The sequence below is a fragment of the Micromonospora sp. NPDC005710 genome, assembly GCF_040630995.1.
In the GTDB taxonomy this organism is placed as follows: Bacteria; Actinomycetota; Actinomycetes; order Mycobacteriales; family Micromonosporaceae; genus Micromonospora.
Window position 1 is genome coordinate 115,581 of the sequence record NZ_JBEXYP010000016.1, and the last position, 52,503, is coordinate 168,083.

The window sequence follows — 52,503 nt, forward strand, 5'->3', positions numbered from 1 at the left end:
GCAGTCGCGAACGAAAGGCGTACCCGGTGAGCGCGGCTACGGAGACGAGTGACCCGCAGGAGACGCGGGAGGAGACGACCTGGCAGACCCTGCGGCGGGGCCTGGCGCTCTCGCCCGAGCTACGGATCGGCCTGGCCGGCACGCTCGGCCTGGCGTTGGTCTACATGGTCGGTCGGGTGGCCGTGCCGGTCGCCGTTCAGCAGGGCATCGACGGGGGCCTCGTCGGCGGTCTGAACCTGAACGTGGTCTGGTCGGTGGTGGCGATCACCGCGGCGATCCTGACGGTCACCACGATCTGCGGTTACCTGATGATGCGCCGGCTGTTCACGGTCAGCGAGACGGCGTTGGCGAACGTCCGGACCCGGGCCTTCCGACACGTGCACGACCTGTCGATGTTGCACCAGCAGTCGGAGCGGCGGGGTTCGCTCGTCTCCCGGGTGACGAGTGACGTCGACCAGATCACCCAGTTCCTCCAGTGGGGTGGGGTGATCCTGCTCGTCAATCTCGGTCAGCTGGTGGTCACCACCGCCGTGATGCTGGCGTACTCCTGGCAGTTGACCCTTGTGGTGTTGGCCGCGTTCGCGCCGGCGGTGTTCGTCATCCGCCAGTTGCAACGCCGACTCGGCAGCGCGTACGCGACGGTGCGCCAACGCACCGGGACGCTGCTGGGCGCGATCGGCGAGAGTGTGGTGGGCGCGCCGGTGATCCGGGCGTACGGCATCGCGGGGCGCACCGAGCGGCGGCTGGACGAGGCGATCGACAGGCAGCGGCTCGCGCAGCAGCGGGCCATCCGGATCAGCATCGTGGGCAGTTCGGTCGGGGAGTTGGCGGCGGGGCTGGCGCTTGCCGGCGTGGTGGTGCTCGGCGTGCTGTTGGGGGTGGACGGCACGTTGTCCATCGGCCAGTTGACCGCGTTCCTCTTCCTGGTGACGCTCTTCATCCAGCCGGTGCAGATCGCCACCGAGGTGCTCAACGAGGCGCAGAACGCGATCGCCGGTTGGCGACGGGTGCTGGACGTGTTGGACGTCGCCCCGGACGTGGCCGACCCGGGGGAGCAGGGGCGGGAGCTGCCGGGCGGGCCGCTGGACATCCGGTTCGCCGGGGTGCGGTTCGCCTATCCGGGTGGCCCACCGGTGCTGCACGACATCGACCTGGAGATCCCGGCGAAGAGCCGGGTGGCGGTGGTCGGTGAGACTGGCAGCGGCAAGACCACCTTCGCCAAGTTGCTGACCCGGCTGATGGACCCGTCGGACGGGGCGGTGCTGCTGTCCGGGGTGCCGCTGACGGACGTCCGGTTCGGCTCGCTGCGTTCCCGGGTGGTGATGGTGCCGCAGGACGGGTTCCTCTTCGACGCCACAGTGGGGGACAATGTCCGGTTCGCCCGGCCGGAGCTGACCGACGAGCAGCTGAGTACCGCCTTCACTGAGCTGGGCCTGTCGGACTGGCTGGAGGGTCTGCCGGCCGGCCTGGACACCCCGGTCGGGGAGCGCGGTGAGGCGCTGAGCGTCGGGGAGCGTCAGCTCGTCGCGTTGGCCCGCGCGTACGTGGCCGACCCGGACCTGCTGGTGCTCGACGAGGCGACGAGCGCTGTCGACCCGGCCACGGAGGTGCGGTTGCAACGCACGCTCGACGCTGTCACCAGGGGTCGGACCACCCTCGCGATCGCGCACCGGTTGTCCACGGCGCAGGCCGCCGACGAGGTGATCGTGGTGGACCGGGGGCGGGTGGTGCAGCGCGGCTCGCACGACGAGCTGGTGCGGGACGCCGACTCGGTGTACGGCCTGCTCTACGCCTCCTGGCTGGAGCAGACCCGGTGAGGTGCGGCGGTGTGGTGGACGCCGAAGGGCAGGTGCTCTAGGCTCCGGGTTAGGTAAGCCTAACCTTTGAAGGAGGTCGCGCCCATGCGGCCCAACTCCGCCGAGATCGTCCGTACCCTCGTCGCCGGCCGCCTGCCCGGCCTCGTACACCTGGCCCACCGGCCGGGCCCGCACCACGCCCGGCACGTCACCGACCCGGACGGGCGGGTGCTGCTGCTGGTGCCGGTGGCCAGCCACCTGGCCGCCGCCCTGCAACCGGCGGCCGGGGGCAGCGACGTCGCGGTGGTCCTCGACGTGCTCGACCTGCCGCCCGCCGCCGGGGCGCCCGGCCTGGGCCGCGCCTGGGTGTCCGGCTGGGCGGCCGAGCTGCGCGGCGACGACGCCCGCCGGGCGGCCGTCGACTTCGCCACTGTGGAGCCGACCGGCGACCTGCTCGACCTGGGCACCCGGTTCCAGCTGTTCCGCTTCGAGGTGGTCGAGGTCCGCTGGGAGCGGGCCGGCGTCGTGCACCGGATCGACCCAGTGGAGTACGCCGGAGCCGAGCCGGACCCGGTGCACCCGGTCGAGGCCCGACTGCTCGCCGACCTCGCCGAGTGCCGGGGCGCCCAGGTGACCGACTATCTGCGCCGGCAGCTCGGGCTGACCGAGCAGACGCCGGGCGGCCCACCCCGGGTGGTGCGCATCGACCGCTACGGGCTGGTGGTCGCCCTCGGCCAACCCGGTGCCAGGCGCCGGATCCGGCTGGCCTTCCCCGGCCCGGTGGCCGACCCCGCCGAGCTGCCCCACCTGCTCCCGCCACTACAACCAACAGCCAAAGCCCACCCACCCCGCTAACCCACCCCGCCCCGGGCGCCCCCCGGCCCCGCCCCGCGCGCCCCCGACGATCTTGCACTTTCGGTTGTCGGTATGCGTGGTTCATCCCTTTGGCCGGGACAGAAAGTGCAAGATCGCGGGGGTGTGGCGGGTTCGCGGGGGTGTGGCGGTCTGGGCGGGGGTGTGGCGGTCTGGGTGGGGTGGTGCTGTTTCTCAGGTTGGTAGGGGGCCGGTCAGGTAACGCTGGATCGTGGGGCCGATCGCGGCCACCAGGGTTTCCGGGTCCGCCGAGGCGACCGGCTCGAGGCGTACCACGTGGCGCATCATGGCCAGGCCGATCATCTGGGTGGCCACCAGGGAGCCGCGTAGCGGTAGCTCGGCCGGTTCGACGTCAAGGTTCTCCAACACCCGGCGCAGCACCTGGGTGGTGACGAACTCCCGCAGCAGTCGCGCGGTCCACTCGTTGCTCACCGCGGAGCGCAGCAGCGCCTGCGCGGCGCTGCCGGCCGGGGAGTCCCAGACACCGAGGAAGACTCGCACCATCCGCTCACCGGCGCCGTCCCGGTCACCGGCGAGCACCTTCGGTACCAGTTGACCGGGGTCGACGGGGAAGTTCATGGCGGCCAGGAAGAGCTGGTCCTTGCTGCCGAAGTAGTGGTGCACGAGCGCCGGGTCCACCTCGGCCGTGCCGGCGATGGCCCGGATCGACGCGGCGTCGTAGCCACGGTCGGCGAACGCCGTCCGCGCCGCGTCGAGGATCGCCTCCCGGGTGCCCGGTTTGCCGGGTCGCCGGCCGGTTCGCCGCGTCATCGCCGCCCTTCGTTCGTCCACCGGCCCGTCGTGGGTCGGCCCGCCCCAGGCCGGGGTCGGCTGCCGCGCTGGCCGCCGCCCCCGTCGCGGGCGGTCAGCCGCTGCGTCGGCGCAGGGTGGCCGCCGCGAGCACCAGCGCCAGCACCACCGCGCCGAACACCACAGTGACATCCCGCCACATCCGGCCGGTCGGTTCGGCGTGAGCGCCGACCTCCTGCAACGCTTCGATGGCGTACGACAGGGGGAAGGCGTCGCTGAGCGCCTGGAGCCAGCCGGCCATCTGGTCGCGGGCCACAAACAGCCCGCAGAGCAGCAGTTGGGGGACCACCACGACTGGCAGGAACTGTACTGCCTGGAACTCGGTGCGCGCGAAGGCACTGCACAGCAGCCCGAGGGCGACACCGAGCACGGCGTCGAGTACGGCGATCCCGAGCACCAGCCCGATGCTGCCGGCAGTCTCCAGATCGAAGATCCAGTACGCCACGGCGGCGGCGACGGCGGCCTGCACGGCGGCCGCCAGCCCGAACGCGATGCCGTACCCGAAGAGCAGGTCGAGCTTGCCCAGCGGGGTGGTGAGCAGACGCTCCAGCGTGCCCGAGGTGCGTTCCCGCAGCATGGCGATGCTCGTCACCAGAAACATGATCACGAAGGGGAAGATGCCGAGCATCACCAGCGCGATCCGGTCGAAGGTGCTCGGTTGGCCGGGTGGGGTCGGCTGGTCGGCGTACATGAAGTAGACGAGGGTGAGCAGGACGGCCGGCACCACCACGAGCAGCGCGATGGTCCGCCGGTCGTGTCGGAGCTGGCGCAGGATGCGGCCGGTGGTGGCGGCGAGGATTCGCGGGTTCATGCTGTCTCCCGTGCGGCTGTCGCGTCGGTGCTGGTGGAGGCGGCCTCGCCGGCCCGGATGAGCCGCAGGAACGCCTCGTCGAGGTCGTCCACGCCGGCGGCGGTGCGGATCGCGGCCGGGCTGTCGTCGGCGATCAACCGCCCCTGGCGGATCAGCAGCAGTTGGTCGCAGCGCGCCGCCTCGTCCATCACGTGGCTGGACACCAGCAGGGTGGTGCCGGCGGCTGCCATCGCGTGGAACCGGGCCCACAGGTCGGCCCGCAGCACCGGGTCCTGACCGACTGTCGGCTCGTCGAGGATGACCAGCTCCGGCTCTCCGACCAGGGCGCAGGCCAGGGAGGCTCGGCTGCGTTGACCGCCGGAGAGCGTGCCGACGAGCTGACCGGCGGCTTCGGCGAGCCCGACGTCGCTGATCGCCCGGTCGGCCTCGACGCGCCCCCGCCCGTACAGGGCCGCGAAGTAGCGGGCGTTCTCCCGGACGGTCAGGTCGGCGTAGACGCTCGGCGCCTGGGTCAGGTAACCCACCCGGTGCCGCAGCGACGGGGTGCCGGCCGGTTGGCCGAGCACTGTGACCGTCCCGCCGCTGACCACTTGCACCCCGACCACCGCGCGCATGAACGTGGTCTTGCCACTGCCGCTGGGACCGAGCAGCCCGGTCACGGCGCCGCGCGGGACCCGGCAGCTGATGCCGTCCAGCACTCGCCGCCCACCCCGGTCGACGACCAGGTCTCGGACGGCTATCGCATCGTCCATCACACACCTCCATAAACTCATCACCTGTTGAACTCAACGCTAGGTGAAATACTGCGCCGCGCGCAACGCCCGCACCGTTGTCCAACTGTCGACCGTTGCGCGGAGCGCGAGAACGGGCAGTAGGCTCCGGACCGGACACGAAGTCCGCCAACGGGCATTGCGCGCTGATCGGACGTACGGCACGATGGCGCCGTGGGTCACGCTCCGTTACCGGATAGCGGTTTTCTTGAGGATTGGGCCGCGCGGTTGCGGCAGGCCGCCGAGCGGCCGGTCGTCGGCATCCTGTTGCGCGGCAGCCACGCCCGCCGTGCCGCCACCGCGCACAGCGACGTCGACCTCGACGTGTTGGTCGGCGGCGCACCGTATGCCGCCCGCCGGGCCTACCTGGCAGAGTCCGCAGGCCAGGTCACCCACGTCTCGGTGGCCGCCCGCGACGTCCGGTCCTGGGTGCACCGCCTCGGCGAACCGGCCGACTGGGCGTTCGGACTGCCGGTCACCGCGCCGGCACGGCTGCTCTGGGCCGACCCGCACTGGCGGCCCCGGATCGACCTGCCGGTGCTCTGTCAGCCCGCCGAGCCGCCCCGCCTGGAAGAGCTGATCGCCACGCTGGGTAAGGCCGCCGCCGCCCGCGCCGCAAGCGACCGCCTCGGGGTCCGGCTCGCCGTCGCCGACCTGGCGCGGCTCTGCCCCTCGGTGCTGCGGCCGGCCAACCCGTCAGTGCGGGTGCACTCCCGCCGGGCGGCCTTCGCCGCGGCCCTGGAGCTGCCGGTGGCCCCACCCGGCTACCGGACGGACATGCTGCTCTGCCTCGGGCTGCGCCCGGGCGCCACCGGGCAACTGTGGGCCGCCGCCGTCCGGCTGGTCGCCGGCACGCTGCCGCTGATCCGGCCGTACGCCGAAGAGATCGCCGACACGGCCGGCGCGGACCTGGCCGCCGCCCTCGTCGACGGTCGGCTGGACCGCTACGTCGCCCAGCTGGCCAGGCCGGCTGGGCCCCCGCTCCAGCCCCGACCCTCCGCACAGCCCTGGTTCTCGGGGCCTGCGCCGCAGCCCTGCCGGGAGCGGTCGGCGGTGCCCGCGCCGCGTGCGGGAGAATCGGCGACTGTGCCCGTACCTGACCCGCCGGTGACCGGCGTCCCCAGCGATCCCAACGAGCTGGCCGCGCCCGCGCCGACGCGCCCGTCCCGGCTCGACCCGGCCATCGCGGCCCAGCTGCGCCGCACCGCCGACGGTCTGGTCGCCGCCGTGGTGCGCGCACACGACTCCGGTGAGGTGCTGATGGTCGCCTGGATGGACGACGAGGCGCTGCACCGCACCCTCACCACCGGCCGGGCCACCTACTGGTCGCGCAGCCGACGCGAATACTGGGTCAAGGGCGCCACCTCCGGGCACCACCAGTACGTGCGGTCCGTCGCCCTGGACTGCGACGGAGACGCGCTGCTGGTGAGCGTCGACCAGGTCGGCGCGGCCTGCCACACCGGCCACCGGACGTGCTTCTTCACCGAGCTGCCCGTCACCGGGACGGAGGCACCGTGAGCGCGCGGCGTGCCACGCGGCGAGGCCCCGCAGTCGCTACCGAAAGGCGGGTCGGCTGATGACCGACGGCACCCTCAGCCCCGACCTGGGCACCTTCACCGAGCTGGCCGCCCAGTGGCGGGTGGTGCCGGTCACCCGGCGGCTGCTGGCCGACGCGGAGACCCCGGTCGGGGTCTACCGGAAGCTGGCCGGCGGGCCGGGCACGTTCCTGTTGGAGTCGGCCGAGCAGGGCGTCGGCTCGGCCGGCATGGCCTGGTCGCGGTACTCGTTCATCGGCGTACGCAGCAGCGCCACACTGATCGAACGCGACGGTGTGGCGACCTGGCTCGGTCAGCCGCCGGCCGGGCTGAGCGCCGAGGGTGACCCGGTGCGGATGCTGCGGGAGACGGTGGCGGCGCTGGCCGGCCCGGTCGGGGACCCCTCCGACGGTCTGCCGCCGTTGACCGGGGGCATGGTCGGCTACCTCGGCTACGACCTGATCCGGCGCTTCGAGCGGTTGCCCGAGCTGACCGAGGACGACCTGGGCGTCCCGGAACTGGGCATGATGCTCGCGACCGACCTGGTGGTGCTCGACCACTACGACGGCTCGGCGATCCTGGTCGCCAACGCGGTGCTGCCACCGTTGGACGCCCCGGACCGCGCCCCGCAGGTCGCCGCCGCCTACCACCACGCGGTGGGCCGGTTGGACGCGATGACCAGTGCGCTGTCCCGGCCCATCCCGCCGATGATCTCCACGGTCGAGCGTCCGCCGGCCGGCGACGTGCTCTGCCGGACGCCCGACGGCGGCTACCCGAAGGCGGTGGAGGCGGCCAAGGAGGCCATCCGGGCCGGTGAGTGCTTCCAGATCGTGTTGTCCCAGCGTTTCGAGCGGGCCACCCACGCCGACCCGCTGGACGTCTACCGGGTGCTGCGCACCAGCAATCCCAGCCCGTACATGTACCTGCTGCGTTTCGACGGGTTCGACATCGTCGGCTCGTCCCCGGAGGCGCACCTGAAGGTCACCGGGGTCGCGGACGGGCGGCGCCGGGCGTTGCTGCACCCGATCGCTGGCACCCGCCCGCGGGGCGGCACCCCCACCGCCGACGCCGCGCTCGCCGCCGAGCTGCTCGCCGATCCGAAGGAACGGGCCGAGCACGTGATGCTCGTCGACCTCGGCCGCAACGACCTGGGTCGGGTCTGTCAGCCCGGTAGCGTGGAGGTGCCCGAGTTCGCCACCATCGAGCGGTACAGCCACGTCATGCACATCGTCTCCACGGTCACCGGCACCCTGCGGGACGACCAGAGCGCCTTCGACGCGCTGGCCGCGACCTTTCCGGCCGGCACGCTCTCCGGGGCGCCCAAGGTGCGCGCCATGGAGATCATCGAGGAGTTGGAGCCGGTCCGTCGTGGCCTCTACGGCGGGACGGTCGGCTACTTCGGCTTCGGCGGCGACCTGGACATGGCGATCGCCATCCGGACCGCGCTGATCCGGGACGGACGCGCCTACGTGCAGGCCGGAGCGGGGGTGGTCGCCGACTCGGACCCGGCCGCCGAGGATCAGGAGACGCGGAACAAGGCGGCGGCCGTGCTGGCGGCGATAGCGGCCGCCGAAACTCTCCGGCCGGCCCGTTGAGCGGGGAGCGGTCCGTCGTGGGCCGGCGGGCGTTGACGTACGCCGTGCTGCTCTGCCTGGCCGGCGCGGGCCTGGCGCTGTGGGCGGCGACGCGGAGTTGGTCGGTCGAGCTGACGGTACGTCCGGCGCCGCTACCGCCGGTGCGTGACGCCCGCAGCGGTGCGGGTCTGCTGCCCTGGCTGCCGGCGTTGGCCCTGGTGACCCTGGCCGGGGGTGGCGCGGTGCTGGCCACCCGGGGCGGCCTGCGACGGGCGCTCGGCGTGCTGCTCGGCCTGCTGGGCCTGGCCGTGGCGGCCGGCGGCGGGTACGGGCTGGTGGCCGACGTGGGCGGTGCGGTGAGCCGGCAGTGGCCGGCGCTCTGCCTGCTCGGTGGCCTGCTGGCCGCCGTGGGGGGCTGGTGGACGGCGGTGCGGGGCGGTGACTGGCCGGCGATGGGCGCGCGGTACGAGCGTCCGGGGCGGACCGCTCCGGACGCCGCGTCGGCGCAGAGCGACCCGGCCGGGTCGCCGACGCCGCTGGCGGGTCGGCGGACCACCGAGGCGTGGGACGCGCTGGACCGGGGCGAGGACCCGACAGCCGACTGAGGCGGTGGCCGTCAGGCCCGTACCGAGGCGGTGGTCGCGGCGGTCAGTTCGGCGACCAGGCGGTTCAGCTCGGCGCGTTGGTCGGCGCGGGCCCGGTCGGCGCAGACCGCCTCCCAGGCGTTGCCCCGTGCCGTCCGCATCCGGCCCTCGCCCACCACTGCGCGTTCCACGCTGTGCACCACTCCGACGGCGAGCGACGCCACCGTCCGCGAAATGGTGGTCAGTCCGATGGTGGTGTGCGGCTCGGAAATGCTCACGGTCACCTCGCACGAGGAGTTGCTGCGGTCGGGGCAGGCGCGTCATCGAGTCTGCCCGAGGACGATGCTCGCCGGTCGACGTTTCGCCGCGGTGACCGCCCGGTCAACTGTCCCGTCCCGGCCATGACCAGGGACCGTCCGTTCGGCCTTGACCTTGCTCACAGCATCGATCGGCGTCGTTGTCGCGGAGCGCGGACCGGAAACTGGTGGCATGATCGATGGATCGGCCCGGTCTGACCGCGGCCGCCAGGTTCCCCACCGCGTGACGGTGGTCGATACCGGAGGTGGCGCTGCGTGACAACCCGTTCACGGCAAGTCGGCCATTATGCCGCAGCCCTTTTCGTGAGCAGCGCCATACCCCCGGCATTCGGCGTCGGTCGGCTGCCCCTAGCATCGGCCCATGACGCCCGGAGAGGGGAGTCCGTTCGTGACTGCTGAGCATGCGCACGCGGAGGGGGACGAGGCCGGCCAGGCAGCGTCCGTAAGCGTGCTCGACGAGATCCTGGCTGGCGTACGTGAAGACGTCGCCCGCCGTCAGGAGCAGGTTCCGCTGGAGCGGATCCGTGAACTGGCGGCGGCAGCGCCGCCGCCCATGGATGCGTACGCGGCGCTGCGCAAGCCCGGCGTGGCCGTGATCGCCGAGGTGAAGCGTTCGTCGCCGTCCAAGGGCCGGCTGGCCGAGATCGCCGATCCGGCCGACCTCGCCGTCGACTACGCCGCCGGTGGGGCGCGGGCGATCAGCGTGCTGACCGAGGGGCGCTGGTTCGGCGGGTCGCTGGACGACCTGGCGGCCGTCCGTGCCGCGGTCACCGTGCCGGTGCTGCGCAAGGACTTCGTGGTCTCCAGCTACCAGATCCACGAGGCCCGCGCGCACGGCGCCGACCTGGTGCTGCTGATCGTCGCCGCCCTCGAGCAGAACGCCCTGATGGGCCTGCTGGAGCGGATCGAGTCGTTGGGCATGACCGCTCTGGTCGAGGTCCATGACGAGGAAGAGGCCGACCGTGCACTGGAGGCCGGCGCGCAGGTGATCGGGGTCAACGCCCGTGACCTGCGTACCCTGGAGGTCGACCGGTCGGTGTTCGAGCGGATCGCGCCCGGCCTGCCCAGCAGCGTCGTCAAGATCGCCGAGTCTGGTGTTCGTGGTCCGCACGACCTGATCCGGTACGCCTCCGCGGGCGCCGACGCGGTCCTCGTGGGCGAGGGCCTGGTCACCCAGAAGAGCCCTCGCGAGGCGGTCGCCGAGTTGGTCAACGCCGGCAACCACCCGGCAACGCCCCGACCGGTGCGCTGACCCCGTGCCGGTCTGACGTTCCAGCGAGAGGATTCCCGATGAGCGCCGACGCGCTGGCCCCGGTGGCCGGCCCGCAGCCCGACTCCGCCGGCCACTTCGGCCGCTTCGGCGGTCGGTTCGTTCCCGAGGCCCTGGTGGCCGCGCTGGACGAGCTGGACGGGGCGTGGCGTACGGCGATGGAGGACGAGTCCTTCCGGGCCGAGTTCGGCGCGCTGCTGCGCGACTACGCCGGCACGCCTTCGCTGCTCTACGAGGCCCGGCGGTTCTCCGCGAAGATCGGCGCGCGGGTGCTGCTCAAGCGCGAGGATCTCAACCACACCGGTGCGCACAAGGTGCGCAACGTGCTCGGCCAGGCGCTGCTCACCAAGCGGATGGGCAAGACCCGGGTCATCGCGGAGACCGGGGCCGGCCAGCACGGTGTCGCCACCGCGACCGCCGCCGCCCTGTTCGACCTGGAGTGCGTGGTCTACATGGGCCAGGTCGACACCGAGCGGCAGGCGCTCAACGTGGCCCGGATGCGGATGCTCGGCGCGACGGTCGTCCCGGTCACCAACGGTTCGCGGACCCTCAAGGACGCGATGAACGAGGCGATGCGCGACTGGGTGGCGAACGTCGACGAGACGCACTACCTGATCGGCACTGCGGCGGGCCCGCACCCGTTCCCGGCGATGGTGCGCGACTTCGTCAGGGGCATCGGTGACGAGGCCCGTCAGCAGTGCCTCGACCTCACCGGAGGGCTGCCGGACGCCGTCACCGCCTGCGTCGGCGGCGGCTCCAACGCGCTCGGCATCTTCCACGCGTTCGTGGGCGACGAGGCGGTGCGGCTGTACGGCTTCGAGGCCGGCGGCGACGGGGTGGCCACCGGCCGGCACGCGGCGAGCATCACCGGCGGGTCCGCCGGGGTGCTGCACGGCACCCGCACCTTCGTGCTCCAGGACGCCGACGGGCAGACCCTGGAGTCGCACTCGATCTCCGCCGGCCTGGACTACCCCGGCGTCGGGCCCGAGCACGCGTGGCTGCACGACACCGGCCGGGCGAACTACCTGCCGGTCACCGACGACGAGGCGATGGCTGCCTTCGAGTTGCTGTGCCGCACCGAGGGCATCATCCCGGCGATCGAGAGCGCGCACGCGCTCGCCGGCACCGTCGCGCTGGCCCCGAAGCTCGCCGCGGAGCTGGGTCGGGAGCCCACCATCGTGGTCAACCTCTCCGGGCGGGGCGACAAGGACGTGCACACCGCCGGCGACTACTTCGGCATCCTCGACAAGGAGCGGTGAGATGAGCCGGATCGGGGTGGCCTTCGACAAGGCCCGCGCCGACGGACGGGCACTGCTGGTCGGCTGCATGCCGGCCGGTTTCCCCACCGTCGAGGGCAGCATCGCCGCGATGACCGCCATGGTCGAGGCCGGCGTCGACGTGATCGAGGTGGAGATCCCCTACTCCGACCCGGTGATGGACGGGCCGGTGATCCAGCGGGCCAGTGACATCGCGCTGGCCGGGGGCGTACGCACCGCCGACACGATGCGCATCATCGAGGCGGTGGCGGCCACCGGCGCTCCGGTGGTGACCATGACCTACTGGAACCCGGTCGAGCGGTACGGCGTGGACGTCTTCGCCCGTGACCTCGCCTCCGCCGGTGGCACCGGCCTGATCACCCCGGACCTCATCCCCGACGAGGCCGACGAGTGGCTTGCCGCTTCGGACGCGCACGGGCTGGACCGCACGTTCCTGGTCTCGCCGTCGTCCACCGACGCCCGGCTGGCGATGACCGTGCAGCACTGCCGCGGCTTCGTCTACGCGACCGCCGTGATGGGGGTGACCGGCGCCCGGGCGCGTACCTCCGACGCCGCCCCGACGCTCGTCTCCCGGGCCCGCTCGGTCACCGACCTGCCGATCGGTGTCGGCCTTGGTGTGGGCACCGGCGCGCAGGCCGGCACCGTGGCCGGTTACGCCGACGGGGTGATCGTGGGGAGCGCGCTGGTCCGGTGTGTGCTCGACGCACCGACCGAGGCCGACGGGCTCGCCGCCCTGCGCACGCTCAGCGCCGAACTCGCCGAGGGCGTCCGCAACCCCACCCGCTGACCGCCGCGGCCGTCGAGCGGCCGATGTGGAAGGCCTTCGCCTTTCGAGCTTGATGCCTGTGAGTCATCTTGATGACTCACAGGCATCAAGCTGTATCGCGGGACCGCCGCCGAGTGCTGGCCTGCCGGGTGGCGGTGCGGTGGCGGATGGACGGCGACCGGGCCGCCGGCTGGCCGTTGGCGGGCGGCGTCGCACTGCTGGCTGCCGGTCGAGGGCGGACCGGTGCCGCAGGATGTGCGCCTGGCCGGCCGTTCGCCGGACTGCGCCGGCGTGCTCACTGTCGCAGCGGCGGGCCCGCCGCTGCTTCGCCGCGTTGTTCCGGTGGCTGCCCCGCGCCGGCCCACCGAGCGCGAGCCGCGCCGGGCGTGTGGCGGGCGTCGCGGAGGACTCCTGAGAGACCGGCGAGCGCGTCGGTGACGGCGGCCAGGGTGAGTGGGGTGACCGCGTCGGGCAGCGCGTCGGGGGAGTGCCAGGACAACCGGCAACCCGGCAGTGGGTCGCCGGTCGGGCTGTTGTCGGCCGCGCGGGCCCGAAACACGTGCACGAGGACGTCCGGCAGCGGTCCGGCGCGTCCGGCCGCTGTCACCCCCGTGGGCCCGGTCAGGTGATAGACGCCGACCAGGTCGATCAGCTCGATGTCCCAGCCGGTCTCCGCGCGGATGTCCCGCAGGGCAGCCTGCACCGGGCTCTCGGTCGGGCGCAGCCGCCCGCCGGGCAACGCGTAGCGACGCGCACCCCGGCCCTGCCGGCAGAGCAGCACCCGACCGGTGTCGTCGGTGACGACCGCGGCGACCGCCCAGGTGAGCGCGCTCATGGACAAAGAGCCTACGGCGGTGCAAACCAGAAGTCACCGGGATGCGCGCAGCAGCGGCCCGGGGTGCCGCTGCGGGGGTGTGCAGCGGTAGCGTGTGCACCCGTGACCCTCGCCTCGCTCTCCCCCCAGGCGGCCCTGCCGAGCCCCAGCACCGCGGTCTGGCAGCTCGGGCCGGTGCCGATCCGGGCCTACGCGCTCTGCATCATCGCCGGCATCGTGCTGGCCTGCTGGGTGACGGAGCGCCGGCTGCGGCAGCGCGGCGTCGCGCCCGGCGCGGTGCTCGACATCGCCGTCTGGGCGGTGCCCGCCGGCATCATCGGCGCCCGGATCTACCACGTGATCACCTCACCGGAAAAGTACTTCGGCGCCGGCGGGGACCCGATGAAGGCGTTCGCCATCTGGGAGGGCGGTCTCGGCATCTGGGGCGCGGTCGCCGGTGGCGCGGTCGGCGCCTGGATCGCGGCCCGACAGCTCGGCATTCCGTTCGGCGTGGTGGCCGACGCGCTGGCCCCCGGGCTGCCGCTGGCCCAGGCGGTCGGCCGGGTCGGCAACTGGTTCAACAACGAGCTCTTCGGTGGCCGGACCACACTGCCGTGGGGCCTGGAGATCCATCGGATGGACCCGGACAATCCCGGGCACGCGCTGCGCGACGACGCCGGGCAGCCGATCCTCGAACCGGGTCTCTACCAGCCCACCTTCCTCTACGAGGCGCTGTGGAACCTCGGCGTGGTGGCTCTGGTCGTCCTCGTCGACCGCCGGCTCAAGCTGGGCCGGGGCCGGGCGTTCGCGCTCTACGTGATGGGTTACACGGTCGGCCGGTTCTGGATCGAGTTGATGCGCACCGACGAGGCCAACCAGATCCTCGGCGTCCGGCTCAACGTCTGGACGGCCGCGCTGGTCTTCCTCGGCGCCCTGATCTACTTCGTCCGGGTGCGCGGCCCCCGGGACTACCTGATCCCGCTCGGCCCGGCGGGGGCGACGACCCCGCCTCCCGCGTCCGACCTGTCGCAGGTCGACCTCTCCGAGCGGGAGACCCCCGCGCGGGCCGCCGCGCCGGAGGGCTACCGGGTGGTGAGCGAGGAGCAGTACGCCGCCTGGCAGGACACCGGCGTCGTACCGCCGGAGCCGGACACCGACGACGACGGCCGTCCGGCCGGTGACGATCTGGCCACGGACGCGACGCCGGCCGACCTCGCGTCGAGCGACGACGAGCCGGCGGACGATCCGTCGTCCCGCACCGACCGGGCCGAAGCCACCGGCGCGCGTCCCGCCGACCGGGACAGCTGAGCGGGGGCGGCACCGATGCGAAGCGCGGTGGTGGTCGGCGCAGGGGTCGGTGGCCTCGCGGTGGCCGGCGCGCTGGCCCGTTCCGGCTGGCAGGTCACAGTGTTGGAACGCGCCGAACGGGTGCGCCCCGAGCCGACCGCCGTGGTGCTCTGGCCCAACGGCGTCCGTGCGCTCCAGGCCCTCGGCCTCGGCGCCGGCCTGGCCGCCATCGCCACCCCGCTGCCCGACGGTGGGGTCCGTCGCCCGGACGGGCACTGGCTCGTGCAGCCCCGGCCCATCCCGGCCGACCGGATGCCGGTGGTGGTGCACCGGGAGGACCTGCACGACGCGCTGATCGCCGGCCTCGGCGAGCGGGTCGAACTGCGGACCGGGGTGACAGTGCGCCACGTCCGCATCGAGCCGGGCGAGCGGCCGGGGGTCAACGACGGGCGGCAGACCATCGAAGCCGACCTGGTGGTCGCCGCCGACGGCACGGACAGCGGCATCCGCCGCCAACTCGCGCCCGAGTCCCGGGTGGTCAGCTCCGGGTGCGCCGCCTGGCGGGCGGTCATCCCCTGGTACCAGGCACCCCGCCTCCCCGACGATCAGCCGGTGGCCGGCGAGATCCTCGGCGCGGGTTACCGGTTCGTGGCGGCGTCGCTGGGCGAGCGCGGTTCCTCGGGCGGGTCCACCCGGGGCGGCATCTACTGGGTGGCCACCGCCGCCGGTGCGCCCCGCCCGGAGCCACCGGAGACCCAGCTCGCCCTGCTGCGCCGGTGGTACGCGGGCTGGCCCGCGCCGGTCGGCGCGCTGCTCGACGCCACCGACCCGGCTGACCTGGTCCAACAGGAGGTTCGCGAGCTGCGTCCGCTGCCCCGGTCGTACGGCTTCCCGGTCGGGCCCGGTGGGGTGGTGCTGCTCGGCGACGCGGCGCACGCCATGCCGCCGCACCTCGGGCAGGGCGCCTGCCTCGCGTTCGAGGACGCCGCCACGCTCGCGTCGCTGCTGCGGGAGGCCCGGCTGCCCGACGCCGTCCAGGCGTACGACCGGGTGCGCCGCCCCCGGGCCGCGACTGTGGTCCGGCAGACCCGGCGGATGTCGGCGGTGCTCCAGACCCGCGGCCGGTTGGCGCTGCGCGCGCGGGACGCCGCCCTGGGCACTATCAACTCACGGCTGCTGTCCAGCGCCGTCGCCACCGCCGCCCAGTGGCGTCCGCCGACCTGACCTGGGTCGCCGGGCGGGTCAGGGGATGAGGGCGGCGGGTTCGGCGATGCAGGCGGTGCCGATCCGGCGGAAGCCGACGCGCAGGTAGACCCGCGCGATCTCCTCGCTGCCGGCGGAGAGGAAGACCAGTTCGGTGCCGGCGGCGAGGAGTTCCCGGGCCAGGGTGGCGGTGAGCGCGGCGCCCAGCCCGCGTCGCCGGGCGGACGGCAGGGTGGCCACCCCGGCGATTTCCGCAACGTCGTCCACGCGCATCGCCATGCCGCTGGCCAGCGCGCCCTCGGCCGGCGTGCCGGCGAGTGCGGAGATCCGTCGGCCGTCGGCGATCCGGGCACGCTCCTCGTCGAGCGCGGTCAGTTCGAGTTCGGTGACGGCGGCGTCACGTTCGGCCGGGCCGGCGTCACCGGGGGCGGTGCCGGCGGCGGCGAACGAGACCGCTGCCACCGCGCGCCGGGCGGCGACGTCGGCGGCGAAGCCTGGGTAGTCCGCCGCCAGCACCCGCACCGCCGCGTCGGAGAGCGTCGCCGGGTCGGGCAGTGCGGTCGGATCGAGGACCATGAGCGGCGCCTCCAGCACGCTCAGCCCTGCCGAGCGGGCCACCGCCAGCAGCTCGGGGGTCGTCTCGTGCACCCACTCGAAGGCTTCCGGCAGGCCCAGCTTGCGCTGGCGCTCGCGGACCGCTGTCACGTCGGCCAGCGACGGCGGTTCGGTGGCGTCGATCCGGGGGCGGGCGTAGAACGGCCAGCCGGCGGCTTCGCGGACGAACAGCACCAACCCGCCATGATCCTCCGCTCCGGCGACGTCGCGGGGCACCGCGTCGTAGAAGCGTTCCAACCGGTCGAAGATGTCCTTGTTTCGCGGATCCACCGCGCGAGACTACACGTCCCAGCCAGTGGACGGTGTGATCAATCTCGGGTGGCCGTGTGGCCCCGGCCCTAACGTAGACTCAATAGACCCACGGGCCGACGTCGTCCCCACCATGATCCAACCTGAGTGACGACAGGAGGCCCGGTGGCTCAGCCGTACGCGGACACAGAACAGCAGCACCCGCACAGCCCACAGGCGTCCCCGACGCCCCACGCCCGTCCGTCCGCCCAGGGCCTCTACGACCCGGCGCAGGAGCGCGACGCCTGTGGCGTGGCGTTCGTGGCGGACCTGCACGGCCGGCGTTCACACTCGGTCGTCGCCAACGGGCTCGGCGCGCTCTGTCGGCTGGACCACCGGGGCGCCCGTGGCGCGGAGCCGAACACCGGCGACGGCGCCGGCATCATGATCCAGATCCCCGACGCGTTCCTGCGCGCGGTGGCCGACGTCGCGCTTCCCCCGGCCGGCGAGTACGCCACCGGGCTGGTCTTCCTTCCCGACGACGACGCCGCCGAGGCACGTGCTCGCCGGGTGGTGGAGAAGTACGCGCTTGTCGAGGGCGCCGACCTGCTCGGCTGGCGGGACGTGCCGATCGACCCCAGTGACCTTGGCGAGACCGCCCTGGCGGCGATGCCCCGGGTCCGGCAGCTCTTCCTGGCCGCGCACCGCCTCACCGACGCGCCCGACGGGCCGGCCGGTTCCCCGCTGCGCGGCATCGAACTGGACCGGGTGGCGTTCTGCCTGCGCAAGCAGGCTGAACGGGAGACCGCCGAGCGGGGTGTCCCGGCGTACTTCCCGTCGCTGTCCAGCCGCACCATTGTCTACAAGGGCATGCTCACGCCCGACCAGTTGCCGGCGTTCTACCCGGACCTGCGCGACGAGCGGGTGGACAGCGCCATCGCGTTGGTGCACTCCCGTTTCTCCACGAACACCTTCCCGTCCTGGCCGCTGGCGCACCCGTACCGGTTCATCGCCCACAACGGCGAGATCAACACGATCCGGGGCAACCGCAACTGGATGCAGGCGCGCGAGGCGCTCCTGCGCTCGCCGAACGTGCCCGGCAACATCCGGCGGGTCTTCCCGGTGTGCACCCCCGCCGCCTCCGACTCGGCGAACTTCGACGAGGTTCTGGAGTTGCTGCACCTGGCCGGGCGGAGCCTGCCGCACGCGGTGCTCATGATGATCCCCGAGGCGTGGGAGAACGACCCGGGGATGGACCCGGCCAAGCGTGCCTTCTACCGCTTCCACGCCAGCCTGATGGAGCCGTGGGACGGTCCGGCGTCGGTGGCCTTCACCGACGGCGACATCGTCGGCGCGGTGCTGGACCGCAACGGGCTGCGTCCGGGTCGCTGGTGGCAGACCGACGACGGGCTCGTGGTGCTCGGCTCCGAGGCGGGCGTGCTCGACCTGGACCCGGCGCACGTGGTCGCCAAGGGGCGTCTCCAGCCGGGCCGGATGTTCCTGGTCGACACCGTGGCTGGGCGGATCGTGCACGACGAGCAGATCAAGTCCGAGTTGGCGGCCGCCCAGCCGTACGGCGAGTGGTTGCACGCCGGGCTGATCGAGTTGAACGACCTGCCGGCCCGCGAGCACACCGTCTACACGCACGACTCGGTGCGCCGCCGGCAGCAGACCTTCGGTTACACCGAGGAGGAGCTGAAGATCCTGCTCGGGCCGATGGCACGTAGCGGTGCGGAGCCCCTCGGTTCGATGGGTACGGACACCCCGATCGCGCCGCTGTCCACCCGGCCGCGGCTGCTCTACGACTACTTCCACCAGCTTTTCGCCCAGGTCACCAACCCGCCGCTGGACGCGATCCGCGAGGAGTTGGTGACCAGCCTGGCGTCGACGATCGGGCCGGAGGGCAACCTGCTCGACCCGGGTGCCGCGAGTTGCCGGCAGATCGTGCTTCCGCACCCGATCATCGACAACGACGAGCTGGCAAAGATCCTCTCCATCGACGAGGACGGCGACCTGCCCGGTTTCAAGGCGGTCCGGGTCTCCGGGCTGTACCGGATCCGGGAGGGGGCCGCCGGGATCAAGGCGCGTCTGACCGAGATCTGCCGGCACGTCTCCGAGGCGATCGAGGACGGCGTACGCATCCTGGTGCTCTCCGACCGGGACTCCAACGCCGACCTGGCACCAATCCCGTCGCTGCTGCTCACCGCGGCCGTGCACCAGCACCTGGTGCGTGAGCAGACGCGTACGCAGGCGGCGCTGATCGTCGAGTCCGGCGACTGCCGGGAGGTGCACCACGCGGCGGTGCTGATCGGCTACGGCGCGGCGGCGGTCAACCCGTACCTGGCGTTCGAGTCGGTGGAGGACATGATCGCCACCGGCAGGTTGGCCGGGGTGGAACCCGCCGCAGCGGTGCGCAACTACGCGAAGGCGCTCGGCAAGGGCGTCCTGAAGATCATGTCCAAGATGGGCATCTCGACTGTCTCCTCGTACTGCGGGGCGCAGGTCTTCGAGGCGGTCGGCCTGGACACCCGGCTGGTGCAGCGCTACTTCCGGGGCACCCCCAGCCGCATCGGCGGGGTGGGCCTCGCGGGCGTGCACGCCGAGGTGGCCGCCCGGCACGCGTTGGCCTGGCCTCCGGCCGGCACCGCCGTCTCCGACCGGTTGGAGGTCGGTGGGGAATACCAGTGGCGCCGCGAGGGTGAGCTGCACCTGTTCAACCCGGAGACGGTCTTCCTGCTGCAACACGCCACCCGCACCCGGCAGTACGACGTCTTCCGGCAGTACACCGCGAAGGTCGACGCGTTGGCCGCGCAGGCCGGCTCGCTGCGCGGGTTGTTCACACTGCGCACCGGGGTCCGTCCGGCGGTGCCGATCGAGGAGGTCGAGCCGGCCACCGAGATCGTCAAGCGGTTCGCCACCGGTGCCATGTCGTACGGGTCGATCTCGGCCGAGGCGCACGAGACGCTCGCCATCGCCATGAACCGGCTCGGCGGCAAGTCCAACACCGGTGAGGGCGGCGAGGACGTCGAGCGGCTGCACGACCCGGCCCGTCGGTCGGCGGTCAAGCAGATCGCCAGCGGCCGGTTCGGTGTGACGAGCGAATATCTGGTCAACGCCGACGACCTCCAGATCAAGATGGCTCAGGGTGCCAAGCCGGGTGAGGGCGGTCAACTGCCCGGCAACAAGGTCTGGCCGTGGATCGCCCGGACCCGGCACGCCACCCCCGGCGTGGGTCTGATCTCCCCGCCGCCGCACCACGACATCTACTCCATCGAGGACCTCGCCCAGTTGGTGCACGACCTGAAGTGCGTCAACCCGGCGGCCCGGGTGCACGTCAAGCTGGTCAGCGAGGTGGGTGTCGGCACCGTCGCCGCCGGGGTGGCGAAGCTCAAGGCGGACGTCATCCTGATCTCCGGCCACGACGGCGGCACCGGCGCCTCCCCGATGAACTCGCTCAAGCACGCCGGCACCCCGTGGGAGTTGGGGCTGGCCGAGGCGCAGCAGACGCTGCTGCTCAACAAGCTGCGCGACCGGGTCACGGTGCAGGTCGACGGCCAGCTCAAGACCGGCCGGGACGTGCTCGTCGCGGCGCTGCTCGGCGCGGAGGAGTTCGGTTTCGCGACGGCGCCGCTGATCGTCGAGGGCTGCGTGATGATGCGCGTCTGCCACCTGGACACCTGCCCGGTCGGCATCGCCACCCAGAACCCGGTGCTGCGGGAACGCTTCAGCGGCAAGCCGGAGTTCGTGGAGAACTTCTTCCTCTTCCTCGCCGAGGAGGTCCGGGGTTACCTGGCCGAGTTGGGTTTCCGGTCCATCGAGGAGGCGATCGGGCAGTCCGAGCTGCTCGACGTGGCCCCGGCGCTGACGCACTGGAAGGCGCACGGGTTGGACCTGGCGCCCGTCCTGCACCTGCCGGAGCTGCCCGCTGGTGCGGCCCGACGCGGGGTCCGCGCCCAGGATCACGGCCTGGACCAGGCGCTCGACAACGAGCTGATCGCGCTGGCCGGTCCGGCCCTGGAGGGCGGGGCGCCGGTGCGCGTCGAGGTGGCGGTGCGCAACGAGCACCGCAGCGTCGGCGCGATGCTGGGCGGTGAGGTGACCCGTCGCTTCGGTGGTGCCGGCCTTCCCGAGGACACTGTGGAGTTCGTGCTGCACGGCACGGCGGGGCAGTCGTTCGGCGCGTTCCTGCCGCGCGGGGTGACCCTGCGCCTGCACGGCGACGCCAACGACTACGTGGGCAAGGGCCTCTCCGGGGGCCGGCTCATCGTTCGTCCGGACGCGGCGGCGCCGTTCCTCGACCCGGACGCCGCGCCGGGCCAGCGGGCCGAGGATCAGATCATCGCCGGCAACACCATCCTGTACGGGGCCACGGCGGGCGAGGTCTTCCTGCGTGGCCGGGTGGGGGAGCGGTTCGCGGTCCGCAACTCGGGCGCGATCGCCGTTGTCGAGGGCGTCGGCGACCACGGCTGCGAGTACATGACCGGCGGCACTGTGGTGGTCCTCGGTGCTACCGGCCGGAACTTCGCGGCCGGCATGTCAGGTGGCACGGCGTTCGTGCACCACCTGGACCGGGCCCGGGTCAACGCGGAGCTGGTCGACCTGGTGCCGCTGGGCGAGCAGGAGCAGTCGTACCTGCACGAGCTGGTCCAACGGCACGTGGCGGAGACCGGGTCGGCGGTCGCCGAGGAGCTGCTCAAGCGGTGGCCGGAGGCGGTGGCCGAGTTCACCGCGGTGATCCCGCGCGACTACCGCCGGGTGTTGGAGATCATGCGGGCCGCCGAAGCAGCCGGCCGCGACGTCGACGACGCGGTCATGAAAGAACTGACCGCGCCGGCTGTGCCGGCGATGCCGGTGCCGCCCGCCCCGCGGGTGGCTGCCCAGGAGGTGGCACGTGCCTGACCCGAACGGTTTCCTGCGCTACGACCGGCGCCTGCCGGCCCGCCGCCCGGTGCCGGTGCGGATCAGCGACTGGCGGGAGGTGTACCCGCCGGCCGGCGAGGAACTGGTCCGTGAGCAGGCCACCCGATGCATGGACTGCGGCATCCCGTTCTGCCACGACGGTTGTCCGCTGGGCAACCGCATCCCGGACTGGAACGACCTGGTGCGGACCGGCAACTGGGACGCCGCGGTGGAGTCGCTGCACGCCACCAACAACTTCCCGGAGTTCACCGGCCGGCTGTGCCCGGCGCCCTGCGAGGCGGCCTGCGTGCTCGGCATCTCCGGCGGTCAACCGGTGACCATCAAGCAGGTCGAGGTGGAGATCGCCGACGCCGCCGCGGCGCGGGGGTTCACTCCCCGCCCGGTGCCGGCGCCGTCGGGCCGGTCGGTCGCCGTCATCGGTTCCGGGCCCGCCGGTCTCGCCGCCGCCCAGCAGTTGGCCCGCGCCGGTCACGCGGTGACCGTGTACGAACGCGACGACGCGATCGGTGGTCTGCTCCGGTACGGCATCCCCGACTTCAAGTTGGAGAAGCGGCACATCGATGCCCGGTTGGCCCAGCTCACCGCCGAGGGGGTGCGCTTCCGCACCGGTGTGAACGTCGGGGTGGACGTCACCGCCGAGCAGCTGCGCGCCGAGCACGACGCGGTGTTGCTCGCCGCTGGGGCGTTGCAGGGCCGGGACACCCCGGAGACTCCCGGGCGGGAGCTTCGGGGCGTACACCAGGCGATGGCGCACCTGGTCGCGGCGAATCGCGCGGTCGCGACAGCGCCCACCGACCAGGCCGGCGTGGTGGCCACCGGTGAGCGTCGGCTGGCCCCGGCGGTGATGCCGGACGGCACTCCGATCGACGCGGCCGGCAAACACGTGGTGATCATCGGTGGTGGTGACACGGCGGCCGACTGTCTCGGCGTCGCGCACCGCCAGGGGCCCGCTGGCGTGCACCAGCTCGACCTGTACCCGCAGCCGCCGCAGGAGCGCGACGAGGCACGGGATCCGTGGCCGACCTGGCCGTGGGTGCTGCGCAGCTATCCGGCGCACGAGGAGGGTGGCGAGCGGGTCTTCGCGGTGGCGGTGCAGGAGTTCGTGGACGACGGCACCGGCCAGGTGCGGGCGGTGCGGATCGCCGAGGTGACAGTGAAGAAGCGCGACGGTCGGCGGGTCGTCACCTTGGTGCCGGGTTCCGAGCGGGAGCTGCCGGCCGACCTGGTGCTGCTGGCGATCGGTTTCGAGGGCACCGAGCAGCAGCCGCTGCTGGCCCAGTTCGGCGTGGCCCGCAACCCTCGGGGCGCCATCGACGCGAACGACGGCTGGCAGACCGAGGCCGACGGGGTGTTCGTGGCCGGCGACATGCACCGGGGCGCCTCGCTGATCGTCTGGGCCATCGCGGAGGGGCGGGCCGCCGCCGCCGCCATCCACGGCTATCTGGGCGGCGTTGGTGCGTTGCCGGCCCCGGTCGGCCCGACCGCGCAGGCTCTCGCCGCTCGCTGAGTCGCGGGCGTCCGGTCGGTGCGGCAGTTGCCGCTGCCGCACCGACCGGGCACTCCCGCTGCTGAAGCCGCTCACCGTCGCCCTGGACCGAGTTGACCGGCGGGCCGGTGGCGAACCGCTGAGACAGCCGTCACCAGCGGTGGACCGCTTCCGGGACAGGGCGCCACGAAGATCATCGTTACGCTGCGATCATGGAGATCGAGGAGCGCCTACGACGAACTCGCCGATGGCTGTGGATCGTGCTGATCGGGCTCTTCCTGAGCGGTGTCACAGCGTTTCCGCTGGAGATCGAGGTGCGCTGGCTGCTGCGCGCACTGGACCCCCTCGCCGGCCAACTGCCGGCGCTCGTCGCCTGGATCGAGCGGGTGCACACCGGGCTCGTGACGGCCGGCGAGGACTACCCGTTCCTGCTCTACGGCACCGACTGGCTGGCCTTCGCCCACCTGGTGCTGGCGGTGGCGTTCTGGGGGCCGCTGCGTGACCCGGTGCGCAATGTCTGGGTGGTGCAAGTCGGCATGATCGCCTGCGCGGGCATCGTTCCGCTGGCGCTGATCTGTGGCCCGATCCGGGACATCCCCTGGTTCTGGACGCTCGTCGACCTGTCCTTCGCGGTCGGGGCGTTTCCACCGCTCTGGTTCGCGTACCGGCACATCCGCGCCATCGAAGCGAGCACGGTTGAGGCGACCGGCGCCGGGCCGGCCTCAACCCCGTAGACACCTGCCGCCTGCCTCACCGGACGAGGGTGCTTCACCCCTGCCCCGTCGATCATGGAGTCGTGGTGGGCAGAATCTTGATTTTCGCCCGATATGTGGGGCACCACGACTCCATGATCGACGTGCGATTTTGCATTGGGTCCTAGTGCGACATCAACTGGTGAGCGTCGCGGATCTTGGCCCAGGATTTGGGCTCGGCCGGCGGGGCGGCCTTGCGGGCGGCGCTCGCCACGTCGGGTCGACCGGCGGTGAACAGCCAGGTGGTGAACAGCTCGTCCAGGTCCAGCCCCGAGATCCGTTCGGCCAGGGCCTGGAACTGCTCGATGGTGCCGTTGCCGTGGCGGTGCTCGGCGGTCCAGGTCGGCAGGATCTCGAAGAACGCGTCGTCGCCGACGGCCAGCCGGAGCTGGTGCAGGGTCATCGCGCCCCGGTCGTAGACGGCGTTGTCGAAGACCCGCGCGGCGCCCGGGTCACCGGGAAGCACCTGCCAGAACCCGTCGTCGGCCGGGTAGCTGGCGTAGGTGAAGTCGAAGACCTCCTGTGCGGTGCCCTCGCCCTGCTCCTCCGACCAGAGCCACTCCGCGTACGAGGCGAAGCCCTCGTTGAGCCAGATGTTGCGCCAGTCGGCCACCGAGACCGAGTCGCCGAACCACTGGTGGGCCAGCTCGTGCGCCACCACGTACGTGTTGGCGCCGCGTCGCCAGAAACCCGCCGCGTACACCGGTCGGGTCTGCGTCTCCAGTGCGAAGCCGATGCCGTCGACCGGCCCGGCCACACCGCCCTGCGCCTCGAAGGGGTACGGGCCGAAGATCCCGCTCTCCCAGTCGATGATCTCCGCGGTCCGCTCGATGCTGGCCCGCGCGGCCGGCCCGAGGGCTCCCAGAGAGGTGCTGTACGCGTTGATCACCGGCTGACCGCTCGGGCTGGTGTCGGTGACGATGTCGTACTGGCCGATGGCCATGAACGCCAGGTAGGTGGCGGTGGGAGAGGTGGTCCGCCAGATCCACCGGGTGCGGTTGCCGGCCTCGGCCAGCGGCGGCCTCGGCTGCACGCCGTTGCTGATCACCTCGACGCCGGTGGGCACCGACACCGAGATGTCGTAGGTGGCCTTGTCCAACGGGTGGTCGTTGCTCGGGAACCACCACCACGCCGACTCGGGCTCGTTGACGGCGAGGGCGCCGTCGTCGGTACGCGTCCAGCCGGTGTAACCGTTGACCAGGGCCTCCGACGGAACGCCCGAGTAGCGCACGACGATGGTGAGCTGCTGGCCCTTCGTCACCGTGCGGGACGGGGTGACCACCACCTCGTGCGCCCCCGCGGTGCTGCTGGTCGCCGCCCAGCCGTTGACCCGGACCGACTCCACGTCGAGCAGGAAGTCCAGATTGAACGTCGAAAGGTCCGCAGTGGCGGTGGCGAGAATGGTGGTGGTGCCGGTGAGCAGGTCGGTGGCCGGTTCGTAGCGCAGCCGGACGTCGTAGTGCTCGACGTCGTAGCCGCCGTTGCCATAGTCGGGGAAGTAACTGTCGCCCAGTCCGGGCGCGCCGGGTTGCGGCGCGGCGGAGACGACCGGACGGCCCCAGGCCGTCGGGGCGGCCTGGCCGGGGGTGCCGGCGAGCATGGTGCCGGCGGTGGTGAGGGTCAGGGCGGTGGTGGCCGCCGTGAGGACTCGTCGCACGGGGTGGACTCCCTCCATCGGGTGTTCGCCACGCCAACCTAATCGACAAGTGTGAACGTCGCCGACCCGCCACACCCGTGGTCGGACGTCAGCCCTGGCGCGCCTTGCGCCGCAAGTTCACACTGTGTTGATCGGAGGTGACGCGTGCGGCGCTCGGAGTTGCCCAGTCGGGAGCTGATCGGCCAACGGCAGTCGACCGCAGGCCGGGAGCGGCTGCCTGCCGGTGGGTTGGAATTCTTCGCTCTGCTCGCCCGGCTGCTGCGGCGACCTCGTCGCGGTGACCGCCGGCTGCCACTGCTGTGGCTGGTCCGCTCCGACACAGCGGATCTGATGGTGCCGCTGCGCCGGTTCCTCGGCCAGGGCCTCCGGCGGCGCGTTCCGCACGCCGTGCTCGACGCCGACGTGCCGCCCGGCGCCGGGGACGTGCCGGCGCTGCTGCGCGAACTGCACAGGCAGCTCTCCCTGGAGGCGTTCGGCGCCGCCCGACTGCGCTTCCGGCACTACCCGCTCGCCGACTGGCTGATGCAGCAGAGCCTCAGCCCGGGCGTCGACGCCGACGACAGCCGTGCCGCCCTGGTCCGCCGGCTGCGTGACCGCAAGGGCCCGCGGACGCCGGAGGCGTTGCCCTCCGGCGGCGATGCGGTCAGCATCGTCTCGCAGGTGCTGCTCTGGCTGGTCCGTCGCGCCGTGCCGGGGGTGGTCTTCCGCGCTGCCGTTTCCGGTCGGGTGCCGGTGCTCGGGCGGCACTACAACTGGTTCATGCGCCAGCAGTACCTGGCGCCCCGGCAGTCGGTCACCTTCCTCGGCTTCGCCGAGCGCCTCACCGCTGGCTGGCGCGACGGGGAACAACCCGACCAGGTCAACAAGCTGCTGCTGCACGCGTTCCTGGAGGACCTGCGGCAGGCGTACCGGCGTCGGCCGTGGCGTCCGTCGGACTGGCGGCGCACGGCGTACCCGGCGCTGCTCGTCGACCACGTCGCCCCCGGCAACGTCGGCGGTGAACTGGTCCGCCTGATCGGCGACGTCCGCACCGAGACCGGCCGCAACGACCCGCTGCTGATCGTCGCGTCCGGTGGGCAACCCCCACCGGACCTGCCCGAACCGCACCCGTTGACGGAGGCCGACGAGGCGTACGACGAGTGGGCCGGTGCGCTTCCGGAGATGCGGCGGCTGCGCCGCCCGGCCACCTGGCTGGTGGCGTTGCGCCCCGACGAGACCGACACCGGCCCGCCGTCGCGGGGAGGGCTGCGGCCGTTCTCCGCGCCCGACCCGCCGTGGTGGTCGCGGCGCTTCCTGCCGGCGGCGCTCTGCCTGGTGCTGGTGGCGGCGCTCGGCGTGTGGGTGGCCAGCCGGTGGGGGCCGGGCTGTCATCCCACTCTCACCGGCCAGGTGTCGGTCGAGGTGGCCGCCAGTGGCGAGTGTGTCGGCTACAGCGACAGCGCCGCACAGGTGTTCAACAACGACCCCGGCCAGGACCGGCTGCGCACCGTCCAGGAGCGCATCTTCGCGCAGAACCCTGCCGCCGAGGAGGTGTGGCAGCGCAGCGACCGGCGACGGCCCTTCCTCACCCTGGTCTACCTCGGCACCCTCACCGGCAACCGGACCCGCGCCGACGAGGAGTCGTACGTCTCCGAGCGCGAGGAGCTGGAAGGGATGGCCACCGCCCAGTACGCGTTGCTGAAGGAGTCGGCCGGCGCCGACGGCGCGGCGCTGCTGCGCATCGTGGTGGCCAACGGCGGCCGGCAGATGATCTACGCCGACCGGGCCGTGGCGATGCTCGCCGAGCTGGCCCGGGACGACCCCACGGTGCTCGGGGTGGTCGGGTTGGTGGAGAGCCGGAGCAGCACCGCCCGTGCGCTGCGCGAGCTGAACCGGGTGGGCCTGCCGGTGCTGGCACCCACCCTCTCCGCCGACAAGATGGACGCCAACTCCCGCCTCTACCTGCAGATCTCCGCGCCGAACAAAGACCAGGTGAAGCTCGTCGACGCGTACGCCACGCAGGTGCTGAAGGTCGACGAGGCGCACGTCTTCTACACGACGTTGGAGGGCAGCACGCTCACCGAGGACCTCTACGTGGGCACGCTCGTCGACGGGCTCCGACAGCGGTTCGGCAGCCGGATCACCCGCCTCGACAAGTGGGGCACCGGGCAGCGGTTGACCGACGAGTGCGGCTACCCCGGCCTGCTCTTCTACGCGGGCCGGTGGTCGGAGTTCGACGGTTTCCTGCGGGCGCTGCGCGAGTGCGGCGGCAACCCGCCCCGACACCTCGTCGCCGACGACTCGGCCAACCGGTACATGGCCAACCCGGGGTTGCGCGCCGCCGCGCCCGGCAACCTGCCCGTCACGTACGTCTCCAAGGCGGCCCTGGCCACCTGCGCGGCGCTGCGTGCCGCCCAGGACCGGCGCGACGACACGCGGGCCAGCTTCCTGTCCTGGATCCAGGCCGACGACCTGCTCGACCCGCCGCGCTGCCGGCCGGGCTCCGAGGAGCAGGTCGGCGAACGGGTGAGCCTCGCCTACGACGCGTCGATGATGCTGGTCCGGGCGGTGGAGAGCCTCGCCGCCCGGCTGCACCACGCCGATCCCCGGCAACGCTGGGAGCCGGAGTCGGTGAACCCGGTGGGCGTGCACGCCGAGGTGCTGCGGCAGAACGCCGGCCAGGGTTACCCGGGGGTGGCCGGGCTGATCCGGTTCACTCCCGACTCGGGGGAGCCGGTCGACAAGCGGCTGGCTCTGATGCGGGTGGAGCAGGTGCCCGACGTGGCGAGGGCGCCGGTGGAAGTGTTTCGTTGCGGCGCTGCCGACGCGTCTGGGCCGGCGGTGTGCGGCCCCGCCTGACCGGTCCGGCGTGACACGTCCTCGCAGGACTGTCCGGGTGCCGCCGGTGTCCGTTAGGGTTCCTGGGACCAGGCGGCCGTGGCGTTGGGGGCAGAGGGTGGGCAGGCTCGCGTCGGCGTTCGGGCAGGCGGTCAACTCTCACCGGGCCGCTCGGGCGCATCTGGACACTGCCCGCGGCGTCCTGGGGGCGGCACCGGCCACTGTCGCGCCGACCGGCGCCGACGACCTGGTGACCCGCCTCGCCCGCCTCGGTGCCACCCTGGCCACCCCCGCCCCGGGCGCCACACCGCTGACTGACGAGCCGGCCGCGGTGCGGATCGGCGAGGCGTCCACAGCGGACGGCACCTTTCCGGTGCTGGTTCCGCTCGGCGGGGGCCACCATCTCGCGGTGGACGCCGACGCCCGTGACCCGCAGGTCGCCGGGTTGCTCCGGGCGCTGGTGCTGCGGCTGGTAGCCACCGCGCCGCCCGGTCAGGTCCGCGTCGCCGGCATCGACACCGCCGCGCTCGGCGCCACCTTCGGCCCGTTGCGCCCACTGCTCGACGCCGGGGTGCTCGGCCCGCCGGCCACCAGCGAGGCAGAGGTGGCCGCGCTGGTGGACGCCGCCGAGCAGCATGCCCGGGCCGCGCAACACGGTCAGCCCGGCGCCCGTCGGCTGCTGGTGGTGGTCGCCACCGCCGCGCCGCCGCCGCGCGAGCTGGCCCGGCTCGCGGCGCTCACCCACGCCGGCCCGGCCGCCGCCGTGTGCGTGCTGCTCGCCGGTCACCCGTCCCGGCTGCCCGGCGAGACCGCGCCGCCGCTCGGCGGCACCACAGCGGTACGGCTCAACCAGGGGTACGCGCACGTCGGTGACCCGCCCGGCGCCCCGTTCAGCGCCGACGGCAGCGGGCTCGCCGCACCCGTCCTGCTCGACGGCGACCCGCCGCCCGCCTCGGTACGCGCCCTCGCCGAGCACCTCGGCACCGCCACCCGTCGCGCCGACGAGTTGCCCTTCACCGACCTGCTGCCCGAACGGCGCTGGGCCGAGTCCTCCGGCAACGGCCTGCGGACGGTGATCGGCCGGGCCGGAGGCACCGCGCTGACGCTGGCCTTCGACGACGCCACCCCGCACTGGCTGGTCGGCGGGCGCACCGGCGCCGGCAAGACGGTCTTCCTACTCGACGTCCTCTACGGGCTGGCCGCCCGCTACTCGCCGGCCGAGTTGCAGCTTTACCTGCTCGACTTCAAGGAGGGCGTGAGCTTCACCGAGTTCGTGCCCACCGGTCGGGACCCGTCCTGGCTGCCGCACGCCCGAGCCGTCGGCATCGAGTCCGACCGCGAGTACGGTCTCGCCGTCCTGCGCGAGCTGCGCCGCGAAGCGCAGCGCCGGGCCACCGCACTCAAACGGCACGGCGTCACCAAGCTCGCCGACCTGCCCCCCGACAATCCGCTGCCGCGCATCGTGACTGTCGTCGACGAGTTCCACGTGCTGCTCGCCGGCAACGACGCGTTGGCCCGCGAGTCCGTCGACCTGCTGGAGGAGTTGGCCCGCAAGGGCCGCTCGTACGGCATCCACCTGGTGCTGGCCAGCCAGAGCATGACCGGCATCGAAGCCCTCTACGGGCGGGCCGAGGCGATCTTCGGGCAGTTCGCCCTGCGGGTGGCCCTGCCCGGCGGCGGTGGGGTGCTCGACCAGCTCAACGACACCGCCGCGGCCCTGCCGATCGGCTCGGCCGTGGTCAACACCGCCGCCGGCGCGGTCGGCGCCGACACCGTGCTGCGCTTCCCGGACGCGCACTCGGCGGCGTCGGACGTCGCCGCGTTACGCCACGACCTGTGGCAGGCCCGTCCGCCGGGCTCGCGGGCCCCGGCGGTCTTCAAGGGGTACGAGGCCGCGCGGATCGAGGACGACGCCACGTTCGCCGGGTTGCGCCCCGGTGGTCGACGCCCGATGGCCCTCGTCGGCCGGACCGTCGACGTGCACGGCACCACAGCACTGTTCCTGATGGACACCACCCCCGGCCGCCACCTCGCCGTGGTGGGCACCGCACCGACCGGCGCGGACGTGCTGCGCGCCGCGACGCTCAGCCTGGCCCGCCAGCACACCCCCGGTGACGTTAGGTTCCAGTTGGCCTGTCTGGTCACCGTCGCCGACCCGGTCGCCGACGACACCGAGACGCTGCTCCGGGCCGCCGGCCACCCGGTGCAACGCCTCGACGCGGCCGGGCTGCGCGACCGCATCGCCGCGTTGGCCGCCGAGCCCACCGGCCGCGAATACCTCGTGGTGTTCGGCATGGACGCCGCCGCGCCCGTCCTCGGAGCCACCGACCCCGGCACGTTCCGCTCCGGCCTGGACGACCTGCGAACCGTCCTGCGCCAGGGCCCCGGGCAGGGTGTGCACCTGCTCGGCTGGTGGCGGGGGCTGCGCCGGCTCGCCGACGACCTCGGCGGCACCCAGAACCGCGACGACGTCGCCTGCCTGGTCGCGCTCAACGTGCCCGGCGCCGAGCTGGCCCTGCACCTCGGAGCACACGACCTGACCTACACGCCCCGCCCCGACCGGGCGCTGCTGATCGACAGGCACGACCAGCGCACCCGGCTGATCGTTCCGTTCGTCGGCGACGGGCACGAGCCGGACGGGGAGCGGTGACAGTGTCCTTCGAGGAGTACGCGGCGCTGGCCCGACAACTCTCCGCACAGCACCGGGCCGGGGAACAACACGCCGCCGCCGAGTCCGCGCGCCGTCGCGACCTGCACGCCGCCGTCGACTACCTCCAGCAGCGGCTGAACGCCCAGGGGCAGCGCCTCGACCAGCTCGGCCGGGCCATCGGCATCGACCAGCCAGCTCCTGCTCCGGCGCCCCCTCCCACCGCAGCCGAATCTGGGGACGGGGAGCATGCCGGCGCAGCCGGCGTGCCAGGGCGGGCGGGGGTCGGGGCGTACCCCCGGTTGCCGGCGGGGGAGGCGCGGCTGGCGCTGCCGACGGCGGTGAGCCCGGCGGGCGGCGGGGTGCCCGCGCAGCGAGCGGCGGCGGCCGACCCGGTGGTGGAGTTGGAGCTGGCCCGGCGGATGGCCGACGAGGCCGACCGGCACGGGCAGCAGGCGGAGATGCTGGCCCAGCGGCCCGCGCTGCTGCCGACGTGGTCACCGCTGGCCCGGGCGGTCGCCGTGTACGCCGGGTGCGGGGCCGTCGCCGGGGTGCTCGTGCTGATCCTGGTGCTCGCCTCCGGGGTCGGCATGGTCGACGGGTTCACCCTCGGCGCGTGGATCTGCGCGGGGTTGCCGGCGGTGGCGTTCTTCGGTGGGTACCTGGTGCTGGGCCGGTGGGGGCGGCCCGCCATGGTTGCCGGCACACCGCCGCGATACCTGCCGCTCGGGTTCCTGATCTGCTTCCTGCTGGTGCCGATGGCCTACTGCGCGTACCTGCTGATGGTGCGCGGCCTGCGGTGACCGTGCCGTCGGCCGGCTCGGGGTCGACCGGCTAGACCAGGTGGTAGGTGATGCTGCCGGCGTCGCTGAACCTCTGCTCGGCGCCGCTGGCCGAAGGGCTGAAGACGCGGCAGGTGCAACCGTCGACGGGGCGCCCAGCCGACGCTTCGGCGTAGTACCAGACCTGACCCAGTTGGGCCTTGAACGTGCGACTTGTTCGCGCCGGCACCTCGACAGCCCGCTGCGGCTCACACCGATCGTCGAAGAGCCACAGCACGAACGGCTCACTCGCCGCCGAGGCGGTGCCGCGCACCGGTGCCCCCCAACGGCCCTCGGGAATGTCCTGCTGGAAGTACGCCATCGCCTCCTTGCCCTTGGTCCTGGCGATACAGGTGCCGTCGAGCGGCGGCCGAGTTTCGGGGACCGGCCCGGGGGCGGCAGGTGCGGACGACGATGACGTCAGGCTGCCGAGGATGCTCTGCCCGTCACCTGTTGCGACGGAGACGACGAGCAGGAGGGCGAGCAGCCCGAGGAGACCGCCGGACAACCCGACGACGCGAGCCCGGCGACCACGACCGGCCGACGTCGTTTCTGTCTTCTGCGCCGTCACGCCACGTCACCCCTCAGTCAACTGCCGCCGAGTCTAGGAGGCTCCGCGCTCCGGCGCGGCCCCGAGCGTGGCGTTGCCCGTCTGTGGCTGGTCGTTCCACCAGGGGCGCGGGGTGCGCGGTCCGCCGGCGGGCATGATCCACTCGGTTTCCTTGAAGTCGGGGTGTCCGCGCCAGCGGGACACCCCGATCTCCGCAATCTCGTGTCGATCGTGGGCCGGATCACTCCCGGTCGGACTCCACCGATGCGCCTACCCGGTGGCGATCCCCGCCGTGCGTCGTGTTGTCGGCGGCGGCCACCAGGATCTCGTCGAGTTCGCGGTCGGTGAGACCTTCGTCTTCGAGGAGGCCGAGCAGCAGCACCGTCCGCGCGACGATTGCCGCCATATCGTGGGGCACGGGCGGACGCTCACCGAGCGCCTCCCACACCAACGCCTCGGCCAGCACCGGGTCGACGTCGCTCCCGGTCGCGTCGTAGCGTTCCCGAGCGGACGCGACGAACCGGATCACCGGCGCCCGGTCCTGCCCCGCGATGAACCGCCGCCGTACCGCCACCAACAGCGCACCGGCGAGCAGGCCGCGCAGCGCCGCGTGCGGATCGCTCACCATCGTCGCCCCCTGATCATCGCGAGTGCTCTCCTGTACGGGTGTCGCCCGGTCAGTCGATGCCGCCTGGTCACCAGAGCGCTCGCCGCTCGGCAACCATGAGCGATCACCTCGGCGTCGCTGGCCCTGTCGCGGTCGGCGTGGCTGATGGGCCGGGGCGGCGCAGGCGGCGCCACCGGCTGTCCGGTCAGCGCCGCCACCGAGCGCTCGATCCGGCAACCGCCGACCGCGAGCCGGGCGACGACCAGGTCCAACCGGGTGAACGCCGCCGCGAAGTGCCGGGCCGCTACCCCGTCCGCCACTTCCCGGGTACGCCGCAGCCGGTCCTCGGTCGCGCCCAGCCGCCAGCGGACACGGGCGGCCAGTACGGCAGCCCGGTCAGCGTCGACCCGAGCAGCGCGCAGGCCAGCGAGCAGTGCCCCAGCCGAGCCTCCCGGTGACTTCCGATCGGCGGCCAAGCCGGCGTAGACCAGGCTCAACGCCTGCCAGCACTCCGTGACCGCGTCCTGCCAGGGCAGCCGCCGGCCGGACGGCCCTGCCCCGTGCAACTGCCCACCGGCCCGATCCGCAGGTCGTCCACGGCGTCGGTGGTCATTCGCCCGCCTCGGCACTGGACTTGACCAGCAATGCAAAACGCACATCCGCGCAGGGATAGTCGACGCCGCACTCGCAGAGCCAGCGCCGTACCACCCGGGGTGGATGGGCGAAGAGGACATCGTCGGCGTCCTCGACGTCCTGATCGGACACAAGGCGATGGAGTTGCTCAGCCGGTGCTGGTGGGTCGGTGGGGGATTCATCGGGTCGATCGGGCATCGGGGCTCCCGTCGGGTCGTCTCCTAGCTGTTCACGGCTCTTGCGTCGGGGCGGCGTGCGGGCACACCCCGGCACGCCCGGCCGAAAGGGGGGACCGACCGACCGGGCGCTTCCTGCGCGATGGGAACGGGCTCGCGGACCACATCCGGGGCCAGATCGAGTCAGGGGAGCTTGCGCCGGGGGATCAGTTACCCTCCACGGTGCAGCTCAAGGCCCAGCACGGCATTTCGACGACAGTGGTTCGGCAAGCCATCCTGGTTCTTCAAACGCAGGGCTGGGTGCAGGGCGTTCACGGACTCGGCGTGTTCGTCGCCGAGCGCTGAAGGTCCGACGGCCCCGATGCCCGCCAAAGCGAAGTGGGCGCTGATCGCCGACGGCATCCGCGCTCAGATCAAGTCCGGCGAACTTGCGCCAGGTGACAAGCTGCCCTCGACCGCCGAGCTGTGCCGTGAGCATGACGTCTCGGCCATCGTCGTTCGTCAGGCCATCAACGCGCTCAAGATCGAGGGCTTGGTTGAAGGCGTGGGTGGCGTCGGCGTCTTCGTGGCCGAACGCTGAGCGTCCGACCGCCCCCGACGCTCTCGGTCCCGCGCCGCTCCAGATCTTGGACACTTTCCGTTAGCTCATAACGGAAATTGTCCAAGATCTGCGTCTCCTTCAGTGCGATCGAGGTCCCGGAGGCCAAGTTGTCGGGGGCGCTCGCTTGGGAATCTCTGCCCCTGAGGTGACGCGGGAGCGAGCGGGCGGTCGCGCTGGGTACGCGAATCTCGTACGCTCCCATGTGGTCTCTGCCAGTGCGGTGGTGGAGGCGATGGTCGACCACGGGGAGGCGCGCGTGAGCGCAGCACAGATCATCGCGAGGTTGGCGGCGGCGTCGCAGAAGCTGGACGAGGCGAAGGCCAAGACGGCAGCGGCAGCACAGGACGCCGCCGAGGCGCGGGCACTCGTCGCCGGCGCGCTGGAGGGTGTGGCCGCCGGCCCGCTGGTTGGCATGATCGACTCGTACCGCCAGGCGCTCGCACAGGCCTCTCAGGGCGGTGACCCGGCCAAGCAGCACGTGCAGGAGACGATCGCCAAGGTCCGAGCGCTGGGAAACTGACCATGGGTGGTGGCAGCGCAATCCACCAACCACCCGCGCCAGTCAGTGTCACCTTGCGACCCGCAGTGCCAAGCCAGGCAACAGCCGCTGTGCCCAGCGCCAGCGGTCTGTCCCCTGCGTACCGAGATCAGAGTGCTGCTGAGGCGCCGCGTCCAACGCGCCGAGAGCGCGTTAGCCCCGAGGCCGTCGCTCTTGGAGGTTCTTTTGCGTTCAGCGGGTGACGTGGAGTCAATCGGTGGCGGGTACGCGTTCGATGACGATGACCGGGATCTCGCGGTTGGTCCCCTTCGCGTAGCGGGCGTACGTCGGGAAGACCTTCGTCATCACCGGCCACAACCGGACGCGTTCCTCGCCGGTCGCGGTCCGGGCCCGACCGGTGATCCGCTCCGCGCCGACCTGGATCTCCACCGTCGGGTCGGCGGTCAGGTTGAGGTACCAGGCGGGGTGCTTGGCCGAGCCGCCGTTGGACGCCACCAGCACGTGGTTGTCGCCGTCGCGCCCGTACATCAGGGCCGTGCGGCGTAGCGTTCCCGATCGGCGTCCGCGGGTGGTGAGCAGCAGCGAGGGTACGCCGTGGAAGGTGCCCCCGTCGGCGCCGTCGGTGCGCACGTAACGCTCGATGTGGCTGGCGACCCAGCCGACCGGGCTGTCCTCGACAGTCTCGTTCTGCTCATGTGTGGTCACGCCATCGCCTCCAACGTCGAGCCGGACGGTCGGGTGGGGTGTCGATCATACGCGGGGCTTAAGCGGTGGCCGCCCCTGAAGAGGGTGCCGGCGGTTTTGGGCGAACGTGATGTCTGTGGGTCATCGTGATGACTCACAGGCATCAGGCTCTAAAGGGACATGACCTCCCGGGGCTGCGGGAGCAAGCCGGCGAGGGAGGGTCAGCCGCGCGAGCGCGGCAGGCAGCACTTCTTGTACTTGGCGCCGGAGCCGCACCAGCAGGTGTCGTTGCGGCCGGGCGGCCAGGCGGTCACGCCGGTTTCGTCGAGGCTGTCGGCGTACTCGTCGAGTGTTTCCTCGTCGATGGGGTCGGCACCGGCGAAGGCCGCCAGGCCGTCGACGGTGCCGGCGACGACGCCCAGATCGACGCCGCCCATCCCGGAGGCTTCGACGAACGTGCGTTCGAGGTTGGCGCGGTACTCGTCCCAGGTGGGCGGGTAGCTGTCGGCGAGCGCCGGCCAGCGCTCCAGCAGGGCGTCGAATTCGGCCTGCGGCCAGAACAGCAGTGTGGCCGGGCCGTCGTCGAGGGCGTCGAGCGCGTGGGTGCTCGCGGCGCGCAATCGGTCGGCGAGGTTGTCGTACTCGTCGTGGGGTAGGCCCTGCTCCTCGCGCAGGTCGTGCCGCCGCTGGGCCAGGCCGTAAATCATGGCGGCGGCCTCGTCCTGGGCATCCTCGGACGCGTGCTGCTGGGTGCGGGTCCGTTCCAGGATGGCGTCCAGCGCCCCGGTGAGCCACTCCACCGCCGTGTCGGTGCGGCCGGACTCGGCCAGCTCGTCGACCAGGTAAACCGCCGCCGGGTCGGTCTCCAGCAGTGGGCGCAGGGCGGTCAGTTCGGCCATGCCCTCGTCGGAGCGGTCGAGGCGCAGCAGCAGGCCGCCGCGCACCGCCCGGGGGTACGCGTTGTCGTCAGGCTGTTCGGCGATGGCGCGGGTTGCCAGGGCGAGCGCGTCGGCCCGGTCGCCGGCTTGTTCCAGGATGTCCGCGGCGACCAGCAGGGCGTACCCGGTGTCGTCGGGGTCGGCGACCCGGCCATCGTCGACGGCGCCGACCAGTTCGGCGACGAACGCGGCCGGGTCGGGGCTGACGGGGCCCATGATTCCGATCTCGTCGATGCGGTCGGAGGTCAGCAACTCGGGCATTGGCGCATCCTGAGGAACGACGGACGGGGAGCGGTCAGCGTACTCCGGAACGCGTCGCGGCCCGGGCGGCGAACCGCCCGGGCCGCGACACGACACCTCAGCGGGTCGCCGGCATGGTGGCGAACTCGCCGGCTAGTTCCGACTCGACGATCGTCGCGGCGGGCGGCCGGCGACCGGCCGACGCCCGCCGGGCGGACGGGACGGCGAGGGCCGCGAGCGCGGCGGCGAGGGCGATCGCGGTGAGGACGAGAAACCCCATCGTGAAGCCGGCCTCCCGGGGCATTCCGTTGGCCTGTGGGTTCGCGGTGATCACGCCGCTGACCACTGCGGCGCCGATCGCGCCGCCGATGGTGCGGATGTTGGCGTTCATACCGGTCGCGACGCCGGTCTGGCTGGCGGGCACGCTGGCGACGATCAGGTTGGCCATCGACGCGAAGGCCAGGCCGATCCCGAGGCCGACCAGGCCACCGGCGACGGCGACCTCCCAGCGGGTGTCGTGTGCGGTGGCGAGCATCGCGGAGGCGGCCACGTTGAACGTGGCACCGGTGGCCAGTTGCGCCTTGGCGCTGAAGACGGCCTGGAGTCGCCCGGCGATGATGCCGGCGACGAACATCGCGCTGACCATCGGGAGCATGAGCAGGCCGGCCTGGCTGATGCTGGCGCCGAAGCCGTAGCCGGCGGCGGTCGGGGTCTGCAGGAACTGCGGGAGGAACGCGTACACGGAGAACATCGACGCGCCGTAGAGCAGGGCGACCAGGTTGGTGGTCCACACGCCGGGCAGGCGCATCATCCGCATGTCGATGAGTGGGTTGCTCGACCGCAGTTCGGTGACGAGCCAGCCGACCAGCAGTACGACGGCGAGCGCCAGCAGGCCGAGCACCCGGGTGGAGGTCCAGCCCCAGGTGGCGCCCTGGCTGATCGGCAGCAGCAGTGCGACGAGCCAGCCGGAGAGCAGCAGAGTGGCGCGCCAGTCGATCCGGCCGGGGGTGCGGACCGGCGACTCGGGCACGAACAGGTGCGCGGCCACTGCGGTCAGCCCGACCACGATCATCGGGATCCAGAACAGCCAGCGGTAGTCGAGCGTGCTGACGATCGGCCCGGCCAGCACGATGCCCAGGCCACCGCCGACGGCGACGATCGCCGAGATGGCGGCCACGGCGGTGGAGACCCGCGCGGCGGGGAACTCGTCGCGGATGATGCCGAAGGACAGCGGGAAGACGGCTCCGCCGATGCCCTGCACGACCCGGGCGAGGATGAGCACGCCGATGGTCGGCGCGATGGCGGCCAGCAGGCAGCCGAGGGCGAGGGCGGCGAGCGAGACGACGAGCATCCGCTCCTTGCCGACCATGTCGCCGACGCGTCCGAGGATCGGTGTGAAGATCGACGCGCTGAGCAGGTAGGCGGTCAGGACCCAGGTCACTGTGTTCTGGGAGGTGTGCAGGTCCTGTTGGATGGTCGGCAGCACCGGGGTGATCAGCGACTGGAGCATCGCGAAGAACCCGGCGCCGGCCGCGAGCACGGTGAAGGTGAGCCGACGCGAGCTGCGTCGGGAGGTCACTGCCACGAGAGGAAACTCCCTGATTACGTACGGGATGGAGTGCGTGTCGTCCGTCGTCTGTGACGGGTGGTTTGTCGGGTCCGGGCGATCGCGGTGGCCAGGCGGCGATCGGGCGGGTCCCGAGGTAAGCTAACCGGAGGCAGGCCTCCGGGATTCCGGAGGGGTGCCTCCACTAAGCTAGCGGAGGGTTGCCTCCGGATGCAACCAGGGTGAGGTGACGCGCGTCATGACCAGCGCAGGGCAGGCGCCCGAGGTCTTCGCCCAGCGACCCAAGCGGGCCGACGCGCGGCGGAACTACGACGCCCTGATCACGGCGGCGCGCGAGGCGTTCGCCGAGAACGGCGCCGCCGCCTCGCTGGAGGACGTGGCCCGCCGGGCCAGCGTCGGCATCGGCACGCTCTACCGCAACTTCCCGACCCGTCGGCACCTGTTCGAGGCCGTCTACGTCGAGGAGGTCCGGGCGCTGTGCCACTCCGCCGAAGGTCTGGCCGAGCTGCCACCCTGGGACGCGCTCGTCGCCTGGCTGCACCGCTTCGTCGCGTACGTCGCCACCAAGCGGGCGCTGGCCGAGCAGTTGCTGCACGACTCCGAGATCTTCGCCAGCTGCCGGACGGAGATCTTCTCCGCCGGTGAGCCGCTGATGCGCCGCGCGCAGACCGCTGGCGTGGTCCGTGACGACATCGGCTTCGACGACGTGGTGCGGCTGATCAGTGGCCTCACCATGGCCCAGTTCCCGTCACCCGAGCAGCGTGACCGGGTCCTCGGCGTGGCCCTGGACGGCCTGCGCCCACCGGCCGCGCCGCGCTGACGACCCGTCCGCCGCCGCACCGAGCGCGAACCCGGCCGGTCAGCGGTCGAGCAGGAGCAACCACTCGTCGTCGAGGCGTTCCACAGTCGCGCCCGCCGGCCAGCGGTGACCAGGATCGGCCACCGCTCGGGCCTGCTCGACCTGCGGCTGCCGGCTGAACTGCGTGTCCCGGAAGCTGACCATGCTGTGGAACCGGGCCCGGCCGAAGTTCGCGGCGTCGACGAAGCAGGCATTGTCGAACAGCGCCTCCGCGCCGAACACCGTCCAGCGGAACAGCGCCATGTTCGTGAAGCGGACGGCGTGGAAGCTGGCCGAGCGTCCGAACTCGGTGTGCTCCATCGACACCGCGCCGTCGAAGACAGCCTCCCGGAACGAGGCGGCGTCCTCGAAGCGGGTCGCGTCGAAGCTGGTCGGTTGGCCGAAGGTCACCCGGTGGAACGAGGTGAGGCCGGTGAAGCCGGCTCGCCGGCAGGTCAGGCCGCCGGTGAAGGCGGCGCCGTCGAAGGTGGCCTCGCCGCCCACGCGAACGCCGTCGAGGACGACCTCGCCCTCGGCCACGAGCCCGTCGAAGACCACGTCGTCGAATGTCGCCGCCCCGAGAAGCAGCCGCCCCCGCACCGTCGCCCCCGCGAAGGTGGTCGAGCCGGTGAACACGACAGCGGTGAAGTTCGTGTCGACGAGCGTGCAGCCGGCGGCGTCGAAGTCGACGAGCGCGGCGCCGGCCAGGTCGAGCGTCAACTCCGGCCAGTGGGCCGCGTCGTCCGCGCGCAGGTGCCTGGTGAGCACGCGCTGCGCGCTGCGCCGGACCTCCGTCTCGCGCGGCTCGCCGTCGGTCGCCGGCATCCGCAGGTACGCGCAGAGCACCGCCCAGATGGTCGGGCGCTGCCCCGGGTTGTCCTGACCGAGGCGCTCCAACGCGTGTAGGCCACCGAGGCGTACCGCCGCGCTGTCGTTGCCGAGCAGTTCGACAGCCCTGGTGTACAGCTCGGTCAGTCGACGCTCCGCGGCGTCGTGCTCGGCGGCCCCGGACTGCCGGTCCTGGTGGCGCTGCCCGGCCTCGGCCACCGCCTCGGCGTGCGTCTGCACGCGGTCCCGGTGCACCTGGTCCCGGGCGGCGATGCTCTCCTGGTGTCGCTGCGCCCGTTCGGCGATCCACTGGCGGCGGGCGGCGAGCAGCAGCGCGAGCCCTCCGCCGGTGCCGGCGACGACGGTCAGGCCGGTGCGGATCGCGTCGATGCGCAGCGTGGCGCGGGTGTCCGGTTGGCTGGCCCGGTCGGCCTCGGTGAGCAGCAGGTCCAGTACCAGCCAGCCCAGGGCGACGGCGGCCAGTAGGCCGACCAGGACCAGCCACCACGGCATCACCCGCAGCTCGCGCTCGGTGGGTTCGTCGACAGCCACGGCCACAGCATGCCAGTCACCACCGGTGTCCAACATGGAGTGCAGTGGTATGACCGTTTACGCCCCCGCCGGAACAACGGGTTACCGATGCGTAACAAGTCATTGACGTTTCTGAATTGTTGCGGGCATGATCGTCGCACGGTCGACCGGACACCCCCACCCACCTGCCCGGTTCGCCGGGTGCCTCCCCCGGAGGTGCAGCGATGCTGCTCCGAAAGACCGCCCTCGTCCTGGCCCTCGCCACCGCCGCGCTGCTCGCGTCCACCGCCACGGCGACCGCCGCCCCCGCCTCGCCCACCGCCGCCCCCACGACGCCGTTCGCCGCCGCGGCGGCCAACCCCGTCATCGTGGTCGGCGGGCTCAGCGGCGTCGCCGTCGCGTACGAGCCGCTCGCCGCCCGCCTACGCGCCGACGGCTACCGCACCTTCATCTACCAGCTACCCGGACTGGGCCTCGGTGACATCCCCGCCTCCGCCCGCGCGTTCGCCAGCTACGTCGACCAGGTACGCGCCAGCACCGGCGCGGCGACTGTGGACCTCGTCGCCCACTCCGAAGGTGGCCTGGTCAGCCGGTACTACCTCAAGCGGCTCGGCGGCACCGCCACCGTCGGCCGCTACGTCAGCCTGGGCACACCCCAGTACGGCACGTACGTCGCCAACATCGTGGCGTTCCTCGGGCTGGGCAGTTGCGCCGGCGTCGTCGCCTGCCAACAGATGACCATCGGCTCGGCGTTCCTCGCCGACCTGAACGCCGGCGACGACACCCCGGGAACCGTGCGCTACACCACCATCCGCACGCTCCAGGACGAGTTGGTCCGACCGACCGGCAACGCCGTCGTCAACGACGGTGCGACGAACGTGCTGATCCAGGCGTACTGCCCGCTGCGGGTGGTGGGACACCTCGGCCTGGTGCTCGACGGCACGGCGTACACCATCGTGCGCGGCGCCCTGGTCGACGGCCCGGTGCGACCCAACTGCCTGGCGCTCTGACCCGCTGCGGTGCGGCGGTCCCGTCCGGGGACCGCCGCACCGGCACCGCGACGGTGAGTGTCGGGTGCGCGACGCTCCCGCGAAACGGTGTGGCAGACATCGGATGATCTCGATAACCTGCTTCGGCTGTCCATTCCCGACAGTGGACGCCGTCCTCCGAGAAGGAGCAGTTCGCATGACCGAGCCGCCCACCGTGCCGCCGGAGAACACCCCGCCGACAGTGCCGCAGCTCGACGTCCGGGCCGCCCAACCGCCGTCGGCCGACACCCCGCCGGCCACCGATGGGTTCGCCGACCGTCCACCGGGCTACCCCAGCGCGCTGGTCTGGCTGCGCGCCGGGATCCTGCGCGACTGGCGGGGCGTGCTCGGCGCGTTTTTCGCCACCTGGTTCTACCTGCCGATCGCGCTGCTCCTGGCTTTCTGGGGCGGTCTCACCTTCGCCGTCGTCGGGCTCTTCGCCGCCGGGACCGGCGCCGACGACCAGGTGCCGCAGGTGCTGCGCGACGCCCCGCTGATCGGCTCGCTGATCGAGGCGTTCCTGACCCGCTCCGGCGGGGTGCTCGGCGGCGTGGCCGGCTTCGCCATCGGCTTCCTGGTCGGCTTCCTCGCCGTGCTGGCGCTGCCCTGGATGGGCGTCGCCGACGAGCCCTTCGCGCTGCTCACCGGCCTGATCGGCACCGTCGTCGCGGCGGCGGTGATCGGGGTCCTCTACACGCTCTACCGGGTGCTGCTCGAACCACGCCTGCTTGTCGTCTCGGGTGCCCGCCAGCCCAGCCGCCGCGAGTACGCCCGGCTGGGCCCGGTGCTCGACGAGTGCGCCCGCCGACTCGGCCTGCCCAGCGTGCCCCGACTGCTGATGGAGGACGACCCGGTCCTGAGCAACGCCCGCGCGTACGCGAGGCACGTGGTGGTGACCACCGCCGTGCTCACCGAACCGGACGACGAGGTGGCCGCGCTGCTCAGCCACGAGCTGGTGCACTGGCGCACCGGGGACGAGATCACCAGTGCCTTCGTCCGCGGCGTCGGCCTGCCGCTGACCCTCGCGCACGCCCTGCCGACCTGGCTGATGCGCACGTTCCCGCACCCGGCCACCAACTTCGTGGTGTTCGTGTTCTTCTGGCCGGTGCTGCTCACCATGCGGTACGTGGTGCTGCCCCTGCACGCCCGCGACGTCCGGGCCGCCGAGTACCGGGCCGACCTCGGTGCCGTGCTCACCGGGCACGTGGACGGGCTGCGACGCATCCTGGAACGGCGACTGTCCTTCGAGACCGGTCGCAGCGGCTGGGACGAGGCGGTCTGCGCCACCCACCCGCCACACGAGCTGCGGCTCGACGCGTTGGAGCGGGCGTCGCTGGCCGGTGCGCCCGCCGGGGCGGGTCAGCCCGTCACCGTCGACCGGCTGTTCCACCCCGCCGGGCCGGTCGGGGGCCGCCGCACCCTGCTGCTCGTCGGCGTCCTCACGCTCGTCGCCTGCCTCGGCACCACCGGGCTGGGCGTGGTGCAGTGGGCGTTCTTCCGCCCCCAGGCGGCGGTCGACGGCTTCTTCTCCGCGCTCGCTGACCGGGACAGCGCCGCCGCGCTCGGCTACCTCACCGACCAGGGCGACGACGCCAACCGTGACCTTCTCGCCAAACTGGTACGCGGCACCGGCTACCAACCACCCACCGACGTCGAGATCAGCACGTTGGAGCGCGACGGTGACACCGCCACCGCGACGGTGGCGTACCGGCTGGGCGACGCGCGTCAGACCAGCATCCTCACCCTGCACCGCAGGGACGCGGCCACCGCGGGCCTGTTCCACGGCTGGCGGTTGAGCGGCGGCCCGACCCCGCTCAACTCGTCGATCGCCGACCCCGGGGTACGCCTCAACGGGGTCGACCTGCCGGTCGCCACCGACGGGCCGCCGCTGGTGCTGCTGCCCGGCGGTTACACAGCGACCGGCCCGTCCAGTGCGTTGAGCGAGACGCCGAGCGCGACGGTGCTCGTCGGCCCGGGGGAGACCTCTGCCGTCCTGCAACTGGCCCCGGTGCTCAAGCCGTCGGCCATCGAGGCCGTCGAGGCACGGGTACGCGCCTGGTTGGACGAGTGCGCCAAGCAGACGGTCGCCGCCCCGCCGGGTTGCCCGTTCCGCTACTACGGCAGCTCCACGCAGAAGGTCACCTGGAAGATCCTGGAGTACCCGAAGCTCGCCGTCGAACTCACCGGCCCGGCCAGCGCCCAGGTCTCCACCCCGTACGAGACCCAGGGCAAGGTGCAGGCCAGCGGCACCACCACCTACTTCGGCACCAGCTCACCGTTCAAGGACGAGGACGGGTTGACGGTTGCCGGCGTCGCCACCGCCGACGGGGACACCGTGGCGTTCCGTCCCGCCGCCAACTGACCGGGGAGACACACAGTGACCGACAGCGACATCGCCGCCCGGCTGCCCGTCCGGCTGACCATCAACCCGCGGCAGCGCCAACCGTCGTCGGTCGACCTGCTGACCTGGATCCACCGCCGCCCCGAGTACCGGCCGGTGGTCCGGGTGGCCGGCGGCGGCGGGGGCCGGCCGGGCTTCAGCGACGCGGTGATCATCGCGGTGCTGGCCCAGGGGCTGCTCCCGGGGCTGTTCAACCTGTTGCAGTCCTGGGTCGACCAGCAGCGCACCGAGGCCAGCATCCGGATCCAGGCCGGCGATGCCGAGGTGGAGTTGCAGGTGAGCGGGCGGACCGACTCCGCCTCCCTGCTGGCCCAGGCGACCGAGGCGCTGCGCGTCGCCCGGGAGCCGCGTCCGGAGTCTGGTCCGGAGTCTGGTCCGGACGCCGCCGGCTGATCCGGCGGCGTCCGGGAGCCGGCGGGTCAGCTCGCCTTCGCGAGCGCCTCGAACTCGTCGTCGGTGAGCCGCACGTCGGCAGCGCCCACGTTCTCCTCCAGGTGCGCCACCGAGGACGTACCGGGAATCGGCAGCATCACCGGTGAGCGGCGCAGCAGCCAGGCCAGCGCGAGCTGCGCCGGCGACGCGCCGTGCGCGGTGGAGATGGCGTCCAGCGGGCCGCCCGGGCGGGCCAGCTCACCTGTCGCGATCGGGAACCACGGGATGAACGCCAGGTCGTTGCGCTCGCAGTACTCCAGCACGTCCTCCGCGCTGCGGTTGGCGAGGTTGTACAGGTTCTGCACCGACACGATCTCGGTGATCGCCTGGGACTCCTCGATCTGCGCGACGCTCACCTCGGACAGCCCGATGTGCCGGATCTTGCCCTCCTGCCGCAGCAACGCCAGCTCACCGAGCTGGTCGGCGAGCGGCACCTGCGGGTCGATCCGGTGCAGCTGGTACAGCGGGATGCTGTCCAGCCCGAGGTGACGCAGGCTCAGCTCACACTGCTGGCGCAGATACTCGGGGCGGCCCACGACCCGCCAGTCGCCCGGACCGGACCGGGTGAACCCACCCTTGGTCGCGATGACCAGATCATCGGCGTACGGGTGCAGGGCCTCCCGGATCAACATCTCCGACACGAACGGCCCGTACGAGTCGGCGGTGTCGATGAACGTCACGCCCAGCTCGACCGCCCGGCGCAGTACGCGTACCGCCTCGGCCGGGTCCTTCGGGTCACCCCACACACCTGGGCCGGTGAGCTGCATGGCCCCGTAGCCGAGCCGGTTGACGGTGACGTCGCCGCCGATCCGGTACGTGCCGGACGCCTTCGCGGGCTGCTCACTGATATTTGTCGACATTGCCCGATCCCCAATCGTCTCGTCGTGGCGGGCGTGGACAGCGCGGGCGTGAGAGAGCCCACCCGCCACCGATGGATCATCCCCCGGAACAGCGCCGCCATGCCGCCGGTCGGCCGACTGTGGGCGCGGACACGCCGTGGCGTGTCGAGCCGAGTTGCCGGGAAGCGCCCGGTACGACCGGGGTGCCCGTGCGACGCTGGCCGGAGCCGGTGCGTTCCGGCGTGACGGCGGAGGGAGCACCCATGGGAGTGCCGCAGGTCAACTTCGCGCTCGACACGTACGAGTGCATCGTGATCTATCCCGGCGCGGCCGGACGGGCCCTGCCCCCCGAGACCGTGCAGCGGTTGCAGGCCGAGCACGCCGAACACATGCAGGCGTTGCAGCGACGCGGCATCGTCCTGGTCGCCGGCTCGGTGGACGGGCCGGCGCGCGAGCCCGATCCACCGATCGGCTTCGGGCTGGCCCGCACCGGCAGCGTCGACGACGTCCGCAGCGTGCTGGAGGCCGACCCCGCGGTGCAGGCCGGGCTCTACCGGGTGGAAGTGCTCACTTTCCTCTGCCCGGCCGGTTCACTGGAGTTTCCGCTGGTCAAGACGGAGAGCTGAGCCGTCGCTCCATCGGTGGCTGTCGTGATGGTGACGGCGCCCGCCCGCCTGCCGGTGCTACGGTCGCGCCCAGCGTGGGCCGCCGCCGGGGCGTACCCGGTGTCGTGGGTCGGCCCCGGTCGAGGAGTCGCCATGCTCTCCGCCGCCACCCCCGATGTCACGTCCGCCGCCGCCCGACTGCGTGCCCTGCTCGGCGACCGACTGCACGAGCCCGGCGATCCCGGTTACGCCACCACCACCCGGCTCTGGAACGGCGCGGTGGCACGGACGCCCGCGCTCGTCGCCCAGTGTCTCGACGCCGACGAGGTGGCCGAGTCGGTCCGCGTGGCTGCCCGGTGTCACCTGCCCGTCTCGGTCCGCTCCGGTGGGCACGACTGGGCCGGTCGGGCACTCCGCGACGGCGCGCTGGTGCTCGACCTGACCGGGCTGAACGCCGTCCGGGTCGACAGTGACCGGGCCACCGTGACCATCGGCGGTGGCACCACGGCGGCCGAGTTGCTCGCCGCCGCCCGCCCCCACGACCTGGTGGTCCCCACCGGAGTGGTCGACGCCGTGGGGATGGCCGGGCTCACCCTCGCCGGCGGGTACGGCCCGCTCTGCGGTCGATTCGGTCTGGCCCTGGACAGCCTGCTCGGCGCGGAGGTGGTGCTCGCCGACGGCCGCCGGGTCACCGCCGACCCCCGGCACGACGCCGAGTTGTACTGGGCGCTGCGCGGCGGCGGTGGCAACCTCGGCATCGTCACCGAGCTGCGCTTCCGCGCGCACCGGCTGCCCGGCGTGCTGGCCGGCATGATCATGTTTGCGCTCTCCGACGCGCCGGCGGTGCTGCGCGGCTACCGGGCGCTGGTCGCCGAGGCCCCGGACGAGCTGACCGTGATGGCCGGCTTCCTGCCCGGCCCGGCCGGCGAGCCGGTGATCTTCGTCTGTCCCTTCTACAGCGGCCCCGACCTGACCGCCGGGGCGCCGTGGATGGACCGACTGCGGGCGCTGAGCACCCCGATCGTCGACCAGATCAGCTCCATGCCCTACGCGGACGCGCTGCGGATGTTTGACGGCGGGATGGTCGACGGCAACCACTACCTGCTGCGGACCCGGTGGTTGCCCACGCTCACCGACAGCACGGTGGACACCCTCGTCGACGCGGCCCGGCAGGTCACCTCACCGTTCTCCGCGCTTGCCGTGCACCACTTCCACGGCGCGGCCACCCGGGTCCGACCCCCCGACACGGCGTTCGGGCTGCGCACCGAACACCTGATGACCGAGATCATCACGGTGTGGGCGCCCGACGACCAGCCCGGCCCGCACCGTGAGTGGGCCGACCGGCTCTCGACGGCACTCGCACCGCACGCCCTGCCCGGCGGTTACCCCAACCTGCTCGCCCCGGAGGAGACCGACCGGGTCCGCCTCGCCTACGGCGCGAACTGGGCGCGGCTGCGTCGGGCCAAACACCGCTACGACCCCCGCGACCTGCTCCACGCCGTGCCCACCCTGCCGCCCTTCGGGCCCTCCGAATGACGCGCCGCCAGCGGCCCGCGGGGCGACCGCCGGGAGCCGCCGCCGGGAGCACCCCGACAGCACACGCCAACGGAGGCGTACGATTCCGGGCGCGCGGTCGCTGATGCCCGCCGCCACGACGTTCCCGGTGCGGTTCCGCCCGCCGGCCCGACGCGCACCGCGCGTCGTTGGACAACTGTTCCGCTGCCTGCAAGGGGTCGGCCCCGAGTCCGACCTGAAGGAGAGACTAGCCTGATGGGCGTGACACGCCGCGTAAAGATCGTCTGCACTCTGGGTCCCGCCACCTCGTCCCCGGAGCGCATCCGGGGGCTGGTCGAGGCCGGCATGAACGTGGCGAGGCTCAACTTCAGCCACGGCAGCCACGCCGACCACGAGGCGGTCTACCGACTGGTCCGGGAGGCGTCGGAGGCAGCGGGCAAGCCGGTTGCCGTCCTCGCCGACCTGCAGGGCCCCAAGATCCGACTTGGTAAGTTCGCCGACGGGCCGCACGAGTGGCGCACCGGCGACTCGGTCGTGATCACCGGTGACGACATCGTCGGCACCAAGGAGCGGGTCTCCTGCACCTACACCAAGCTGCCGCACGAGGTGAAGCCCGGCGATCGCCTGCTGATCGACGACGGTCGCGTGGCCGTCGAGGTCACCGACGTCACCGGCAACGACATCCGCTGCCTGGTCACCGAGGGCGGCCCGGTCTCCAACAACAAGGGCGTGTCGCTGCCCAACGTGGCGGTCAGCGTGCCCGCCATGTCGGACAAGGATGCCGAGGACCTGCGCTTCTCGCTCGGCCTTGGCGTCGACCTGGTCGCGCTCTCCTTCGTCCGCTCGGCCGAGGACATCAAGCTCGTCCACAACATCATGGCCGAGGAGGGCCTCTTCCGGCCGGTGCTCGCCAAGGTCGAGAAGCCGGAGGCGGTGGAGCACCTGGAGGCCATCGTGCTGGCCTTCGACGGCGTCATGGTCGCCCGTGGTGACCTCGGCGTCGAGATGCCGCTGGACGAGGTTCCGCTGGTGCAGAAGCGCGCCGTGCAGCTGTGCCGGGAGAACGCCAAGCCGGTCATCGTTGCCACCCAGATGCTCGACTCCATGATCGAGAATTCCCGTCCCACCCGGGCGGAGGCCTCCGACGTCGCCAACGCGGTGCTCGACGGCGCCGACGCGGTGATGCTGTCCGGCGAGACCAGCGTCGGCAAGTACCCGGTGCTCACCGTCAGCACCATGGCCAAGATCGTGACGACCACCGAGGCCGGTTCGATCGGGGTGCCGCGTCTGCAGCACGACCCGCGCACCCACGGTGGCGCCCTCACCGTCGCCGCCTCGTCGATCGCCCGGGCCATCAACGCCAAGGCCCTCGTCGCCTTCTCGCAGACCGGCGACACCGTCCGACGGCTGTCCCGCCTGCACTGCGACCTGCCGCTGCTGGCCTTCACGCCGGTCCCCGAGGTGCGCGACCAACTCGCCCTCACCTGGGGCGTGGAGACCTTCCTGATGCCGTTCGTGCAGCACACCGACGACATGTTCCGCCAGGTCGACCAGGCGCTGCTCGGCCTCGACCGGGCCAACCCCGGTGACTACGTGGTGATCGTCGCGGGTAGCCCGCCCGGCACCCCCGGCTCGACCAACACGCTGCGCGTACACCAACTCGGCTCGCTCGTCGACGCCGCGTCGGCGCGGGCGCTGCAGTGAGCGACGGTCGGGTCGCGGTCGGCCAGGCGGCGGTGGACCAGCTGCTCGAAGTGCTCGACCTCGACCCGACCGGGGACATGACCTTCCGGGGGATGAGCCCCCCGGACGGCCCACAACGGGTGTACGGCGGTCAGGTCGCCGGTCAGGCCCTGGTCGCCGCCGGCCGCACCGTCGACCCGGAACGGTTCGTGCACTCGCTGCACGGCTACTTCGTCCGTCCGGGCGACCCGGCCGAGCCGATCGCCTACGAGGTGGAGAACATCCGCGACGGTCGGTCCTTCTCGGTCCGCCGCGCGGTGGCCCTCCAGCACGGCAAGCCGATCTTCTTCATGTCGGCGTCGTTCCAGCGGGCCGAGGAGGGCCTGGACCACCAGGCTCCCGCCCCGCTCGACGTACCCCCGCCGCAGGACGTGCCCACGATGACCGACCGGCTCTCCCGCTACCCGGAGCGGCTGGGCATCTGGGGTCAGATCCCGCGACCGATCGACGTGCGATACGTGGGCGAGCCCGGCTGGGTCCGTCCCGGCGACCGGCCCGCCGACCCGCACCAGCGCGTCTGGATGCGCATCGACGGCAAACTGCCCGACGACCCCCTGCTGCACGCCTGCGCGCTGACCTTCGCCTCGGACCTCACCCTGCTGGACTCGGTGCTCTCCGTGCACGGCGAGGTGTGGGGGCCGGGCGGGTTGGTCGGCGCGAGCCTGGACCACGCACTCTGGTTCCACCGGCCGTTCCGCGCCGACGAGTGGTTCCTCTACGACTGCCTGAGCCCGTCGGCGTCCGGCGCGCGAGGGCTGGCCACCGGCCGGATGTTCACCACCGACGGCAGGCAGATCGCCAGCGCCGTCCAGGAGGGTCTGCTGCGCCGCGTCGGCGCCTGACGCCGTCGCCCTGCCCGCCGGGTGGTTGTCGCTGTTCCCGTCGCTCATCCCCGCCAGGCCTCTGGCGGGGATGAGGTCGTTCAGGCCTGGTGGATCGCCTCTCCGGCGATCTCGATCTGCACCGTCTTGCCGACCAGCACCCCGCCGCTCTCCAGGGCGACATTCCAGAGCAGGCCGTAGTCCTCGCGGTTCATCTCGGCCGTCGCGCTGAAACCGAAGATGTTCTGCCCGTACGGATCCTGACGGGCGCCACCGAAATTCACCTCCAGGTCGACGGCCCTGGTGATTCCCTTCACAGTCAGCTCACCGGTGAGGACGAATCGTCCCGGAATACCGTCGGACTGCGGCGGAACAATGTGACTCCGGCCTCTTCCGCCCAACCGATGGCTGCGCAGACGCGCCCACTGGAATATCGGGTCCTCGTTGCCCTGCCAGGTGATGCCGGTGCTTCGATATTCAAGGGTGGGAAACCGCTCCACGTCGAGGAAGTCGGCACTCTTCAGATGCGTGTCCCGGTCGACGCTCCCGGTGGTGATGCTGGCCGACATGATGGTGGCCGTAACCGAGGAGAGCAGCGGGTCCTCCGCCACGAAGATCTGGGCGGTGGCCTCGGCGAACTCGCCGCGCACCGGGCTCACCATCATGTGCCGGGACAGGAAACCGATCCGCTTGTGCGCCTGATCGAGAAGATAGGTGCCGGCCACCGGGATGGTCATGCCGTCCCAGGTGCGGGTGGCGATATCGGTCATCGTGTTGCCTTCCCCCCGAGCACGCCCGAGTGTTTATCAATATGTTGCTGGCGGCCGGGTAAACGGCCAGACATTCGTACTCACCCTCAGCATAGGGACGCTCCGGAACGGCATTCCGGCCGCCACCGTTCCCTGGATCATGAGCTACTTCACCGGTCCCGGTCGGCTGCCATCCACCGGCCCCCGTCGCCGCCCGGGACGGGCGTCGGCCGTGCCACCTGCCATCGATGCGTGGCCGATCGGCCGAGGGTCGGCCACCCGCCCGGTTGACCAGCGACTAACCTTGCCGACATGCGCCTCTCCGCCCGGGTCGACTATGCCCTCCGCGCGGCCGCCGAGCTTGCCGCGACGGCCAGTGGCCCCGGGCGCGGCCGGCCGGTCACGGCCGACCAGATCGCCCGCGCCCAGGAAATCCCCCCGAAGTTCCTGGAGAGCATCCTTCTCCAGCTGCGCCGGGGCGGGATCGTGCACGCACAGCGCGGCCCGGAAGGCGGCTACTGGCTGGCCCGCCCCGCCGAGGAGATCTCCCTCGCCGAGGTCATCCGGGTCATCGACGGCCCTCTCGCCCACGTCCGCGGGCAGCGCCCCGAGCAGCTCGGCTACCACGGCCCGGCGCACGCCCTCCAGGAGGTCTGGATCGCGTTGCGGGCGAGCGAACGGGAGATCCTGGAGCTGGTGAGCGTCGCCGACGTGGCCGCCGGCACCCTGCCCGCGCGGGTCACCGAGCTGGCCGCCGACCCGCGCGCCTGGATCTGATCACCGGTTCGCTCGTGTCCCGCCCGGCACCTCATCGCTGCCGTCTACCCGTGCGACTGCACGCCGCCTCGGCATCGGCCCAGCGGCGCTGACCTGGCGCACCGCCCGGCCGCGTCCCATCCACCGATCGAGGGCTTGACCCTGGCTCCTCCATCCCGCATTGTCGACCAAGTCGATAGGAGATACCGAAAAGTCAGGGGGCGCTCGTGCGCAAGCTGTTGGTCCTCGCTCTGGTCGGGCTCGTCGCGCAACTGATCGACGGTTCGCTCGGCATGGCGTATGGCTTGACCTCGTCCACCCTGCTGCTGCTCGCCGGGGTCGCCCCGGCCGCCGCCTCGGCCTCGGTGCACCTGGCCGAGATCGGCACCACGCTCGCCGCCGGGGTCGCGCACTGGCGGTTCGGCAACGTCGACTGGCGGGTGGTGACCCGCATCGCCCTGCCCGGCGCGATCGGCGCCTTCGCCGGCGCCACACTGCTCAGCTCGATCTCCACCGAAGCCGCCGCACCGTGGATGGCCGGCATCCTCTTCACCCTCGGCGCGTACCTCCTGGTCCGCTTCGCCCGACCGCTGCGCACCGACCGGGTCGGCGGGCGGCTACGCGGTCGTTTCCTCGGCCCCCTCGGCCTGGTCGCCGGCTTCGTCGACGCGACCGGCGGCGGTGGGTGGGGCCCGGTGGCAACCCCGGCGCTGCTGGTCTCCGGCCGGATGGAACCCCGCAAGGTGATCGGCTCGGTGGACACCGCCGAGTTCGTCGTCGCCGGCGCGGCCAGCGTCGGCTTCCTGATCGGGTTGGGCACTGAAGGGTTCCTGCTCCCCACCGTCGCCGCGCTGCTCATCGGCGGGCTCATCGCCGCCCCACTGGCCGCCTGGCTGGTACGGATCGTGCCGGCCCAACTGCTCGGCGCGGCAGTCGGCGGCGTGATCGTGCTGACCAACGCCCGCACCCTGATCCGCTCCGCCGAACTGGACGGCCCGGCCCGCCCCGCCCTGTACGTCCTCCTCGCTGCCGGCTGGCTGGCCGCCCTGGTGTTTGCCGTGCGAGCCCTGCGCCGTACCCGCCGCGCCCGCGCTCTCGCCGAAGCAACGACCGCCGCCGCCACCGCCGCTGGCTCCGCTGGCTCCGCTGGCTCCGCTGGCTCCGCTGGCTCCGCCGCCGCCGCTGCCTCCGCTGGCTCCGCTGGCTCCGCTGGCTCCGCTGGCTCCGCTGGCTCCGCTGGCTCCGCTGGCTCCGCTGGCTCCGCTGGCTCCGCTGGCTCCGCTGGCTCCGCT

Annotated in this window: 47 protein-coding genes and 1 pseudogene; 31 read left to right on the plus strand and 17 right to left on the minus strand. The window is 72.5% G+C overall.

Going from position 1 to position 52,503, the window contains the following annotated elements:
* The first annotated feature begins 26 nt into the window (after window positions 1-26).
* Together ABZ406_RS21950 and ABZ406_RS21955 are read left to right on the plus strand one after the other, a co-directional pair.
* The gene (locus tag ABZ406_RS21950; RefSeq protein WP_357764660.1) at window positions 27-1,817 is read left to right on the plus strand and encodes an ABC transporter ATP-binding protein; all 1,791 of its coding nucleotides are present in this window, start codon (window positions 27-29) and stop codon (window positions 1,815-1,817) included.
* Between the two features lie 84 nt (window positions 1,818-1,901).
* Window positions 1,902-2,651, plus strand: coding sequence for a DUF2470 domain-containing protein (locus ABZ406_RS21955; protein ID WP_357764514.1), 750 nt, complete (start codon window positions 1,902-1,904; stop codon window positions 2,649-2,651).
* A gap of 192 nt (window positions 2,652-2,843) precedes the next feature.
* Here the strand turns inward: ABZ406_RS21955 and ABZ406_RS21960 are convergent, their stop codons facing one another.
* The 3 genes from ABZ406_RS21960 to ABZ406_RS21970 all read right to left on the minus strand — a co-directional run bounded on the left by ABZ406_RS21960 (window position 2,844) and on the right by ABZ406_RS21970 (window position 5,042).
* On the minus strand, window positions 2,844-3,440 hold the full coding sequence (locus ABZ406_RS21960) for a TetR family transcriptional regulator (RefSeq protein ID WP_357764517.1): 597 nt from the start codon (window positions 3,438-3,440) through the stop codon (window positions 2,844-2,846).
* A gap of 94 nt (window positions 3,441-3,534) precedes the next feature.
* On the minus strand, window positions 3,535-4,290 hold the full coding sequence (locus tag ABZ406_RS21965; protein ID WP_357764520.1) for an ABC transporter permease: 756 nt from the start codon (window positions 4,288-4,290) through the stop codon (window positions 3,535-3,537).
* Entirely contained in the window at window positions 4,287-5,042 is a 756-nt protein-coding gene (locus ABZ406_RS21970) for an ABC transporter ATP-binding protein (protein WP_357764523.1), read from the minus strand. Before ABZ406_RS21970 ends, ABZ406_RS21965 begins: the two co-directional genes overlap by 4 nt.
* A 555-nt stretch (window positions 5,043-5,597) precedes the next feature.
* Between ABZ406_RS21970 and ABZ406_RS21975 the strand changes: the two are divergent.
* The 4 genes and pseudogenes from ABZ406_RS21975 to ABZ406_RS21990 all read left to right on the plus strand — a co-directional run.
* Window positions 5,598-5,921, plus strand: a pseudogene (locus ABZ406_RS21975) (phosphoribosyl-AMP cyclohydrolase); the annotation flags it as partial.
* Window positions 5,922-6,146: 225 nt separating this feature from the next.
* Window positions 6,147-6,578, plus strand: coding sequence for a phosphoribosyl-AMP cyclohydrolase (gene hisI, locus ABZ406_RS21980; RefSeq protein ID WP_357764662.1), 432 nt, complete (start codon window positions 6,147-6,149; stop codon window positions 6,576-6,578).
* Window positions 6,579-6,636: 58 nt separating this feature from the next.
* Window positions 6,637-8,190 carry an anthranilate synthase component I gene (locus ABZ406_RS21985; protein ID WP_357764526.1) on the plus strand — a complete coding sequence of 518 codons (1,554 nt, stop codon included), beginning with the start codon at window positions 6,637-6,639 and terminating at the stop codon, window positions 8,188-8,190.
* A gap of 17 nt (window positions 8,191-8,207) precedes the next feature.
* Entirely contained in the window at window positions 8,208-8,774 is a 567-nt protein-coding gene (locus ABZ406_RS21990) for a Trp biosynthesis-associated membrane protein (RefSeq protein ID WP_357764529.1), read from the plus strand.
* An 11-nt stretch (window positions 8,775-8,785) separates the two neighbouring features.
* Here the strand turns inward: ABZ406_RS21990 and ABZ406_RS21995 are convergent, their stop codons facing one another.
* Window positions 8,786-9,031 carry a hypothetical protein gene (locus tag ABZ406_RS21995; protein WP_357764531.1) on the minus strand — a complete coding sequence of 82 codons (246 nt, stop codon included), beginning with the start codon at window positions 9,029-9,031 and terminating at the stop codon, window positions 8,786-8,788.
* Between the two features lie 487 nt (window positions 9,032-9,518).
* Between ABZ406_RS21995 and trpC the strand changes: the two genes are divergently transcribed.
* Genes trpC through trpA form a run of 3 tightly spaced genes read left to right on the plus strand, consistent with a single transcriptional unit; the run spans window position 9,519 to window position 12,404 of the window.
* Window positions 9,519-10,322: an indole-3-glycerol phosphate synthase TrpC gene (gene trpC, locus ABZ406_RS22000; RefSeq protein ID WP_357764665.1), complete on the plus strand. Its 804-nt coding sequence runs from the start codon at window positions 9,519-9,521 to the stop codon at window positions 10,320-10,322.
* Between the two features lie 38 nt (window positions 10,323-10,360).
* Entirely contained in the window at window positions 10,361-11,599 is a 1,239-nt protein-coding gene (gene trpB / locus ABZ406_RS22005) for a tryptophan synthase subunit beta (protein WP_357764534.1), read from the plus strand.
* Window position 11,600: 1 nt separating this feature from the next.
* The gene (gene trpA / locus ABZ406_RS22010) at window positions 11,601-12,404 is read left to right on the plus strand and encodes a tryptophan synthase subunit alpha (RefSeq protein ID WP_357764537.1); all 804 of its coding nucleotides are present in this window, start codon (window positions 11,601-11,603) and stop codon (window positions 12,402-12,404) included.
* Between the two features lie 274 nt (window positions 12,405-12,678).
* On the opposite strand, the gene ABZ406_RS22015 is transcribed toward trpA, so the two are convergent.
* Entirely contained in the window at window positions 12,679-13,218 is a 540-nt protein-coding gene (locus tag ABZ406_RS22015; protein WP_357764540.1) for an NUDIX domain-containing protein, read from the minus strand.
* Between the two features lie 102 nt (window positions 13,219-13,320).
* Here ABZ406_RS22015 and lgt point away from each other — a divergent pair, with 102 nt between their 5' ends.
* The gene (gene lgt, locus ABZ406_RS22020; protein WP_357764543.1) at window positions 13,321-14,505 is read left to right on the plus strand and encodes a prolipoprotein diacylglyceryl transferase; all 1,185 of its coding nucleotides are present in this window, start codon (window positions 13,321-13,323) and stop codon (window positions 14,503-14,505) included.
* A gap of 15 nt (window positions 14,506-14,520) precedes the next feature.
* Window positions 14,521-15,708, plus strand: coding sequence for an NAD(P)/FAD-dependent oxidoreductase (locus ABZ406_RS22025; protein ID WP_357764546.1), 1,188 nt, complete (start codon window positions 14,521-14,523; stop codon window positions 15,706-15,708).
* Window positions 15,709-15,726: 18 nt separating this feature from the next.
* Here ABZ406_RS22025 and ABZ406_RS22030 read toward each other — a convergent pair whose 3' ends face one another.
* Entirely contained in the window at window positions 15,727-16,572 is an 846-nt protein-coding gene (locus tag ABZ406_RS22030) for a GNAT family N-acetyltransferase (protein ID WP_357764549.1), read from the minus strand.
* Window positions 16,573-16,716: 144 nt separating this feature from the next.
* On the opposite strand from ABZ406_RS22030, the gene gltB reads away from it, so the two are divergent.
* The 3 genes from gltB to ABZ406_RS22045 all read left to right on the plus strand — a co-directional run bounded on the left by gltB (window position 16,717) and on the right by ABZ406_RS22045 (window position 23,670).
* Window positions 16,717-21,429, plus strand: coding sequence for a glutamate synthase large subunit (gltB, locus tag ABZ406_RS22035; protein WP_357764552.1), 4,713 nt, complete (start codon window positions 16,717-16,719; stop codon window positions 21,427-21,429).
* On the plus strand, window positions 21,422-22,957 hold the full coding sequence (locus tag ABZ406_RS22040; RefSeq protein WP_357764555.1) for a glutamate synthase subunit beta: 1,536 nt from the start codon (window positions 21,422-21,424) through the stop codon (window positions 22,955-22,957). Before gltB ends, ABZ406_RS22040 begins: the two co-directional genes overlap by 8 nt.
* A gap of 191 nt (window positions 22,958-23,148) precedes the next feature.
* A complete protein-coding gene (locus ABZ406_RS22045; protein WP_357764558.1) occupies window positions 23,149-23,670 on the plus strand; it encodes a hypothetical protein in 522 nt (173 codons plus the stop codon).
* A gap of 142 nt (window positions 23,671-23,812) precedes the next feature.
* Here the strand turns inward: ABZ406_RS22045 and ABZ406_RS22050 are convergent, their stop codons facing one another.
* Complete coding sequence (locus ABZ406_RS22050; protein ID WP_357764561.1) at window positions 23,813-25,345, minus strand: M1 family metallopeptidase; 1,533 nt, start codon at window positions 25,343-25,345, stop codon at window positions 23,813-23,815.
* Between the two features lie 144 nt (window positions 25,346-25,489).
* On the opposite strand from ABZ406_RS22050, the gene ABZ406_RS22055 reads away from it, so the two are divergent.
* The 3 genes from ABZ406_RS22055 (at window position 25,490) to ABZ406_RS22065 (ending at window position 31,612) form a co-directional block, all read left to right on the plus strand.
* Window positions 25,490-28,183 (plus strand): hypothetical protein, encoded by a 2,694-nt coding sequence (locus ABZ406_RS22055; protein ID WP_357764564.1) that lies wholly within the window; start codon window positions 25,490-25,492, stop codon window positions 28,181-28,183.
* A 97-nt stretch (window positions 28,184-28,280) separates the two neighbouring features.
* Window positions 28,281-30,812, plus strand: a complete 2,532-nt coding sequence (locus ABZ406_RS22060) for an FtsK/SpoIIIE domain-containing protein (RefSeq protein ID WP_357764566.1) — start codon at window positions 28,281-28,283, stop codon at window positions 30,810-30,812.
* Entirely contained in the window at window positions 30,809-31,612 is an 804-nt protein-coding gene (locus tag ABZ406_RS22065) for a hypothetical protein (RefSeq protein WP_357764569.1), read from the plus strand. The genes ABZ406_RS22060 and ABZ406_RS22065 overlap by 4 nt, the downstream gene beginning before the upstream one ends.
* Window positions 31,613-31,643: 31 nt before the next feature.
* Here the strand turns inward: ABZ406_RS22065 and ABZ406_RS22070 are convergent, their stop codons facing one another.
* The 4 genes from ABZ406_RS22070 to ABZ406_RS22085 form a co-directional block, all read right to left on the minus strand.
* Window positions 31,644-32,201 (minus strand): hypothetical protein, encoded by a 558-nt coding sequence (locus ABZ406_RS22070; protein ID WP_357764572.1) that lies wholly within the window; start codon window positions 32,199-32,201, stop codon window positions 31,644-31,646.
* Window positions 32,202-32,421: 220 nt separating this feature from the next.
* Window positions 32,422-32,808, minus strand: a complete 387-nt coding sequence (locus ABZ406_RS22075; protein WP_357764575.1) for a hypothetical protein — start codon at window positions 32,806-32,808, stop codon at window positions 32,422-32,424.
* A complete protein-coding gene (locus tag ABZ406_RS22080) occupies window positions 32,802-33,353 on the minus strand; it encodes a hypothetical protein (protein WP_357764577.1) in 552 nt (183 codons plus the stop codon). Before ABZ406_RS22080 ends, ABZ406_RS22075 begins: the two co-directional genes overlap by 7 nt.
* Window positions 33,354-33,396: 43 nt before the next feature.
* Window positions 33,397-33,552, minus strand: coding sequence for a hypothetical protein (locus tag ABZ406_RS22085; RefSeq protein WP_354977473.1), 156 nt, complete (start codon window positions 33,550-33,552; stop codon window positions 33,397-33,399).
* On the opposite strand from ABZ406_RS22085, the gene ABZ406_RS22090 reads away from it, so the two are divergent.
* The 4 genes from ABZ406_RS22090 to ABZ406_RS22105 all read left to right on the plus strand — a co-directional run bounded on the left by ABZ406_RS22090 (window position 33,505) and on the right by ABZ406_RS22105 (window position 34,717).
* Window positions 33,505-33,645, plus strand: a complete 141-nt coding sequence (locus ABZ406_RS22090; protein ID WP_357764670.1) for a hypothetical protein — start codon at window positions 33,505-33,507, stop codon at window positions 33,643-33,645. The genes ABZ406_RS22085 and ABZ406_RS22090 overlap by 48 nt on opposite strands.
* An 86-nt stretch (window positions 33,646-33,731) precedes the next feature.
* Window positions 33,732-33,941 carry a winged helix-turn-helix domain-containing protein gene (locus ABZ406_RS22095; protein ID WP_357764668.1) on the plus strand — a complete coding sequence of 70 codons (210 nt, stop codon included), beginning with the start codon at window positions 33,732-33,734 and terminating at the stop codon, window positions 33,939-33,941.
* A 16-nt stretch (window positions 33,942-33,957) separates the two neighbouring features.
* Entirely contained in the window at window positions 33,958-34,176 is a 219-nt protein-coding gene (locus tag ABZ406_RS22100; protein ID WP_357764579.1) for a winged helix-turn-helix domain-containing protein, read from the plus strand.
* 277 nt (window positions 34,177-34,453) lie between these two features.
* Window positions 34,454-34,717 (plus strand): DUF6244 family protein, encoded by a 264-nt coding sequence (locus ABZ406_RS22105; protein WP_030489032.1) that lies wholly within the window; start codon window positions 34,454-34,456, stop codon window positions 34,715-34,717.
* Window positions 34,718-34,945: 228 nt separating this feature from the next.
* Here ABZ406_RS22105 and ABZ406_RS22110 read toward each other — a convergent pair whose 3' ends face one another.
* From ABZ406_RS22110 to ABZ406_RS22120, 3 genes are all read right to left on the minus strand, one after another.
* On the minus strand, window positions 34,946-35,401 hold the full coding sequence (locus tag ABZ406_RS22110; protein WP_357764582.1) for a nitroreductase family deazaflavin-dependent oxidoreductase: 456 nt from the start codon (window positions 35,399-35,401) through the stop codon (window positions 34,946-34,948).
* A gap of 200 nt (window positions 35,402-35,601) precedes the next feature.
* Entirely contained in the window at window positions 35,602-36,579 is a 978-nt protein-coding gene (locus ABZ406_RS22115; protein ID WP_357764585.1) for an SEC-C metal-binding domain-containing protein, read from the minus strand.
* Window positions 36,580-36,676: 97 nt separating this feature from the next.
* A complete protein-coding gene (locus ABZ406_RS22120) occupies window positions 36,677-38,143 on the minus strand; it encodes an MFS transporter (RefSeq protein WP_357764588.1) in 1,467 nt (488 codons plus the stop codon).
* Window positions 38,144-38,363: 220 nt separating this feature from the next.
* Here ABZ406_RS22120 and ABZ406_RS22125 point away from each other — a divergent pair, with 220 nt between their 5' ends.
* Window positions 38,364-38,945 (plus strand): helix-turn-helix domain-containing protein, encoded by a 582-nt coding sequence (locus ABZ406_RS22125; RefSeq protein ID WP_357764591.1) that lies wholly within the window; start codon window positions 38,364-38,366, stop codon window positions 38,943-38,945.
* A 39-nt stretch (window positions 38,946-38,984) separates the two neighbouring features.
* On the opposite strand, the gene ABZ406_RS22130 is transcribed toward ABZ406_RS22125, so the two are convergent.
* Window positions 38,985-40,343: a pentapeptide repeat-containing protein gene (locus tag ABZ406_RS22130; RefSeq protein WP_357764593.1), complete on the minus strand. Its 1,359-nt coding sequence runs from the start codon at window positions 40,341-40,343 to the stop codon at window positions 38,985-38,987.
* A 203-nt stretch (window positions 40,344-40,546) separates the two neighbouring features.
* Here ABZ406_RS22130 and ABZ406_RS22135 point away from each other — a divergent pair, with 203 nt between their 5' ends.
* The 3 genes from ABZ406_RS22135 (at window position 40,547) to ABZ406_RS22145 (ending at window position 44,144) form a co-directional block, all read left to right on the plus strand.
* A complete protein-coding gene (locus ABZ406_RS22135; RefSeq protein ID WP_357764596.1) occupies window positions 40,547-41,332 on the plus strand; it encodes an alpha/beta fold hydrolase in 786 nt (261 codons plus the stop codon).
* Between the two features lie 175 nt (window positions 41,333-41,507).
* Entirely contained in the window at window positions 41,508-43,712 is a 2,205-nt protein-coding gene (locus ABZ406_RS22140; RefSeq protein WP_357764599.1) for a M48 family metalloprotease, read from the plus strand.
* A 15-nt stretch (window positions 43,713-43,727) separates the two neighbouring features.
* Complete coding sequence (locus tag ABZ406_RS22145; protein ID WP_357764602.1) at window positions 43,728-44,144, plus strand: hypothetical protein; 417 nt, start codon at window positions 43,728-43,730, stop codon at window positions 44,142-44,144.
* A 26-nt stretch (window positions 44,145-44,170) separates the two neighbouring features.
* Here ABZ406_RS22145 and ABZ406_RS22150 read toward each other — a convergent pair whose 3' ends face one another.
* Window positions 44,171-45,043 carry an aldo/keto reductase gene (locus ABZ406_RS22150; protein WP_357764605.1) on the minus strand — a complete coding sequence of 291 codons (873 nt, stop codon included), beginning with the start codon at window positions 45,041-45,043 and terminating at the stop codon, window positions 44,171-44,173.
* 242 nt (window positions 45,044-45,285) lie between these two features.
* On the opposite strand from ABZ406_RS22150, the gene ABZ406_RS22155 reads away from it, so the two are divergent.
* The 4 genes from ABZ406_RS22155 to ABZ406_RS22170 all read left to right on the plus strand — a co-directional run bounded on the left by ABZ406_RS22155 (window position 45,286) and on the right by ABZ406_RS22170 (window position 49,727).
* The gene (locus tag ABZ406_RS22155; protein ID WP_357764607.1) at window positions 45,286-45,648 is read left to right on the plus strand and encodes a YciI family protein; all 363 of its coding nucleotides are present in this window, start codon (window positions 45,286-45,288) and stop codon (window positions 45,646-45,648) included.
* Window positions 45,649-45,780: 132 nt separating this feature from the next.
* Window positions 45,781-47,163 carry an FAD-binding oxidoreductase gene (locus ABZ406_RS22160; protein WP_357764609.1) on the plus strand — a complete coding sequence of 461 codons (1,383 nt, stop codon included), beginning with the start codon at window positions 45,781-45,783 and terminating at the stop codon, window positions 47,161-47,163.
* 234 nt (window positions 47,164-47,397) lie between these two features.
* Window positions 47,398-48,846 carry a pyruvate kinase gene (gene pyk, locus ABZ406_RS22165; protein WP_357764612.1) on the plus strand — a complete coding sequence of 483 codons (1,449 nt, stop codon included), beginning with the start codon at window positions 47,398-47,400 and terminating at the stop codon, window positions 48,844-48,846.
* Window positions 48,843-49,727 (plus strand): acyl-CoA thioesterase II, encoded by an 885-nt coding sequence (locus ABZ406_RS22170; RefSeq protein ID WP_357764615.1) that lies wholly within the window; start codon window positions 48,843-48,845, stop codon window positions 49,725-49,727. The genes pyk and ABZ406_RS22170 overlap by 4 nt, the downstream gene beginning before the upstream one ends.
* Window positions 49,728-49,807: 80 nt before the next feature.
* Here ABZ406_RS22170 and ABZ406_RS22175 read toward each other — a convergent pair whose 3' ends face one another.
* Window positions 49,808-50,476, minus strand: coding sequence for a YceI family protein (locus tag ABZ406_RS22175; RefSeq protein ID WP_357764618.1), 669 nt, complete (start codon window positions 50,474-50,476; stop codon window positions 49,808-49,810).
* Window positions 50,477-50,767: 291 nt separating this feature from the next.
* Here ABZ406_RS22175 and ABZ406_RS22180 point away from each other — a divergent pair, with 291 nt between their 5' ends.
* Complete coding sequence (locus ABZ406_RS22180; RefSeq protein ID WP_091407884.1) at window positions 50,768-51,232, plus strand: Rrf2 family transcriptional regulator; 465 nt, start codon at window positions 50,768-50,770, stop codon at window positions 51,230-51,232.
* A 206-nt stretch (window positions 51,233-51,438) separates the two neighbouring features.
* Window positions 51,439-52,503, plus strand: a 1,065-nt coding sequence (locus ABZ406_RS22185; protein ID WP_357764622.1) for a sulfite exporter TauE/SafE family protein, incomplete at its 3' end; no start/stop codon positions are given.

Coding starts and splice junctions, on each gene's coding strand:
- ABZ406_RS21955 (WP_357764514.1), top strand. CDS start 1,902: ATGCGGCCCAACTCCGCCGAGATCGTCCGTACCCTCGTCGCCGGCCGC.
- ABZ406_RS21960 (WP_357764517.1), bottom strand. CDS start 3,440: ATGACGCGGCGAACCGGCCGGCGACCCGGCAAACCGGGCACCCGGGAG.
- ABZ406_RS21965 (WP_357764520.1), bottom strand. CDS start 4,290: ATGAACCCGCGAATCCTCGCCGCCACCACCGGCCGCATCCTGCGCCAG.
- ABZ406_RS21970 (WP_357764523.1), bottom strand. CDS start 5,042: ATGGACGATGCGATAGCCGTCCGAGACCTGGTCGTCGACCGGGGTGGG.
- ABZ406_RS21985 (WP_357764526.1), top strand. CDS start 6,637: ATGACCGACGGCACCCTCAGCCCCGACCTGGGCACCTTCACCGAGCTG.
- trpB (WP_357764534.1), top strand. CDS start 10,361: ATGAGCGCCGACGCGCTGGCCCCGGTGGCCGGCCCGCAGCCCGACTCC.
- trpA (WP_357764537.1), top strand. CDS start 11,601: ATGAGCCGGATCGGGGTGGCCTTCGACAAGGCCCGCGCCGACGGACGG.
- ABZ406_RS22015 (WP_357764540.1), bottom strand. CDS start 13,218: ATGAGCGCGCTCACCTGGGCGGTCGCCGCGGTCGTCACCGACGACACC.
- ABZ406_RS22025 (WP_357764546.1), top strand. CDS start 14,521: ATGCGAAGCGCGGTGGTGGTCGGCGCAGGGGTCGGTGGCCTCGCGGTG.
- ABZ406_RS22045 (WP_357764558.1), top strand. CDS start 23,149: ATGGAGATCGAGGAGCGCCTACGACGAACTCGCCGATGGCTGTGGATC.
- ABZ406_RS22075 (WP_357764575.1), bottom strand. CDS start 32,808: ATGGTGAGCGATCCGCACGCGGCGCTGCGCGGCCTGCTCGCCGGTGCG.
- ABZ406_RS22090 (WP_357764670.1), top strand. CDS start 33,505: ATGGGCGAAGAGGACATCGTCGGCGTCCTCGACGTCCTGATCGGACAC.
- ABZ406_RS22100 (WP_357764579.1), top strand. CDS start 33,958: ATGCCCGCCAAAGCGAAGTGGGCGCTGATCGCCGACGGCATCCGCGCT.
- ABZ406_RS22115 (WP_357764585.1), bottom strand. CDS start 36,579: ATGCCCGAGTTGCTGACCTCCGACCGCATCGACGAGATCGGAATCATG.
- ABZ406_RS22125 (WP_357764591.1), top strand. CDS start 38,364: ATGACCAGCGCAGGGCAGGCGCCCGAGGTCTTCGCCCAGCGACCCAAG.
- ABZ406_RS22135 (WP_357764596.1), top strand. CDS start 40,547: ATGCTGCTCCGAAAGACCGCCCTCGTCCTGGCCCTCGCCACCGCCGCG.
- ABZ406_RS22140 (WP_357764599.1), top strand. CDS start 41,508: ATGACCGAGCCGCCCACCGTGCCGCCGGAGAACACCCCGCCGACAGTG.
- ABZ406_RS22150 (WP_357764605.1), bottom strand. CDS start 45,043: ATGTCGACAAATATCAGTGAGCAGCCCGCGAAGGCGTCCGGCACGTAC.
- ABZ406_RS22155 (WP_357764607.1), top strand. CDS start 45,286: ATGGGAGTGCCGCAGGTCAACTTCGCGCTCGACACGTACGAGTGCATC.
- ABZ406_RS22160 (WP_357764609.1), top strand. CDS start 45,781: ATGCTCTCCGCCGCCACCCCCGATGTCACGTCCGCCGCCGCCCGACTG.
- pyk (WP_357764612.1), top strand. CDS start 47,398: ATGGGCGTGACACGCCGCGTAAAGATCGTCTGCACTCTGGGTCCCGCC.
- ABZ406_RS22175 (WP_357764618.1), bottom strand. CDS start 50,476: ATGACCGATATCGCCACCCGCACCTGGGACGGCATGACCATCCCGGTG.
- ABZ406_RS22180 (WP_091407884.1), top strand. CDS start 50,768: ATGCGCCTCTCCGCCCGGGTCGACTATGCCCTCCGCGCGGCCGCCGAG.